Source organism: Paenibacillus sp. JNUCC 35 (assembly GCF_058269095.1).
Map to the genome: position 1 here is coordinate 3,043,020 of NZ_CM177771.1, position 57,671 is coordinate 3,100,690.

The window sequence follows — 57,671 nt, forward strand, 5'->3', positions numbered from 1 at the left end:
GGGCGAATTGTTCCATGTTTCATCCTTTAATCTTCGGACGAAATATCAAGTTATATGAAGGAATTTCAAAGAATTTTAAAGCCTAACGCAACCGTTATCGTTATGGAACCATGTTTATGCAAGAAAAAAACGTTTATGTAATAGGTTTATGAAATGGTATGACAACGGGGAGTATATTCGATTGTTTATTTTTTTCAGTGAAACCATATCACTGTAAAGAGAGGTAGAGTGTGACGATGACTACTGCAAACATAAACGGATACTCAATGCATTATATCGATCAAGGAAAAGGAACCGCCATCCTCTTCATTCATCCTCCGGTTCTTACAAGCTTAAATTTTACATACCAAATTCAAGGGCTATCGCCTCATTTTCGAACCATTGCTTTTGACATCAGAGGACACGGTAAGAGTCAGCCTTCCAAACAAACGGTTACTTATCCTTTAATCGTTGAGGATATTAAACAGTTGATGGACCGGTTGAGCATCGATAAATTTTTCTTGTGCGGATATTCTACTGGGGGTTCGATAGTGCTTGAGTTTCTCTTGACTCATCCCGATCGGGCATGGGGAGGCATCGTCATCGGTGGAATGTCGGAAGTGAACGAAAGCTGGTTAAGAAACAAAATATCTTTGGGTGTTGCTTTCTCCAAAATCGGAGCAGTCGGCACGATCGCATTTTCCAATGCCTGGTCGCAAGCTAAAGATCTATCTTTGTTTCGGGAATTATTCAACGATGCGAAAAAAGGAAATGCCAAAAATGCGGAACAGTATTACCAGAACAGCTTGAAGTACAACTGTACATCGCAGCTTCAGGAAATCTATCTTCCCGTCCTGCTCGTTTACGGGGAAAAAGACAAGCACTTTCATCCTTATGCCAAAATGTTGCATCAACGATTGCCGAAAAGTGAACTGGTTTTCATTAAAAAAGTCGATCACCGGATTCCTACGAAAGCCTCCGAACCACTGAACGAACTGATCAAGCAGTTCGTGGCCACTAAGGGAAGTCCACCCGATCAAGCCCACTCCGGTCAACTTGACTATAACTATCCTGTGTGGTAATATAATCTAATTATTACTAAGGAGAGATGTTGATGTCGGCGGTAGTTCTTAACTAATCAAATTCCATACTTGAAGTTTTCAACAGTCCCAAAGACCAATTGCTGAAAAAGCATGGTTTGTTTCGTTATGGGTATTTTGAAGGCTTCGGAATTAGTTAAGAACAACGGATATTAATCTAGGCCTTAGTGCTGCCTATTTTTACGCACCCACAATCCGTGCTGTTTTCAGCTCGGATTTTTTTGCTTTTCGCGGTGTTTATTTAGGCAGTGTCCAAAAAGGGCAGGGATGACGTATGTTCATTCCTGCCCTTTTTGTGTTTTCAAAACGAAATAATTACATTTTTTAGGAGGGTTTGTGTGAAGACGTATATTGAACAAGCAAGTCAGAATACCCGGCTGCAAGAAGGGACGCAGGTGATCGAGCAGTTGTTACTCGAATGTTACTTGAACCCGGGGATTTCAACGAAAGAGTTGGCACGCAAAACGCTGCTTCCGACCCCTGTCGCTGCGGCAATTAAACGGGAATTGATTAAAGCGGGGGCGCTCGTGCAGGATCGTGGTGTCCGCTGTACTGCAGACGGACTCGGATGGATTGAGCGGGAATGGGGATACGGCGGTTTGGATCATTCCCTTTATTACGATCTGCTTGATGAGACAAAATGGATGGAGAGTCTTAAAGATATCTTGGCTATATTGGAGGAACTTTTTGCGCTGCGGCCGTCTGTTGATGTTCAGATCGATCAGTCCAAATGCACGCCGGAAACAAGCTTACGCCGGGCTATTCTTTGTTTGAAGCAGCATGCGTTGATCGGAAAGAAGATTTTATGCGTCGGCGATGATGATCTGGTAAGTGTGTCTATTGGTCTGCTGCTGCAGCGGTTGTTTCCAGATGGCGGGCACACCGTTACGCATGTGGATGTTCTGGATATTGACGAAAGATTCCTAAGATATATTGAAACGATTGCGAAGGAGCGGGGATTACCGATTGGGTGCCACCGGCTTGATTTGAGGGAGCCACTACCGGAAAACCTGCACGAGCGGTTTGATTGTTTCTTTACGGATCCCCCATATACGCTTCAGGGAATGGGGCTGTTCGTATCGCGCGGTATCCAAGCATTGAAAAGGGAGAAGGGACTGCCGATATTTCTCTCTTTTGCCCATAAATCGCCTGCCTTTATGCTTGCCATGCAGCGGGAATTTGTCCGCATGGGGCTGACGGTCAGTGCTAATTTCCCGCAATTCAACGCCTACGAAGGCGCAGAAATGATCGCCAACCGTAGCCAAATGTTTATTCTGCGGAGAACGGATCAGACGAAACCCGAATACTCGGAGACTTTCACGGACGCCTTGTACACAGGTGAAGTGAAACAAACTTTGCGTACTTACCGCTGCAAGCAGTGCTCAAGAGAAGTGTATGTCGGCATCCATGGGGAGTTTGCAACCATCGAACAGCTTAAGAATGAAGGATGTACAGGCTGCGGCAATGATACATTCGATATGGTGGCCAAAAAACAAGTATCTCAAGAAAGGAATGACAAAGATGATCATACGGCCCCTGTATAAAAAATATAGCTTTATGCCGACTTATCTGACGATGGAATATAGCGAATACGATGCAGCAGGGGAGAAAGAACATGATTAAATGCTTGATATGGGATCTTGATGATACATTATGGCAGGGAACATTGTCTGAAGACGGGGAGGTTACGCTGCGTCCGGGCGTCAGGGAGGTTTTGCGTACGCTTGATCATCGTGGGATTTTGCAGAGTATTGCCAGTCGAAACGATCCGGATCGGCATCACAAACGCTGGCGGAGCTCGGGATCGAATACCGCAAGATCGAATTACAAAATTGTAAGGTAGATGTAAGGCAAATCGATAGCTTAGACCAGCCTGGCAGGATAAGATTGGAACAAACGAAAATACAAATTTTTCAAAAGGAGAATCGAGATGAGGCTGTTTGAACTGCTGCTTTTTTTGTCAAATATCGGCTTGTTTACATTAACAGTCCTATTAAAAAAAAGACGGCGTAGAATTCCGGTATTCGTTGCAAGCGGGATCGCCACACTTTTACTGGTCATTCATTGGACGGTGGAAGGATACAGAGTTCAGCTATTTTTTCCATATTGCATAACGATCATTTTTTTAGCCATTTCAGGTTATAACTATTTTAAAAAAACTGGCCAAAAAAAAATCCCACGATTCATGTTGGGTTCAGCTTATACCGCTATAGCGATAATGCTGGTCGTAACAGCGGGTCTCATGTATGCTTTTCCTGTATTTAAACTACCTGAACCGTCAGGCGAATTTAAGGTAGGAACGCAATCTTTTCATTTCGTGGATACAAATAGGGAAGAGATTTTCGACGAGGCTAAAGATAGTAAGAGAGAATTGATGGTTCAGGTATGGTATCCGGCTCAAGCTGGCACCGGCAAGTACGCTCCCCTTATTCCCGATACCCGGATTTTACGTTATATGGCCGCGAACTATGGCCTTCCCGGGTTTACTTTTCAACACCTGAAGTATGTATCCAGTCATGCTTATTCGGGGGCCGAAGTCTCTTCGGCACAGACTTCATACCCGTTGATCCTTGCGAATCCCGGCTTCGGCTCTTCCAGGTTCCTCCACACGTCGCAAGCCGAAAATCTCGCGAGTCACGGATATATCGTGGCAGTGATCGACCACACCTACAATACATTTGCAACCGAGTTTCCGGACGGTCGAATCACGACCATCAAAACCAACGACTTATTCTCCCCCGACCATGATTACCGGACGGAAAGCGGAAATCGCGACAAGTTGGGAAAAGTTTTAACCGACGATGTGGCGTTTACGTTGGACCAATTCGAGCTCATCCAATCGGGGCAGATTCCAAGTCATCTAAAAGGGAGGATGGATCTCGGTCATGTCGGGGTGTTTGGTCATTCCATCGGCGGAGCGACGGCCTATGACGCTTCTTACGATCCGCGAATCGCGGTTGGAATAGACTTGGATGGAGGGCTTTATCGACTGCGTGACAGAGAGGGTCTGCGAAAGCCGTTTTTATTCATGAACTCGGAAAGCGAATTCGAAAGATTAAAGATGGTGATGGATAACCACGCCTACACGGAGGCAGAGCTTAAACGTATGGGCAACACAAGAGAGTGGATGGATCAAGTAACGGAAGACAAAAAGTTGGAGCTTGAACGGATGCGCGAAACGGTTGCTTCAGGGGGGCAATTCCTCTATATCGAAAATACGGAACATTTGAATTTTGCCGACGTACAGTTCATTTCTCCGATTTTCAAAATGCTGGGCATTACAGGAAAGATTGCGCCCGAAAGAACGAACTCCGTTATCAATGCCTATATGCTGGATTTCTTCGATATGTATCTGAAAAATCAAGGCGGAATCTTAATGAAAGGACCGGATAGCCGCTTTCCGGAGGTGAAGTTCGCAACCTCGCAATTATAAATTACGGAACAGGCTACCGATTTTGATATGCTCCTCTTCAAGTAGAAGGGTTTAATAAATAAACCACTACTTGAAGGGCCCAACTAAGGTGAGGATGTGTTATAATAAGTGCGCCAAATACATATTTGGCGCACTTTCCTTTTAAATCGATTTTTATTTTTATTTGCGACCAAGAACAGGGGTTCTTTTCAGTCTGACATTTAGAAACAATCCAGATGTACCGGTGAGCACTTGTTGATGGAGGGAGAACGCACCTAGATGTATAGCGATGAAATCAAAGAGAGATATGCGGAGCAGATCCGCGCATTTTCATTATGGATGAAACATTCCGGATATACCGTAGCAACGCAAAAAGAGTATATCAGAGAAGTGCTGAGCTATCTTCAATCCTTAGAAGGAAGTTCAATTGAAGAAGCGGGCAAGATAGGCGTTATCAGCTTTCTTGTTTCCAAGCAAAAAACGGCCGGTGAGTCTACCAGAAATCGGTCACTTTCAGCAATAAGATCCTTTTATAGCGCTTTGATCGACTTCGAGTTGGCAACGAAGAATCCCGCGTTAGAAGTGAGAAAATCCAAGACCGAGAAAAATAAGAAGCCAATATATCTCGAAGAAGAAGAGCTGATACAAAGCCTGGAGTATATCAACGGAAGGTATCGGAATCGAAATATAGCCATATTCCTGCTAATGGGTTATTGCGGATTACGAGTAGGTGAAGTGCACCGATTGAACCTCTTAAACTTCAAAAAGGCAAAAGGAACTATCGAAGTGTTTGGTAAGGGAAGGAAGTGGAATGAAATCCCGCTTCCCGATATGCTAAATGACTATTTAAGTAAAGTCTTGGAGGAACGGCTTACTCCTTATAGCAAAAAAGAAGACGCCTTCTTTGTATCACAAAAGGGAAGACGACTCTCGATCAGACAGATCCAGAAGATCGCTAACCAAACTTTTTCAGCTTTTAAGGAGAAAAATCCAAAGGTAACGGACATGAATTTATCCTGCCATAAGCTGCGGCACTCTTTTGCAACAATGATGCTAAAAAAAGGCCATGATATTCGAATCGTGAAGGAGCTTATGGGACATTCATCAATTGAAACCACCGCGCTCTATACGCATGTAAATGATGAGCAAAAGAAAAATGCCATGGCTTCTGTTAACATACCAATGGAGGCGATTGGATAGTGCCTAATGGACGTACCAGTAGCAATGTCAACATATAGGATACTTAAAAGTCGCGTAATTGCGGCTTTTTTTGTTGTGCTTAAAAAAATGAAGACAGAAGAAAACAATGTACCTGTGCTTCTAATCCAATCGCTTGCACAAGGAATAGTTTGGGACATAGCTTCACTTTCGTGCATAGAAAGTGTTATTATAATAAGAATGATTCTCAATCTCAATTAAAAGAACGAAGTGTGCTCGCCCCCGATGTATAAATGTGATTGCCGGTCGGCAGGGAGCGTACAGTCACATGTAGTCATGGCCTTGATTGCAGGAGGTAAGAGAATATGGACATTAACAAACTTGCAGAGCATTTTGCGCGCACCTCGTTTCGAGTAGAGCAAGTCTGCCGATATATGCGGGATCCGGGGATGAGCTGTGATGATTATACGGAGCCTTTTCCGGGATTTGTTTTCCCATTGAGAGGCAAGGCCGATTTTGATTTCAGCGGCAAAGTGTATACGCTGACTTCGGGTAACGCGGTTCACGGCGGGGCACGAATGCCATTGAACCGAAGTGTTCTTGGTGATACGAAATGGGAATATCTGCTTGTTTTATATCGAATCTGTGCACCAGAGCCGTCTAGTTTTTGCTTGTCCAACATGCATTTTCAACTGAACACGGGGCAAAGCCCCCGCCTTTTGGAATTGTTGGAGCTATTGTGGCGCTCATCGAGAGAACCCGGCGGAATCTCGACCTTTCAGACAGAGACGCTCTTCCGTTGCGTCCTGGAAGAACTGTTTGTTTGTGCCCGCAATCAAAGCAATGATGGAGAACAAGCGCTATTTGAGCAAGTATCGAAGTACATACATGAGCACTATATGGATGGACTTAGCGTACGTGCTTTGGCTGAACAAAATGACATCAATGAAAATCGTTTGTTCTATGTCTTCAAAAAGCATACGGGGATGGGACCAGGCAAGTATTTGATGGCCTACCGTCTGAATCGGGCGAAGGAGAGTTTGCTTGCGAATGACGCACCGATTGGCGAGATTGCGAAAAGTTTGGGTTATGAAGACGCGTTGTACTTCAGCCGTATTTTCAAAAAACAGGTGGGTATCTCTCCGGCCGAATTCCGCGGGAGGTTCAGGAATAATCCATATGGAATTCAGGATGGCCCCATTCCTATCTAAAATGCGTTTTGCTACACTGACCATAGTTTGATTAGTCAAGCAAAACTTACGTTACATAGGAGGAGTCAGAATGAAAACAGTCATAAGATTGGTCTTATCGTTTGTACTTTTGGCAGGTATTTTAGCGGGATGCGCTGGAACGCCGGAGCCTGGCAATAATCAAGCAGGGGCAGGAGCATCTGAAAAAGCCGAAGAAACCAAGAAAGAAGCAGGCCAATGGCCGAGAACGTACGTAGATACGCTTGGTCGTGAAATCGTGCTTGAAAAAAAACCGGAGAAAGTAGCGCTCCTGTTCTTCCGTAACTTCGAGCATATGTTTTTGCTGGATGAAGCTCCTGCAGCAGCGACAGATTTGAATGTTTTGGACGAATGGGAGTCGTTGGCACCCTACAAATCGAGCCGAATAACGGATATCGGTTCAATGACAAACCCCAATCTAGAAAAGTTGCTGGAAGTCGGACCCGACCTGATTATTATGGTTTCGGCACGGTACGGCAGTTATGGAGACCAACTGGAGAAAATCGCCCCGGTTATTACGGTGGATAGCAATGAGAACAACTGGCAGGGAGCCCTGCGGGAATATGGAAAAATTTTCGGCAAAGAGCAAAAGGCAGAGACAGAAATTACACGGATTGAATCCTTGATCACGGATTCCAAAGAACAGTTGAAAAAATTCAGTGACAAGACGTTTGGCGTCATTATGCTGGGAGACAAGCTATTTTGGGGCTTTACGACACAATTTGTTTTCAACAAGGAAAGCGGTCTTGCTTTACAGCCGCCAAGCCAATATGTCAATATGTCGACCAAAGGGGAGCAGATTTCCCTGGAAGGGCTGGCAGCAATGAACCCCGATTATATGTTTGTTGCGGATATTGGCGGGTCTTCGAAAAAGCTGCAAGGCTATCTGAAAGATTTGGAAAGCAATTCCGCATGGAAATCGTTGAACGCAGTCAAGAATGAGCGGATGTATGCGTTAGACAGCTCGATCGCAGCAGGTGGACCGCTCGGAATCGAGTTGGGGGTTAAGACCATTATGAAAAACATGTTGGCGCGATAGAAAGCGCTACTTGCCCCATAGAGGCGATCCATGAAGAATTGTTTGACGTTACGATTATCGGCGGAGGGCCAGTCGGGCTCTCTGCTTCCTTTTACAGCGGCTTGAGAGAAATGAAGACAAAGGTCATTGAATAGCAGCCAAGTTGAGTTCCCAGTGCTCTCAAGTCATTATAACGTAAAGGAGCCGCATAGTTGCGGCTTTTTTTGTTTTAACGATACATGTTCTTATCCCAAGTCAAAGACAAGAACATGCATCGTTTTCCGATGGAGGACAAGAACTTGTATCGTTAAGTACAACTGACCATAATTATTATTCATCATTTATCCAAACTGGGTGGCCGGTGGTGTCGCCCGTTACGATTTCGGTTCCCGTCGGTCATTCATAAAAAAGCGTCATCCTTTCTATTTGATATAAGAAAAGGATAACGCGCTTTTATCTTTAGAAATAGCATTTTTAACTTAATGATGCTAGGGTACCGCCATATAAAAAGCGGATTGCATTCCTTTTCGCAAGCACTTCTTTTGGTAAAAAACGGGTTGACTATCGATGAAATCCAAGATAAAATGTAGCAGTAAATTAGTAAATTAGTAAATTAGTAAACGGAAAGAGGGGAGGAAATGAAAATATCAATTACGTTAAAACATAAACCTGTTGCCGTGACAGAAATCTTTTCATTAGGATTCGCTCAATGGAACGATAGAGGAGAGGTATATGAACCGCGGCAGCCTGTCATCGACCGGGTTTGCCTGCAAAGGGACGACGACGAGATGATCAGCGAACGTTTGCGCACATTATCAAAAATTTTAAAGGATACGGGGTATCGAAATGTTTTCTAATAGTTATGTTCGAACGATTATCCTCTCCCGAGTTCTGCTACAATTGGGAATTTGGATCCGGAATTTTGCCGTTCTTCTTTTGGTTAGCGAATTGACGAATAATAATCCGGTTTATGTCTCACTGATTTCGGTTGCGGAATTCGCTCCGATCTTCCTATTCGGCCTTATTGGCGGGACCTTTGCCGACCGAAGGCTGCCGAAGCGGACAATGGTTTGGAGCGATCTACTGTCTGCCTTGTCCGTAGGGGCTGTGCTGCTTGCCCTCATGAATGGTGGATGGATTGCACTTCTCATCGGAACATTTATTTCCGCCAGCCTGTCTCAATTTTCTCAGCCTTCGGCTATGAAACTGTACAAGCGGCATGTTCCAGTTGAACAATTGCAGGGCGTGATGGCAATGTCCCAAACTCTTGTCGCTGTCTTTACAGTTTTAGGTCCGGTCATCGGCACGTTAATTTTCTTACAGTTTGGAATTAACGTATCGCTGATCCTGACGGCAGTTCTGTTCCTAGGGTCTTCCCTTATATTAGCGACGCTTCCTCATGACACGGAGGAACCGAAATCTGGCGATGCCGGCGGCTTCATAAAGGAGTTAAAGGCCGGGCTGCGCTATATCAAGTCCAATCAATCCTTACGAACACTCTGCTTGACTTTCTCAGTTGTCGGATTGGCATCAGGACTGACTCAGCCGCTTCAGATCTTCCTTGTCATTGAGAATTTGGGACAGGACAAACAAATTCTGCAGTGGTTGGTTATGACCAATGGGGCAGCCATGTTGGTAGGCGGAGTTGTCATCGTAGGAATAGCCAAAAAGGTGAAGCCGCAGCTGTTGCTCATGGTAGGCTTGCTTGTCACCGCCGTCTGTACGATTGGAATAGGCGCGTCTACGATAATTTGGCTGACAATTGTTCTTTTGGTAATCAACGGTTTGTTTTACCCTTGTATTCAAGGCGGAATCCAGACTCTTATTGTGAGGAACACGGAAGGGGCATTTATTGGCCGGGTATCGGGAGCGATCATGCCTGTTTTCATGGGGATGATGGTGATTGGCATGTTCATATCCGGCTATCTGAAGGATACGTTTTCCCTGCTGGCCGTATATGCGATGAGCGGCGGTTTGATTATTGTCGGTGCGATTCTTCTGCTCCCTCTTATTGTTGAGAAAAGAAGAAAAGCGGAGAGAGGTCCAGCATCATGACGGATAGGAGAAGAAATGGATGACTGAATTGGAGTTGGATGGCAGTATCCATCTTTCCACCGAAATTATATGCAGACATCCAGACTTCATAGCGGTTATCACAACCAATCGCAGTTATACAGGATCCCGACCGCTTAACGAAGCACTGCGTGACGGGGGTAAGAAAAAGAGGAGTAGATTGCGCTAGGGATCTACTCCATACTTTTTTCTGTTTTGTTAAATTATTGGTTCTTTTCGAGTAAACGGAACCTACTGATTTGCCCCAACTAGCCTTATCACGGTGTAACAAGTAGGGGGATGAACGGAATAGCTCTCGGGATCCGAGTCCCACGGGCAGAAACGTTCGATCCCCGGCTACCGCAATCTTACGACCATAATAAAATAAGGTCGACCAGTAACATCTGGTGACCTCATAATACGAACAGGCAGTCCGAGCAAAACAAAATGGAGAGCAAGTTCGGTGAGACCAAGCGAAGGTTCGGGCTTGGTCGTATTCAAGCGCGCCTTGCGAAGACCAGCCAAACCGTAATTGCTCAACAATTCCTGGTCATGAATTTGGAGCGCAACCTCCGGATTCATTTTTGTGTTGAGTTGATCATTCAGTAAGCCCTAATATATCGCATCGCCGATTTAGCGGCGGGCGCATTCGGTATCCTTCTGCCTCTTCATGAGGTAGAGGGTTTTTTTTCGCTTATTTGGGGCGCAGCGGTTATAGACAATGAATTCAAATTCATGTATAGTTGGATACACGAGTAACCAACCGTTCAACGTTACAATCGTTCTTTAGAGAAAAGAGGTCCTTGATGAAACCGACATTGGATGAATCCCAACCAATCTTTCAACAGATTGCCCAAATGATCATGGACGAGATTGTGGGGGGCGAATTAAACGAAGAGGAGCAAATTCCTTCCGAAAATGAATTGTCGCGCTTCTATAACATCAATCGGGCAACAGTACGCAAGGGTCTTCAGGCTTTGGTGGATGCAGGGATAATTTATAAACAGCGGGGGATAGGCATGTTTGTAAAGAGCGGAGCGAAGCTGCAATTGTTGAAGGAACGTCAGCGTCACTATCGCGATCAGTTCGTCCTTCCCTTGTTGGAAGAAGCGAAGAGAATCGGATTAAGCAAGGAATCGGTCGTTCAATTGATTCTGGAGGAGGAGTAATGATGATATACGTAAACGAAGTGGCGTATTCATACGATAACGTTCCCGTTCTCGAAAAAGTATCGTTCGAGGAAAAGGAGCCGGTGATTGCGGGGCTGTGGGGACGCAACGGGGCCGGCAAAACAACGCTGATGAGATTACTGGCCGGTCATCAACGGCCTCACGGCGGAACGGTTCAAGTTATGGGCTTGGCACCTTACGGTAACCCGGCGGCAGTTCGGCATGTTTGCTACATGCAGGAGGATCATCCGTTCAACACGATATGGACGGTGCAGGATGCGCTTCGTTTCGGTCTATATTTCAATGCCAACTGGGATCAAGCTACGGCAGACCGCCTGGTCGAAACTTTCAGATTGGACCGCAAGAAGAAAGTAGCCAAACTGTCCAAAGGGATGAAGTCTGCGCTTCAGTTTATTATCGGGTTATCTAGCCACGCCGACGTAACGATATTCGATGAGCCGACGAACGGCCTGGATGCCGGGATGCGGAGAAAGCTGTATGAGGCATTAAGGGAAAGCCATGAGGAATCGCCTCGTCTCATTCTGATTTCGACGCATCATATTGAAGAAGTCCAAACGCTCTGCGAATCGTTGATCGTTATGCACAAGGGCAAGCTGCTTCATCATCAACCGATCGACGAGTTCCGCGAGCATGGCATATGGTTGGCTGGCGAACGAAGCGCGGTGACAAGCGTTATTGACGGTCACAAAGTGCTGGAGCAAAGCGCGTTGGGATCGAAAATCAAGGTGATGCTCGACGCCCCCTATTCGAAGCAATGGAAAGAGCAAGCGCAAGCCTATGGACTTTCCATTGAGAAAGCGGACTTGCAAAATTATTTGCTGAATATAACGGAAGATGCGGAGGTAAACATATGAACGCACGGAGCGCTGTATTCCGATTGATATACGAGGATGTGAACTGGTATTTTGTCAAACTTATGCTGCTGTTCATTACCGTTCCGTTGACGATCGTATGGATCATCATCGGCTTGGTCTTTGACCTCAATCGGGAAACGCTTGCCGCGATATCCGGGCCTGCGTACTTCTTTTTCGCCGGTTTCGGGCTCTTCGGATTCAAGTCCCTTTTTCCGATATCGATCGGAATGGGAAGCACGCGCGAGCAATTCCTTAAAGCTTACTACGGCGTGGGCATAGGGGGCGTTATTTTCAGCGTCTTGTGTCTGAACATCTGCCAATACGCGCTAGTCACGATCTATCAACGGAATTCGGTAGAAGCCGGCATTCTGCATGCCGCAAGGTTATTTCTGGATGAGTACCATTTCTTCGCCTATTTGTGGATCGATCTGATGGTGGGCATGGCATGCTTCGGTCTTTCTTTTTTCGGCTATGCCATCGTGTATCGGCTAGGATTTATCCGCAGCGTCATCATGTTCATGATCGTAACGGTCACAGGCATCTTTCTTTATTATGGAGGCGCTATTTCCGCTTTGTTCGACTGGATGTCGAATTTCAAGATGAGTGCGATGGCGATCGCTTCATGCGTCGGGGCGGTGAGTCTGGCTGCGTTATTCGCCACGTACCCGATGCTGCGCCATGCGCCATTGCATCCGATGCCGAGAAAAAGATAACCGGACCGCTATCAACAACACATAGCGTCCGGATCGGGTGCACGAGCGGCATTCGAGAAGCGCAAACGGCAGAAATGCCGTTTTTTGCTGTTTAGGAAACTCCTGTCAGAGGACAAAAGGGTCTCTCATCGAGCAGTTCCTCAAAAGTCGAAAGTAACAGACCCTAATGAAATGGGGCGGTCTCGCTTATTATCACTTCTCTTTATTTATCGGTTTGAATTGAATGACATCGCAAATAACTCCCAAGAAAGCCGCGTCCTGCGCGGTTTTTTGCTGTGGATACATGAATTATTTAAGACAAAGTATTTTATTTAAAACATTACCTTGACTGTCATAGTAATATGTCTTATCATACAAAGTGTGGAGGTGATTAAATGAGCGAGAACAAGATCACATCCGACCTGCTGCGCGGACATACGGATACGATGATTTTACGGCTCTTGTCCGAAGCTGATCATTACGGTTACGAGATTGTCAAACTGATTGCCGAGCGTTCGGACGGCGAGTATGAATTGAAGGAAGCCACGATGTACTCCAGTTTCCGGCGGCTTGAAGCAGACGGCGATATCGAGTGGTATTGGGGCGACGAATCGCAGGGCGGACGGCGCAAGTATTTTAGGATTACCGAAAAGGGCAAGGATACTTACACCCGCAACAAAAGCAATTGGGAGTACGCAAAGCGCGTGCTGGAAAACTTATTATAAGGAGATTGATGGGATGAATCAGAGATTGACGGACTATTTGAACAGCGTTTTTACGCCATACGACGGGGTAAAAAGCGTCATCGAATTAAAGGCCGACCTGCTCTCCGATTTGCAGGAGCGGTATAGTGAACTCAAAGCCGAGGGCAAGGACGATGAAACAGCGTTTAAGATGACGATTGAAAGCATCGGTGACATCGAGCAAACGATTCTGGAGGTCGCCAACCTCTCCCGCTCGCTGGAACGGCAAGTAGTGACAAATTTTAGCGCAAGCAACCTGGCGAAGAGCGACTTTGCAGGCGTTACGGCCCATAAAGGTCAGTTTAATGGCAGCGCGTTGCACGGTTCCGACTTTTCTGGCGCAGATTTGACCGGCAGTTCGTTTAAGAGCAGCGACGTACGTGAAGCCAATTTTGACGGCGCGAATTTGACGGACTGCGGCCTGTCCGCGCTTGACCTGGCAAATGCAAGCTTCAATAAGACGATCCTTGTACGAACCAATTTTAGCAAGTCGGGCCTTGCCGGAGCCAAATTCACAGGCGTAAGACTGACCGACGTCTCGCTATCGATGATCGATCTTAGAAAAACGATTTTTGAAGGCTGTTTATTTGACGGGGTTGACTTCAAGCACTCCGATCTGAGCGGGCAGTGCTTTGACGGACAGACGTTTATCGGCGTTAAGTTTGAAAAAGCGGCATTAACCGAAGTTTCGTTCAAGGGAGCCACCTTTAAAAATGTTTCTTTCCAGCCTGGGTTTACCTTCACCAAGAAGTACTATCGTATGATCAAAACCATCTGCTTTGACGGCGCAACGATGGATAAACTGACCTATGCCGCTCTTAAAGGCATGGAAGCCGATTTGTCAAAAGTTACAGTCATTTAAGGGAGGGAATCCGATGCAAACCGTGCAAACCAAGGCCATTCAAGTAAAAGGACTGCAAAAATCCTACAAGCAGCATGAGGTGCTGAAGGGCGTTGATTTCGAGGTGGAAAAGGGCAGTATTTTCGCCCTGCTCGGCTCTAACGGTGCGGGCAAGACAACGATTGTCAAAATCCTCGCCACACTGCTCAAACCAGACGGCGGAACTGCGGCCATAAACGGGTTCGATGTTGTGTTCAGGCCCGATCATGTACGACAGGCGATCGGCCTGACCGGGCAATTCGCCGCCGTGGACGAAATATTGACCGGACGGGAAAATCTGATCATGATTGCCAAGCTGCGATACCTCGAAAATCCGCGACAGGTGGCGGATAACATGCTTAAACGCTTCGGCCTGACAGACGCCGCAGACCGCAAGGCATCTACTTATTCGGGCGGTATGCGCCGCAGGCTCGACATCGCCTTGAGCCTTGTGGGAAGTCCGCAGATCATTTTCCTCGACGAGCCGACTACCGGGCTTGACCCCGAGTCGCGCATCGAGGTTTGGAAGATCGTCAAGGAGCTGGCCGCCGGCGGCACGACGATACTTTTGACCACGCAGTATTTGGAGGAAGCGGAGCAGCTGGCCGACCGAATAGCCATTTTGCACGAGGGCAAAATTATTGCTAACGGCACGCTCTCGGAGCTAAAAAAGCTGTTCCCATCCGCGAAGGCGGAGTACGTTGAAAAACAGCCGACATTAGAGGAGATCTTCCTCGCAATCGTCGGCAAAAAGGAGAGGAAGTAAATGGAGGCGGTAAAGAAACATTATTTTAGCGATATGGGCGTTATGCTTGGACGTTCCATGCGCCATATTTCCCGCAGTTTGGACACCATCGTCACAGTCACCATCATGCCGATCGCGATGATGCTGCTGTTTGTATACGTGTTCGGAGGTGCAATTCAATCCGGAACGGATAACTATGTAAATTACCTGCTGCCCGGTATACTACTGATTGCGATTGCCAGCGGTGTATCCTACACGTCTTTCCGTCTGTTTACCGATGTGCAGCGGGGCATCTTCGAGCGGTTTCACTCCATGCCGATTTCACGTTCCACCTTACTGTGGGGGCATGTGCTGACCTCGCTGGTATCCAACGCCATATCGGTTGTCGTCATCGTTCTCGTAGCGTTGATTATGGGCTTTCGTTCGTCCGCGGGGATCCTGCCATGGCTTGCCGTAGCCGGCATACTCCTGCTGTTCACACTGGCGTTAACTTGGGTTGCGGCGATTGCGGGACTGTCCGCCAAATCAGTGGATGGCGCAAGCGCATTTTCCTACCCGATTATCTTCCTGCCGTTTATCAGCTCGGCGTTTGTGCCGACCGGGTCGATGCCGGCCGCCGTTCGCGTCTTTGCCGAGAACCAGCCGGTGACCGCGATCGTGGAAGCCATTCGGGCGCTGCTGTCAGATCAGCCGGTGGGCAATGATATATGGGTCGCTCTTACGTGGTGTGTTGGGATTTTGCTCCTGGCTTATATCTTTGCGATGAGAGTGTATAAAAAGCGAGTGTAAAAAAGATATTCAAGCAGGATAGACGGGGAAGGTCAATGGAGTAGTTATAACCCCTGAAAATGGCGAGCCTTGCCCATAAAAACGCTTCTACGGACGCATGTGGGCGGACAATAAAATGTATCGTTAAGAAGTCGCCGGATAGCGGCTTTTTTTGTTTAACCATGCAAGTTCGTACCCTCAACCCTAAGCCTTACAGGACATAAACATGGCTGTGCCATCTCAAAGTATGCTTCGATTACCGTTAAGCTTTTCATTAGAAAGGCAAGGGAACTGTACGGTACGATAAACAGTTCAAGGAATCAGCTTGTTTCCTATGAATGCCACTTAATAAAGTTTTTTCTTTACAAAGTACTTTGTTTATTGTATATTCGAAATGCCAAATATGGTTTTTATTTCCATTAAAATCATTCATTTATGGAGGTGAGGAAGACAACGAACTCCAATCAGACTGGGATTTTCGATACTCCGTACAGGGCGTTGACGATCGGTATTATGCTGGTTCTGACAACCGTAGCTTTCGAGGGGCTGGCTATTACGACAATTGCCCCGAAATTGGCACAAAGCTTGCAGGGCATTCATTTATACGGTTGGATCTTCAGCGCATTTTTGTTATCTCAGCTTGTAGGGACCTTGGTCATGGGGCAGCAAGTTGATAAGCGCGGCGTTTTTACATCCATGCTTGTGTCTTTTAGTATTTTTGTGCTAGGTACCGTGGTCGCGGCTGTTTCTTTCGATATGCACATGCTTATTGCCGGAAGAGCCCTTCAAGGTTTTGGGGCGGGAGCCCTGAGCACCTGTATTTATGCCAGTGTAACGTTACATTATCCGGATGCTCTTCGTACTCAAATCTTAGCGGCAATCTCCATGGCATTTGTTCTGCCTTCCTTAATCGGGCCTTATGTGGCAGGACTTATTGCTTCCTATATCTCGTGGCGGTTTGTTTTCTGGATCGTTTTACCCTTGCTTGTATTGGCATTAAGTTTAACATTCCGCTCTTTCCGTGATCTGCAGCTCCGGCAAGCTCTGACTGGTCCAGCCCAAATTGGTTCAGCCCAAACAACCGGCTCGAAAGTTATCCATGCGATTCTACTTGCCATTGGAACGGGGCTGCTGCTCACCGGGCTCGGTATGATAACCGATTGGAAAGGAATTGTGCTCACTTTTGGCGGGTTATTCGTCATGATTCCACTAATGCGCAAGCTGCTGCCCATAGGCACTTTTTCGGTGAAAAAAGGGTTGCCCGCAACTCTGGTTTCCAGAGGGCTGTATGTCGCTTGTTATTTTACAACGGAGAGTTTTGTGATCTTGGCACTAACGGAAGTGAAGGGGGTCTCGGCAGAGTTTGCAGGCCTGCTTGTAGCCGCAGGCTCTTTGAGCTGGTCCGCCGCAGCGTGGCTGCAAGCCAAGCTTGATGCAAGGGATCAAGGTCGTGGCCGAAAACGCAGAGTCATGCTGGGAATCGGGATTATGATCGCCGGAACTGTACTTGTGATCCTGGCCCTTATCTTGTCAGGCGGCGGAATTATGCTCATCCTGCTCTCGCAAATGATTACAGGATTCGGTGTCGGCTTAGCCAACCCTACAACCGGGGCCATTGCTTTACAACATGCCGATCCCAAGAAAGAGGGAGAAATGTCCGCGACTCTCCAATTCGTGGATTCCTTCTATATGGGAGTGAGCATTGGAGTAAGCGGCGCTTTAATCGCCTTGGCCGAAACTTTACAGTGGGGCATATCTACTGGGGTTTTGGTGGTGCTAACGCTCCAATTAGTCTTTGTCTTGATAAGTTTCTTAGCATCCTTAAGAATTACAGAACTCGTTCATCAAGCACATCATCCGATGAGCCGTGCGAAGGAAAAGCTTCCCATGTAACGGATAACGGATATGTTGTAGCAAATCCATCATGAAGAGCGGGGAAATTTATCGAATTCGGAGGTGGAGTAGATGGCACGTGTGTTAGTTGTAATTACTCCGGCTGAAGGCCATGTGAATCCGTCGTTAGGATTAGTCACTCAGTTGACGAACAATGGCGAGGATGTTGTCTATGTGTGCACGGAGGAGTACCGTTCCCGAATTGAACAAACCGGAGCCCAATTACTTACCTATCCATTTCCGCAAGATGCTTTCTCTCATGATCCGGTGTTAAAACCACAGGAGTACAAGCATCCTTATCCGTTCATTTATATGATGGTAGGCGGCATCATTCGGCGGATGGTCCCCGAAGTGCTTCGAGTGATAGAAAATCAAAGGTTCGATTATTTGATCTTTGATTCCCTCATGGGCTGGGGAGGGACTATTCTTGCAGAGAAGCTGCGCATTCCGGCGGTGTGTTCGATTGCCTCCTTTGCTTTCGTGGAGCCATTGGGAGCAGACCAAGGCTGGAATGAGGAGGAGACGGATACGAAGGAACTGTATGAGGCCACGATGAAAATAACGCGTGAGTTAGCGCAGGAGTTTCAAGTGAGTATTCCGGCCATGGAAGAGATTCCGGCACATGCAGGCCGGCTAAAGCTCGTGTATACAAGCCGTTATTTTCAGCCGCAGGCGGAAAAGCTGGACGATAGTTTTATTTTCGCCGGTCCTTCGATCATACCGCGTCAGGATGCTCCGGCCTTCCCGTTCGAGCTGCTTCGTGAACGGTACCCGCAAACCGTGTACATTGCGATGGGAACCATTTTAAATAAAAACTTGGAGTTCTATCGGCTTTGCTTTGAAGCATTAGGGGATTTACCGGTGAATGTTGTTCTATCTTCAGGAAAATACACGGATATGGAGCCGCTGGCGGATCGAATTCCCAACAATTTTATCGTCAAGCCATACATAGCGCAGTTGGACATGCTGCAGCATACGGATGTTTTTATTACGCATGCCGGAATGAACAGTACAAGTGAGGCGCTTTATTACAACGTTCCGTTGGTGATGATTCCGTTAACGTCGGACCAGCCCCTTGTCGCCAGTCGGGTACAGGAGCTGGGAGCGGGTATCACATTGGATAAACACAACCTCAGCCCGACAGTTTTGAGAGAGGCATTGGCGGAAGTGCTAAGCAATCCGCTTTATAAACAGCAGGCTTCCCTCATCGGTGAATCTTTACGGCAAGCCGGCGGTTATAAGCAGGCCGCCGATACGATTATGAATCATTTTGCGAAGGTTTAATTCATCTATTCCATACTCGAATGCACGTCTAATGGACTCCGCGGCAGAGGTTTTTAATTACCGCACTGATTGGAAAAAGCAGACCGGATGGTCTGCTTTTCTGCTTTTACGAAATACGCTTTAAAGCGTTTGCGAAACTCGGTTTTATCTAAATGCTTGATTACGTTTAGTTCTTGATCAAACGAACATTAGTTCATTTAGCAGTTGATTCAGGTCGAAATGATGTTCTAACATAGGGGTGATACCTCGGACATATCTTAAAAGCTTCGTAAAGGAGTGTTAATCGGTGATCACCATTTATGAGGAACAGCGGAAAGGACCTGTTGCGGACACCATTGAGCATTCTCATGCATCGCTTGAAAAGTGCCTGGAAGTCATCCGACGGATGGACGGATTCACATGTAGTCAGGTCACGATCCAGTGCATGGAGAACATGATCATGATCGGCGGCGGTAGTCACGTTTCATCGTTACAGTTGAGACAAGCACTGCGATTCACAACCTTCTCAACACATTGGAGGAAGAAGATGTGTTTGTTGAGATTACAGTAGGCGGCCAAGCCTGTGAATTCCCTCAGAAGTACATCGTTAGCCTTGAGCTTATTGAATCCGCGCTCCTCCAATTATTAGCAGATATATCTGCTGAACTCGTCTGGGAAATTATTGAGAAGGAATAGCTTCAATCGTGCCTCTCATAATTTCACCGATAGACCCCATAACGATGAACCGTACCACAAGTAACGGCGAAAAATAATGTGCTGGAACAGAAAACGGGACAAGAACCAGTAGTAGTACTAGAGGCAACGGGACATCACCACCGGGGGCTCGTGGCCTACATGCAGCGAAGTGGGTTTTGCCACAAGGTAATCAATCCTTTGCAATTCGAGCGAGCAAAGGTGTCGGAGGACAAGAACATATAACGTAAAGGAGTCGCATGGTTGCGGCTTTTTTTGTTTTAACGATACATGTTCTTGTCCCAAGTCAAAGACAAGAACATATATCGTTAAGCGCAACTGAGATTAATTCTTATTAATCACTTGTCCAAACAGAGTCGGCTTTTCAAACGGATCACCTAACTCGTAATGGCGGCGCCTGCCAGAGCCCCAAGCAGATCTACACCGATGAAACACTGGAGATTAATTTGACGGTCTTCCGACCAAGGTTACAAGTGCCTTGAGAATGCCAGAATATAGCCCAATTGAGTCATTGTAACGAGAAACCGTATTGCTATAATAGAAAAGGCTGAAAAGAAAAATGAAGGGAAATGGATGATGGAGAAAACTAATTATAATCGTTTTTGGCGATGGCATTTTTATGCAGCATTATTTATTACGCCACTTCTTATTACACTAACATTAAGCGGCATCGGGTATTTGTTTTATACAAATGTAGAGAATAACTTGTACAAAAATGAATTTTTTAACAAAGGAAGCCAAACAGAACAATTGACGATAGATCAAGGTATTGAGAAAGCAAAGCAAACATTCAAAGATTATTCGGTTTCAAAAGTTATTGTGTTAGAGGATCCATATAATACGCGTTTGACGATGACAAATAAAGATGGCGATCAAAAATATGTATTTTTAGATCCGAATTATCAAATTGTCGGCAGCCAAAATCCAAAATATACGTTTTCCAATGTGATGAGAGAGGTCCATAGTTCACTCTTTGTGGGGGGAACTATTGTTAACTACTTAGTTGAATTGGCCGCATGCTGGGCAATCTTCCTGCTTCTATCCGGTATTTATATGACATTCAAAGGAAGGGCATTGAAGAAGGAGCCGAATCCAACCAAGCGGCAAAAGAATCTGAAATGGCATGCACTAATAGGTACAATCATTACAATTCCAATGGTTATCATTATTTTTACGGGATTGCCTTGGTCAGCCCTTATGGGTGATTTTATATACTCCGCAGCTCAAAAGCATCCGTCTATTGGAACTCCAGCATTAAAACAGAATCCACCTACTTCGGATATGAGCGAAATTCCTTGGGCTACTCGTAAAAACGAGCCACCGACTTCAAGCGGAGGATCTCATGCTGAACACAACGGTATGGCTAATATGGATAATACGTCCAACCCAAGTGGAATGATCACGGTCCAACAGTTGATGAACGAGGTTAATCAAGAAAATATTTCCAAGCCATACTCCATTATTTATCCAAAAAACGAGCAAGGGGTATATACCGTTTCTAAAGGAAGTAATACGGGAGTGACCGGCTTAGACGTTAGCCCATATGATGAAGTAACAAGCTATTTTGATCAGTATAGCGGTAAATTGATTTCAAAGGTCGGTTTTGAAGATTATGGAATTCTAGCCAAATGGTTTACATGGGGAATCCCACTGCATGAAGGTCACTTATTTGGCTGGCTCAATAAAGTATTGAATCTGGTTGTATGTCTTTCGTTCTTGCTCGTTATTTTCTGGGGCTTTAGAACGTGGTTAGCTAGGAAAAAGAAAAATTCCTTGTCGGCTCCGCCGAACCTATCAAGTAGTAAGCTATCGGTTGGATTCATTATTTTCATGCTGTTATTAGGATGTATGATGCCGCTATTTGGCATTTCCTTAATTTTGGTAGTATTGATTGAAATTATTCTTTCTGTCAAAAAGAAATTTCAAAATGTGAATATTCCCAAGTAGGCATTTCAAGTACTTAGGAGCGGGAATTTTTCCGTTCCTTTTTTATTATTCGATGAGCAAATATTAACATCTTCCAATCCCCTGCAAATCTTAAGATTTACTGGGCCTTCACGAAGACGGGCTCGCTCGATTAAGATGGCACAGACCATTTTCATAAAGGAATGAGCAAAGGACATTTTGCTCATTCTTTTTTTATTTCAATATAAAAAAACTAAAGTTTGCTAAGTAAGTATGGCTGTATAATAGAAACAAGGAAACTCCTGGCATGAAGGAAAATATGAGTTAGTGTCTACATAAATGTTTTAGAAGAGAAAGAATAGGAGAGGTATATTTCTTGGGAAATCATTCATCGAAATACCAAATAAAGAAGAGCAGTATGCTTGTAATGCTAGGATTATTATTGATTATTTTATCCGGTTCGCGCATTTTGTGGATGGAAATGTTTCGTGATCAAAAACATGAGCCGATTAAAAACGGGCAATTCGATTTGCGCAATTGGAATGCAGAGGACGGGGAAATTGTTTTACTTGATGGGGAATGGGAGTTTTATCCCTCACAAAGGCTGATGGATGGCAGGCAGTTACAAGGATTTGGCGAGAGTAAGCCAAGGCTTGTTCAGGTTCCGGGAAGATGGAATGAAGCTTTGCATGCCGGGAAGTCAACTCCATACGGATTCGGTTCTTATCGCTTGCGAGTTTATGTAAATCCGGAAAAGGACCTTAATTATAGTATTCGTGTGCCCAGCGTACGCACTGCATCAGAATTATATGTAAACGGTCGATTACTTACTAAATCCGGACAGGTGGCGACAATAAAGGATGAATATATTTCGAAGGACCTGCCTTATTCTACAACCTTTACAGCAGATGACAACGGTGTAATCGAACTCGTCATTCAGGCGGCAAATTATGTGGATAGTCGAAGCGGGGGCATTGTCCGATCCATTAAATTTGGTTCAGAAGAAGCCATTGCCAAAGAGATGAAAGCCTCCATTTTTATGCAGTTCTTGGCAGCGATTATATTTATTATGCATGCTGTCTATGCACTTATTTTGTATTTACTAGGAAATAAGGAAAAGAAGCTGCTTTATTTCAGTTTGCTTGCATTATGTGTAACGATCACGAGTGTCTTTAGTACGGATGAGAAGTTGTTCCATCAATTATTTTACATTGGAAGTAATTGGGATTTTAGGCTGACTAATATTGCTTTCGTTATTGCAGCCTATGCTTTGCTCCAGTGTACGAATCATCGCGAGCTTTCATATTGGCGTAGGATGTACCCTTTCTATAAAATAATGAATCTAGGGACTGCCGGCATCACGTTGTTTTTAAATCCAACTCAGGTGATCATGCTCTTCCCTATTTATTATGTATTAGGTGGTATTGCTGGAGTTATTACGCTGATTACGATGTTTAAAAAAGTAATTAAAGATTTAAAGAGCAATCTTTTACTGCTTTTCTCTTTTCTTGCGTTTAGTAACTATGTTATTTGGTCGTTAATCTTGCTGGATAGCGGTTTGAGTCTTGTCTACTATCCGTTCGACATGATTATTGCGATGGCTTGTTTAGCCTCAGTATGGTTTAAAGATTATTTAATCATGCATGCGAACACGAAAGAGCTTGCGACAACCTTGCAAAGGATGAATGACCATAAAGATCAATTCCTAGCAAATACTTCTCATGAATTTAAAAATCCGCTACATAGCATGCTTAATATGTCACAATCCGTTTTAAAACGGGAGCGGCATTTGTTGCAGGAAAGGAGTATCAAAGAGCTTGAAACGATTTTATCGGTAGGACGCCGAGTGACATTGACCATCAATGATTTGATTGATGTGATGAGTTTACGGGAGGGCAATCCGCGTATACAGCAAAGAGTCCTGTTTATTCAGCCGATTGTGACCGGCGTGCTTGATATGCTGCAATTAAATGCAGAAGTGAAGTCTCTGCAAATTGTAAATCATATTCCTGAAGATTTTCCTCCCGTACATGCGGATGAGAACCGGGTGACTCAAATTATTTTCAATTTACTTCATAACGCAGTGAAATATACAAATGATGGGGTCATTTCGATTCGAGCTTATGTGGAAGAGGGACAAGCCTATATCGTTATTGCGGATACCGGTATCGGGATGGATGAGAACATGCTTAAGCGCCTATTCCGTCCGTATGAGCAAGCCAGCACGAGTGAGACCATGATTGAAGGCGGCTTCGGGTTAGGTTTAAGTATAAGCAAGCAGCTGGTCGAGCTTCAGGGAGGTACGTTAGCCGTGTCCTCTGTTGCAGGAGAAGGCTCTGAATTTAAATTTTCATTAAAGCTGGCAGACTTGGTGGCGGAGGAAGAGAACGATAGGACGAGCGCACTTGAGCCATTGCCATTACGATCCGTGCCGATTCAAGAAAATGTCTGGATAAACGGGGAAAAGGCGGATATCCCGCCGGTCGTGAAACCAACCATTTTATTAGACGTGCATCGCGATCGTCCGCACTTATTAATTGTTGATGATGATCCTATCAACCTTCAAGTGCTTGAAACCATTCTACCGCCGGAAGACTATGAGGTGACGATGGTAACGAGCGGCAAAGAAGCGTTAGCAGTACTGGGTACCAAGGAATGGGATCTGGTCATCTCTGATATTATGATGCCGCAGATGTCCGGTTATGAGCTGACACGGATCATTCGTAAGCGATTTACACTCACTGAGCTCCCTATTTTGCTCCTTACCGCAAGAAGTCAACCGAAAGATATTCAGAGTGGATTTTTGGCGGGAGCCAACGATTATGTGACGAAGCCGGTGGAGGCCATAGAAATAAAATCACGGATCGAGGCACTGACAACGATTAAACAAGTCGTTCGTGAACAATTGCAATTAGAAGCTGCATGGCTCCAAGCGCAGATTCAGCCTCATTTTTTATTTAATGCATTAAATTCTGTAATAGCTTTAAGTGACATTAATTTAGAGAAGATGGGTAATCTGCTCCATGAGCTCAGCCATTTTTTGAGAAATAAATTTAAATTCGAAAATCCGAATGGACTTGTTCCGATTGAAGAGGAGCTAAGTCTAGTGCGCTCTTACTTATATATCGAAAAGATCCGTTTCGAAGACATGCTGCAGATCATTTGGGAGATAGATGACTATGGGGAATTAAAAATCCCATTTCTTACGATCCAGCCTCTCGTTGAAAATGCGATAAGACATGGAGTTATGAAGCGCACCCGCGGTGGGAAGATTGTTATTAGGGTTTCTGTCTATGACACGCATGCAGAGATAACCGTTGAAGACAACGGGATTGGAATGGACAAAGATCAATTACAAAGAATACTGGAAAGAAAAGCAGACAGCAGTTCGGGAGTCGGATTGATTAATACGGATCAGCGATTAAAACGGCACTTTGGAACAGGACTCAATATCCAAAGTACGGTAGGTATAGGGACAAAGGTAACTTTTCGTGTGCGTAACAGGTCGAATAGCGGGGATACGATAGACCTGTTAAGCTGAAGGGTAACACAAATAGTAGTAAAGCGGATGAACCGGGTAGGCTGTTGCTTGCCCGGTCATTTTCATATTTTGCGATACCAACCAAGCAGATCTGGAAAAAACAAGCCAAGACTGCTATCGCGCTTCGGTTGCTTCGCCCTTTAGTTGGAATTTACGTCATAGAATTGATCTAATAATGAAGCAAGTTGTTTGGCCGCAGGAGAAAGATTCTTTTGACGATGATAGACATAACAGATCCCCCTGGTGAAGGTAACCCCTTTTACGGGGATTTTGACGATTAATCCGTTTTTAACTTCTTGTTGAATGGCAAAGTTAGAAACAATCGATACGCCAAGTTCATGAATGACCGCTTGTTTAATTCCTTCCAAGTTACTGATTTCCAGATATTTGGGTGGAGTAAACCCCAATTCCTCAAACTTTCCTTCCAAGTAACTTCGCGTGGCCGATTTGTCAGGTTTTATAATGAACGTTTCGTTGGCCAAGTCCTGTAGGGTACAAACCGGCTTTGCGGCAAGCGGGTGCAGAGGATTGACAATAAGGACAAGCTCGTCCTCATAAAAAGTTTTACTTTCAAAACGGGATTCATCCATCAAAACCCGATCAGACAGAACAAGAAATTCAACTTTATTAGATTCCAACATGTGAATAAGATGGCTAGAAGAAGTAATGCTCATGTTGATTTTAATATTTGGAAACGTTTTGGAATAATTTCGCAGGATCATGGGGAGCAGATAGACACCCACAAAATTGCTCGCACCGAACGATAATGTACCATAGGATAAGTCTTCCAACTGCCTGATATGATCTTTAGCTGAATGCAGCAGGTTGATCATTTGCTCTGCATAAGGCTTGAATTCCTCGCCTTGTTTGGTCAGGTAAAGCTTTTTACCGATCCGGTCAAAAAGTAATACCCCCAACTCCGCCTCAATGCTTTGAATTTGCATGCTTACGGACGGTTGGGAGCAATAGAGCAATTCGGCCGCCTCCGTAAAGTTCAAGCACTCGGATAGAGTGATGAACGTTTGCAGTTTGCTGAAGTTCATGGACAGTTCCCCTTTCAAGGAAATTGTATTATAATGATTTGTTATTGTTTATCAAAGATAATCAAATTGATTGATACAATTATCGTTACTATACTAAAAATGCAAACGAAAATAAATAAAAGGATGGGGATTTAATGAATGAATGAGGGTTGCCAGAGAGACGGGAATGGTAACAAGATGTGATGATTACAAGAATAAAATCAAATGGATTCAAGGAAAAATTTTGCCTATTATAAAAGCGTTATCATTAGACGGGAGGGCACAAGATGTCTGAGGTCAAAGAGAGCTTGGAAAGTGATGTCAAACAGCCGCCGATCAAGAAAAAGAGCAAGATGGAAGAAAGCATGAAGAAGTGGGGGATTCCCCTGGCTATAACGGTCGTATTGCTGCTTTTCTTTATGCCGACGCCTGAAGGCATGAGTGCGCAGGCCCAAAGTTCGATCGCCATATTCACCGGAGCGCTCATTCTTTGGATTACCACCCCGATTCCTATTTATTTGACTTCCATTATTGCCATTTTACTGCTTCCGCTAGTCGGAGCTGTTAAGGATCAATCCGTCGCGTTCGAAACATTAGGGTATGACGTCATCTGGTTGATGGTCTCCGCGTTTATTCTCACCGCTGCTATGATCAAGTCGAATTTGGGCAGAAGATTATCGTTGTGGATGGTCACAAAATTCGGTAAGACGCCGAAAACGACGTTATTCTTATTGATTGTCATCAATTTTATTCTCGCCTTCTTCGTTCCTTCCACTACGGCTAGAGCTACACTTATGGTGCCAATTTGCCTAATTTTGTTGGAAGTCTACAAAGCGATACCGGGTAAAAGTAACCTTGGAAAGACGATGATGCTTCAAGGGGTTCAAGCAGACGCGATTGCGACATCGGGTGTCATGACGGCTACTTCGGGAAACATTATCGCAGTCGGATTCATTAATGATCAAGCAGGAGGCAACATCGGCTACATGGATTGGCTTCTGGCCTCTATGCCCACTGCGATCGTTACGATGCTCATCACGTTCTTCGTGGGATTAAAGCTGTTTTCATTCAAGGACGAAAACAATTTCACAAGCGCAATGGATACGCTTAGGGATGAGTTAAAGAAGTTGGGTTCGTTCTCCCTGGATGAAAAGAAGGCTGTGGCGATCTTTATTTTTACTGTAGTTCTATGGGCGACCGGTGACTATCACAAGGATTGGTTTGGTTTCGAAATCAGTACGGAACAAACGGCCGTGCTCTCTGCGCTCCTGTGTCTCTTGCCCCGAGTCGGTTTGCTGACATGGAAAGAGACCAACATCAAATGGGAACTGATGATTTTCGCGGCAGGTGCCTACGCGGTCGGTAATGCGCTGGATAAATCGAAAGGCGCAGAATGGATAATCAGCAAGGTCGTAGACGCTCTGGGATTAGAGCAGATGAACCATGCTCTCGTTTATATCGTGGTGGTGTTCCTCAGCATGTACAGCCATCTTATTTTTACAAGCAAAACCGTACGAGTGACGATATTGATACCGGCATTCATCGCACTGGCCAAAACGCTCGGAATGGACCCTGTCCCGCTAGCTTTAGCCGCAGCCATGACCATGACGTACACGATTACGCTTCCGCCGCATTCCAAGGTGAATACCATCTATTTCGGGACAGGATATTTTACCGTATTGGATCAAGTGAAATATGCGGTCGTGACATGCTTTATCGGTGCTTGCGTGATCAGCTTGGCCATATTCACCTGGTTTAAAGTAATCGGAATATAGAACATTAGGAGGATACCATGCTGCAGAGAAAAGTTATTTTAGCCATTGCTGACGGGGTAGGAGACCGCCCCCACCCATTGCTTAATCATGAAACGCCGTTGGAATTCGCGAAGACGCCCCATTTGGACAAGCTGGCTTTGATGGGTGTTTCAGGCATGATGGATTTGATCGGTTCGGGCATTCCCGTGGGGACGGATATGGGGCATATGATTTTATTCGGCTACCAGCCGCATCATTATCCTGGACGGGGGCCGATCGAAGCTTTGGGAATCGGAATGGATGTTCAAGAGGGAGATGTCGTGCTTCGGTGTAATTTCGCCACGGTAGACGACAACGGAATCGTTGTCGATCGCAGAGCGGGACGGATACGGCAGGGAACGGATGAAATCGCGGATGCGATCAACGGTTTGGAGCTTCAAGGGGTAAAGGTGTATTTTAAACCGGCAACGGAACATCGAGCGGTACTCATCCTGCGGGGTGCCGGATTGAGCGAAAATATCAGCGATTCCGACCCTAAAGCGCCGAACGATGGATATCCCTATCAAGAGGTGCAGCCGCTGGACGATTCCGCGGAGTCCAAGAGAACGGCATCGATCCTGAATAAGCTTCTTACTAAATTTCACGCCATCTTATCGGATCATCCGGTCAATGCAAAACGTATCGAACAGGGCAAACTGCCCGCCAATTTTATTCTTACCAGGGGAGCCGGGAAGATGGCTCGTCTTGAGCCGATCACAGATGAATTAAATATCAAGGGAAGCTGCATCGCAGGAGAAAGTACGGTTCTCGGCGTTGCACGGCTGGCCGGCTTTAAAGCCATCACGGATAGCAGTATGACAGGAAATATGGATACGAATATTGAGCTGAAAGCTAAACTGGCGATCGAAGAAATCACCCACAGTGACATGGTTTTGGTACATTTCAAGGCGCCTGACCTAAAAGGTCACGATAATGAACCGCTTGAAAAAGCAAAAGCGATCGAGCAGTTCGATAAAATGGTGGGGCTTATCGCTCAGGGGCTGCCTGAAAACACCTATCTCGCATTGGCTGCCGATCACTCAACGCCTTGTGAGGTAGGAGAACATACCGGCGACCCCGTTCCGGTTCTGATCTACGGGCCTAGCGTCCGAAGAGACCGGAATTGGCGGTACAATGAAATTGATTGTGCTTATGGAGGGTTAGGACATTTAACCGGAAATGAATTTGTCCGAACGCTCCACGGTCTTATGGGCCGAGTGAAAAAACTGGGGAATTAGCTATTTAACAATCCACATAGCTTAGTGTACTTCAAAAGAACATTAATCGTTATCCAAGAGAGGCTGGGAATTTTCCCAGCCTCTCTTTTTGATTATCAGTTTGAGTGACATACGATCCAGACATGGAAACTTTTTCCTTGTACATTCGTAAATAAAGCACGGATCCAAGAAGTCGGCTCCTCACATTCACAGCAAATCATCCCACATCAGTAAGCTGTCTCTTGCAAATGCATGAGTTCCGAAAAGAACAGTCATGCGAGAATAAAATCGATAAAGGGGATGGAGACTTGTTATGTTAGGCATTATCGTGATTGTACTGTTGTCATGGCTTTTGGTTCGCTTCACGATTAGGCAGCCGTTGTCCGTACTCGGGTACAATCCAATTGGCCTGCGCCTACGGCAATTTGGAATTGCTTTACTGATTGGACTGGTCGCTTGTGCGGTTGTCAAATGGACAGAGTCTTTGATTACGTCAGCGGGCTGGGAAATAAACTCCGGCTATCGATGGACTGACTTTTTCGCTGCCGGTTGGTGGGTTGTTGTTTCGGCAGCCGCGTTTGGGGTTTATCATTGGTTCTCGCATGGTTTGTTCGGCAACATCCCCGTTATGATCTTTATGTTTGCAACCACTTTTGTGATGGGACTGGTATGGGCGTATGCGTACTCAAAATCGGGTTCCATGGCGATCGCGGCGGGCAGCCATCTCGGCTGGAACGCAACTTCGGCAATCCTATTCTCTGACAGTCCTATTGGTGATCAATTGTTTATTCCGTTTAAAGGTGCCGAGTATGTGCCGCTCACGGGCTTGCCGTCGCTGTTGTTCTTTATCGCTTCGAACACAGCGTTGCCATTAATACTGTTTCTCTGGATCAAGTACAAGATACGAAATCGACCAGAGGCGAAACTGCATTTTTCTGATTCGGTTTAAACTTATACGGTCTTTGCTATTCAGTTTTGCATGAAATACTTTTGACCTGAGTTTGTCGATCGATACGGATTAAAACATAGACCACCGGATGTCGGCAACTAAATTTGTACGCTAGGAAAATAAAGTAGTAGAATGGGAAAATAAACATAAGACCTAGAACGAGAACGAGTACCTCTCGTTTTACTGATGTTGCTGTGAAGGAGGAGAGTTTTATGCTTTATATCTTTAGCGGGTTGCCAGGCACCGGGAAGTCCACGCTATCATCCGCTCTGGCTAGAGAGTTACAGGCAGCGTATCTGCGAGTCGATGTCGTGGAGCAGGCTATGCGGGTTGCCGGAACTTGGGACGATGGACCTGCGGGTTACATCGTGTGTTATGCGATTGCATCGCAGAATCTCCGGTTGGGCCTTGACGTCATAGCAGATACAGTCAATCCTATCCATGAAACGCGTCAAGCTTGGCGCAACGTGGCGGAATCACTTGAAACTCCGTTTATGGAAATCGAAGTGATCTGCTCTGACGATCGTGAACACAGGCATCGAGTCGAAACGCGTGCAGCCGATATACCCGGTTTTGTTCTACCTACTTGGGAGAAGGTCAGGAACCGGCAGTATGATGTTTGGGACCGGGATCGAATCGTCATCGACACAGCTCATCAAACTGTGGCCGAAAGCTTGATAACGTTGACTGAACTGTTAGATCGGGAACGGAGAAAATTTAATTGATTGAGCGAACGACGTAAGTTGAATGACATGCTGAAACAGCTTTAAAAAATGTAATCGGATAGCTAAAAATTTGAAGAAAGACAGGAGCAGATACGATGATAAAAGGTTTTGGAGGCATCTTTTGGAGAACTAGGAATCTTGAAGCTATAAAAAAATGGTACAGTGAGGTGTTGAAGATTGAAATAGAAAACTGGAATGGGACTGTGATAAAACCCTAATCAGGAAATGAGACTATCTTTTCTTTCTTTACCGAGAATGACAGTTATTTTCCTACAGATCAGCAAGTGATGTTAAATTTCCAAGTACATAATCTAGACGAGACTATTAAGCATCTTGAACATATGGGTGTACCTCTTGCAAAGAAAAAAGAGGTTAGTGAATTCGGGAAATTTGTTTGGATTGAAGATCCTGAAGGCCGACTGGTCGAACTCTGGGAGAAATAACGAGTTTGGTTGGACAGGATGAATAGTGCCATGGAATAGATCGAAACAAACCTTCACCTGTTGAAGCTTGACGTAATAAAGCATAATAGTTATTATAGACTTGTTAAGTCTGTGTTTGAGGTGATTATGAATGAAGTACTCCAAGGCTACCGATTATGCCCTCCATACAATGCTCTTTCTTACTGCGGCGACTCCCCAAAAACCAATAGGTGTACAGCAGTTAGCGGAGCGGCAAAATGTGTCTCCAACCTATTTGTCCAAAATACTGACCAAGTTGGTGAAGGCGGGCATGATTGAATCGATAACGGGTGTGAACGGCGGATATCGACTCAAACGAAATTGGGAAAATATTTCGTTCCTAGATATCATCCATGCGATTGAAGGCTCGGCCTCCTTGTTTGATTGCAGTTTCGAACATGGACCAGGATGCCCGATTCAAAAAGTGGTGTTATCGGCAGAAGAGAAGATGGAAGAACAGTTGAGAAATCAGAAAATGTCTGATCTAGTGCGGGAACTGAATATAGTCATGTAACACTTCTTTTTTTTAAGACAATTATAGATAACAATTATCTTTGTTATCTATAATATCGATTTATAATTGCTATGATTGAATCGATTAGGAGGGTGAATGGCGGCTATCGGCTCAAATGAAATTAGGGAAATATTATAACGCTGGTAAATGGGAAAGAGAGGAGACTATGAATATGAAAGCCATTGTGCTTGGACAATACGAGGGGGCGAACTATCATCCTTCTACGTATATTGATCACGAATTACTAACCATATTTGAACATGTTATGGACGTTGAAACCAGGTAAAAGGGGAGCGAGAAGATGGACGTACTCAAAAGCCAGTATGAATTGATCCAACGCACAAGGGAATCATTATTTCGTTATTGCGAAACTTTTTCCCCCACAGATTATGTTAAAGAGGTTGAAACCTTAGGCGGAGTTTCTGTTCGCAGTCTGCATGCTCATGTAGCCGATTGTTATCGGGTATGGTTGGGGAGTCGCGCCCTTGGTAAATCACTTCCCCAAATAAAATCAGAATCCGTTGACAATGTACAGGAAATGCGTGAAGTTTTTAAGAAAACGGATGCTCTGGTTCATGAATTTCTGAATGAATTTAAAAACAAATGGGACCCTACCGTTCAAGCATCCTGGCAGAGTAGAGTTAACCGAATTATGGCTATTTACGCACACCATCACCCACGAATTTCATCATAGAGGACAAATTTTAAAAATGGGCAGGCAACTCGGGTATATCCCGCCGAAAATGAACCTCGTTAAACCTTAGTGTTTTCATTGAAACGGAAACTGAATATAGGTACATAACACTTCTTTTTAAAGTAATTAAAGATAACTAGTATCTCTAAAATCTAAAATATCGAATTCTAGCTGGGAGAATGGAGAATATGCAAGCAGTGACGACAGAAGCACAGCACAATGAGAAAAAAGGGTGATAAATACGATGAGGAATGAACTATTTGATTCGGCGGTATGGGAAAAAGCCTGGAAGGAAGACCCGTATACGGGAGTAAACAAGATGAAGAGGGCAGGCATCGATCCTACGCATTCACTTGATTCAGCGGCCAAGTCGTTCAATAAGGAGGTGTTCAGCGAAGAAGGCAGGCGAAGGACCAGACGGATTATGAACTGGCTAGAGGACCAGGACGTTGAATTTTCGGGATCTTCTGTTCTGGATATAGGTGCGGTGTCGGGTGGCTTTTCCGTACCTTTCGCGGAGCGGGGAGCGGATGTAACGGCGGTAGAAACTTCCCGTCCGATGGTTGAACTCCTGGAGCAAAATAGTTCGGGCCTGACGAATGGAACGGTCAAGGTGGTGCACGAACCTTTCGAAAACATCGATCTTGAGATAAGGGGATGGGAGCGAGCCTTTGATCTCGTCTTTGTCTCCATGTGCCCGGTTCTGGTCGATTGGGCCAGTGTGGAGAAGGTGCTGAGCTGCGCGAGATCGTTCTGCTACATGAGCCTGTCGGTAGGTTCCAGGAAGCACAGCCTGGTCGACGAGGTATGGCCGCTTGTCACCGATCGCCCTCGAAAGACCGAGCATTTGGAGATGATTTACCTGACCCAATTACTGCTGCTAAAGGGATACTCTTATCAATCTTTGGTAACCCGGGAAATGAAAACAACGACGGTCTCCAAAGAGACGGCATTCAATGATACGATGAATTGGTTGAAAATGTACGGTATCGAGACGGACGAGAGGGTTCGTCATATTGTGTCCCGTCATTTGGACACGCGCTATCCCGGCGAACAAGTGGAAATCCGGCAAGGCGGCCGGTTCGGCAAAGTGCTTGTTCGTCTGCAAAATCAGCATATGTACGACAGAGAAGACCGGATCTAGCATGCGGTCGCCATAAATATCGAATAACTAACGAGGAGGATTAAACAATCATGAACAAAGTGGATGTAGCGATTATCGGGGGAGGTCCCGCCGGTTTGAGCGCCGGACTTATGCTGGGACGCGCGAGGAAGCAAACGATTGTCATTGATGAGGGACGTCCCCGCAATGGCGTGACCCGGGAGGCGCACGGGTTTTTGACGCGGGACGGAATCAGCCCGAGTGAATTCCGGCGTATTGCGCAGGAGCAGCTGCGCGTCTATCCATCGGTTTCCCGGGTGGAAGATACCGTAGTGTCGATCTCGGGTGAGGACGGAACCTTCTTGCTGGAGACGGCCGCAGGGATGAAGATCGCCAGCAAAAAGCTGCTTTTTGCCGTAGGCATGAAGGATCGCAAGCTCGAGATTCCGGGATTGACCGAGATCTACGGGAAGAGTGCGTTTGTTTGCCCGTATTGCGATGGTTGGGAATTAAGGGATGAGCCGCTGGTTGTCATTAGCAGGGGAGCGGCACTCATGCATTTCGCTCCATTGTTGTCGGGGTGGACGAAGCGGTTTGTCGTTTGCACGAATGGCCCCGATGAATTGAGCGAGGCTGAACGTGATGAATTGCGGAATCATCATATTCCGCTATTCGATACGCCGATTCGTACCATTATATCCAGCGAGGGTATGGTGAATCATGTTGCGCTTGAGGATGGGACAGAAATTTCGTGCACGGGAATCTTCTTCAAGTCGGAACTGGTTCCGGGAACGGATGTGCCGCAGTCCCTTGGCTGCCGCACATCGGATACGGGGGTGATTGCAGTCGACGAATTTGGAAAATCCAGTGTCCCTGGCGTTTACGCAGCGGGTGACGCGTCTTCACTAATGCATCAATCCATTGCGGCAGCCGCATCAGGTGCTGTAGCCGCGGCGGCAATAAACGGAGAATTAAATCAGGAAGCTTGGCGGACAACGCAATAAATGATCCAACCATCGACTGGCAGCTCTGGATTGGTCCAGAGCTGCTGTTTTTTGGGGAGGCACAAATGTTTGCCCACCGTTGACGAATCTATGAATCTGCTGTATTTTCATATAATGTTACATATCATATGTGAACATCCGTTTCCGGGGTACGCTGTAAACAGGAGGAATTGTTATGATATCTAACCGAGGCACCCAAATCGGTCCGCCGCGTTTCGGCGTTGCCGTGCATGCTTTGATTCTGCTTGCCCAATGCGAAGGAACGCTTTCCAGCGCGGCCATAGCCGGCTGTGTACAATCGCATGCTACCTTCCTCCGCAGAGTATTGGCGCAGCTCACTCACACCGGTATTGTCGGAGCGAGGGAAGGGCGTGGCGGAGGCTACTACTTGAAGCGCCGTCCGGATCAAATTACGCTGGCGGATATATTTATGGCTGTCAAATCGGATTGCTGTGAACAGGGGGTTGAACCCAATTGCGCCGCGGGTCTGCAAATCGATGCGAAGCTCGAAGGGATTATGGGGGAAGTACAGAAGCAGACTGTCGAACTGCTCAAGCAGCATACATTAGCCGATTTGATGCAAGGATAATTTCCGGATTGCAATGTGAGCCGGAACGTTATATACTGTAATCAAATACATTGCAGTTGATCATTCGGCTGCATTTTTATTTAAGATATACTGTGCCTATATTAGACACAGTAATTATTGAGGAGGAGAGAACCATGTCCGTTTCACAACCATCTCTAACGGTGGAGCAGCAGTTTTTCGATGTTATTAAGGATCGCCGATCCGTCCGCAGCTATGATCCCGAAGTCAAGATTTCGCGGGAGCAAATAAACGAAATCTTGCAGCAAGCGACGCTGGCTCCTTCAAGCGCCAATTTGCAGCCGTGGAGGTTCCTCGTTATCGACTCGCCGGAGCTGAAGCAAAAGCTTCTTCCGATCGCGTATAATCAGCAGCAAGTGATCGAGGCATCGGCCGTCATTGCGGTGTTAGGAGATTTGGAGAGCTCTAAATTGGCCGAAAAAATTTACGGAATGGCAGTTGATGCGGGCCACATGGATGCAGAGACGGCTAAATCATTCGTTGAACGCTATCAAGGTATCTTTAAGAGCATGCCTCCGGAGACTATTCGCCGAATCGTTTCCATTGACGGTGGTTTGGTATCCATGCAGCTCATGCTTGTAGCCCGCGCCAAAGGCTACGATACGGTCCCGATGGCCGGCTATGACGAGGCCAAGTTCGTGGAAGCATTCAATATTTCGGAACGGTACGCTCCTGTTATGCTTATCGCCATCGGCAAAGCTGCGAAGCCGGGGCATCCGACGGTCAGATTGCCGATCGAGGATGTCACTTTCTACAACGAAATGCCCACGGCATAAAAATATTCAGTACAAAAAGGCGCCAGAGGATTCAAGGGGATTGGTCATCCCCCCGTCAAGTAGACGCGAATAAAAAGACATGTCATTAAGCAGCAGCCGTTTCCCGGTATTCAACCGGGGAACGGTTGTTTAATTTTTTCTGGAAACGACCATTATTGTAAAACAAGATGTAGTCATGAAGGGTTTGTTCCAGTTCAGAAACAGTCTGGGGAGAAGTAAGATAGACGTTCTCTGTTTTTAAGTGAGAGAAGAAAGATTCTATGGAGGCATTGTCCAAGCAGTTTCCCCGCCTCGAATGGCTGCCCACCATCCCCAGTTTTGCGAGTTTTTCGTTGAATGGCCTTGAGGTGTACTGGAAGCCTTGGTCAGAATGAAGGAGAACGCCTGTAAGGTCCGCCTGTGCACGCAGCTTATCCAGCGTTTTTGTCACAAGAGCAAGGTCATTACGCTCGGAAAGGTGCCAGGACACAATCTCGTTGTTGTAGAGATCCTGGATTGCCGAGAGGTACACAAAACGATCGCCTACACGAATGTAGGTAATATCGGTTACGAGTTTGCGCAGCGGCGCTTGCGCGTGGAACTCGCGCCCCAATCGATTCGGATGAACCACCGATACCTGCTTACCGAAAAAGCGGCGCTTCTTCCGGATGACCGATTGAATGCCGAGCTTCTTCATCAACCGATAAACCCGTTTGTGGTTGACATGCAGCCCCTCCTTCCGTAAAGCAGCCGTCATGCGCAAGTAGCCGAAGTAAGGACGCAAACGGTGCATGGCCATCAAGTGGTCCGCTAGCAGCAACTCCTGCTCCTTGCGTGGATCTGGCCTCAAGCATCTCTTTCGCCACTTGTAGTAACCGGCCCGTGAAATGTCCGCCAGGTGAAGCAGCCACTTCAGCGAATACTCTCGTCTCATTTCCTCGATAATCTCACATCGACTGCCTTTGTTCGTCACTCCCCGTGTAGATTTGGATACCGCTTTTTTAAGTATGCAATCTCCGCTCTTAAATAAGCCATTTCTTCTTCCATACTCGCAAACTCGGTCTTCGGTTGTCCCTCACGAGCGGTCTCTTGTACAAGGGGCTGCCCCTCTCGATATCGCTGGACCCAAACGAGTACCTGACTCTTATTGCGTATGCCCAGTTCTTTGGCGGCTTCTCGATAAGACACGTTCTCCTCGGTCACGAGTCGAACCGCCCTCATTCTAAGTTCATCTGGATACTTGTTATTTGTTCGACCTGTTTTCCCCATGAAAAATCCCCTCCGGTAGGCAACGTTTAAGTCCATCTTAACAGATGTCTTTTTATTCGCGTCTACTTGACGGGGGGATGACCAGAGAGCTTATACAAGCCTCGTGCGAACTGTCTTTTGTCATGTTGGAAGTGATCCGGCCGGTACTTAAGACCGCGGCCGCTCGTCTTCTTCGAGGATGGCAAACATTATATGATCCTGCCAGACTCCGTTGATTTTCACGTTTTTGCGGGCGACTCCTTCACGCTGAAACCCCGCCTTTTCCAGCACTCGGATGGAGCCGATGTTGTGAGGCATAACGCCCGCTTCCACCCGGTGAAACCCCGCTTCATCGAAAGCGAAGTCCAGGGCAAGGCGTGCCGCATGCGACATAATCCCTTTGCCCTGATAAGCATGATCCAGACAGTATCCCATCATGCATTTGTGCGCCGGTTCTCGGACGACATGAAACAAGGAAAGTTCACCGATCAGCTCATCGTTTTCCTTAAAAAATATTCCGAAATTGTAGCTCTTGTCCGCCGACCTGTTCTCGGTCCATATCCGTATCCGTGAGGACTGTTCTTCAAGCGTATAAAACGAGTCGGGACGTGTAATCGTAAAGGGCTCAAAGTGGGCCCGGTTTCTTTGCATAAGAGAGAGGAGAGCGGGAGCATCCTCCAGGGTCAAATAGCGGAAGTAAATAAGATCAGTGGTTATAGGCATTATGGTCACGACATCCTTTGCGACAGAGTGGAGTTAGTGTAACGGAATCAGGCAGAAAACAAACATATATTTATGGCATTAACTATAGTTAATTAACCTTATTAATTATCCTGCAAAAGCCTTGTCCTTCCTTACCGGCCTGGACGCGCCAGACCTAACGGTTTCGAATAGGGGCCAAAGAAAAAGTGGATATATTTAATGATGTTAATCATTAGCGACATGAATAAAGATTTATCCTTCTTTCCGCTTATCGATCGCTTCTTCCATCGTTTTATCGGTCAAGTGGGCATAAATTTGCGTGGTATCGGATGACGCGTGTCCAAGCTGTTCCTGTGTCTTGTACAAATCGTTTTGCAAATAATAGTCTGTTGCGAATGAATGCCGAAGCTTATGTACGCTTAGAAAAGGTTTGCCGAAGCGCTTCGCGTATTTGATAACCATTTCCTGAATGGCCCGTTTGGACATCAGCTGTCCTTCCTTTTTACCGTTAGGAATCGTAAGAAAAAGCGCTTTTTCCTTCTTGGGAGGATGGTACCGGGTTTCTCTAAGCTGCAGGTAACAGGTTAAATCGTCCACGGCCTCCTGCCGGAAGAAAACCCTTGTTTTGAAGGAACCGTCGTTGTTCCCTTTGCGGTACACGTACACGGTTCTTTTTTTCATATCGAGATCGTCCAGCGTTAAATTAACGACCTCCGACACACGCAGGCCCGAATGAAGAATAAGGCTTACGATGCAGGCATCACGGATTTTGTTCAGTTCGTACGCATACAGGGCCTGCTTATTGTTCGCAATGTCATGTTCGTACCCGCTGTGGATATAGTCGATAAATTCGAAGATCTCATTTTCCTGCAGAAGCTTTCCTTCCAATTTACCCGCCAGATCTTTGGCCTTGTTCGTCCGCTTGATTTCGATCTTGGCCATCACGTTCCGTTTAAGCAGCGGATAATAATTTTCGTCCTCGGCGATCTGGCTCAAGTAATGAAATAAAGAGCGCAGAGACGAAATTTTGCGGTTAATCGTAATCTTCGTGTTGGCTTGATCTTTTTTCGTCGCCAGATAAGCCCGATAATGATCGACGCTTTCCATATGAAGCTTTTCCAGATCCTCCAGTGGAATGTCCGCCATCCGTTCCGCGGTGCTGAGTCCCTCGGCCAGAAGCCAGGAAAAGAACGTTTCATAATCCCGTACATACTCCAGCAGAGTGGAAGGGGAGAGGTCCGGAAGCTTGTGATGGATGAATTTATCCACATACCAAGGCATAAAAGGAATCTTTTTATCGAGTTCTTCGCGGTCTTTTTGTTTTTGAATATTCATCGGGTGCACCTCTGTACCTTTCTTAAATCAAGCGAGCCTGAAACATTGAACCATCTGCAGATCGGAGCGTCATCCGGTATAATTTGGCAGCCTATAATAAGATGATCAATAGTTTACATAACAATTATTATGTAATTTTATTAAGCTGTTCTTCACTGTTTTATCCGTGATCTCCATCTTTCTATTATATACCATGCCCGGCTGACGCGGAATTCCTGTTTGCAGGCAGGCTTTTCCGGTTATTGAGTACTATCTGAACGCCTTGGCGGCTGTATTCAGGTTACCGATATTACGTAGACCAGAAAGCGGGTGTTCCAGTGTGGATTTTATGTACATCGGCATCAAACTGATTACCGGATTCGTCGGCTTATGGGGAATGACCCGGCTGCTCGGCAAAAAGGAAATTTCCCAGCTCACTCCGTTCGATTTCGTTTCCGCTCTTATGCTGAGTGAACTTGTGGGGAACACCGTGTATGATAAAGAGGTCAAATATCTCGAGCTTCTGTTTGCGCTCGCCTTCTGGACCGTGCTTTCCCTGACCTTCGAAAAGATCACCCAAAAATATAAAAAGCTGCGCCGCGCCTTCGAAGGAAGTCCGGCTGTCGTTATTGAGAAAGGGAAGTTGAACGTAAAGGCTATGCGATCGAACAGTCTTGATCTGGAACAGCTTCTTATGCTGCTGAGGGAGCAGGGGATTTTTTCCCTTCACGAAGTCGCTTACGGCATTTTCGAAAACAACGGTTCGCTCAGCATTCTGAAAAAATCGCCGTACGATACGATCGTCCGGGGAGACTTGAACCTGCCGGAAGAACCCGTCGAACTCCCGGTCCCTCTAATTGAAGAAGGAGAAATCAAATTCAAAGAGCTGAAGCGCATCGGCCGCGACGAAGAGTGGCTGAAGGAACGGATGAAGGAGTCGGGGTTCAAGCGGATAAAAGATATTTTCTATGCGGAATGGCATCGTGAACACGGCTTCTACGCATCGGAATGGGGAAAATAAGAAGAGGAGAAGGTACTTATGTTATGTATGGGATTCGAGCCCGTTATCGCTCCGGACAGCGTTGTTCTGATTTTGGGCTCCATGCCGGGAGAGCTTTCGCTGGAAAGACAGGAATACTACGGAAATCCGCGCAACGATTTCTGGAGGCTGCTGGCTTCGCTGCATGGTGAAGACCGTGTGCCCGATACCTATGAAGAACGGCTGCGGTTTGCGGTCAACCGCAAAATCGCTTTGTGGGACGTGCTCGCTTCCTGCGAGCGGGAGGGGAGTCTGGACGCGAACATCCGGGAGCCGGCCGTGAACGATTTTGACGCGTTGTTCGCGGAGTATCCGAACCTTCGCACCGTCATGTTTAACGGCGCAGCTTCCGAGAAACTGTTCCGCAAGCATGCCGGGCACCTGCTCGTCGATAGCCGGCTCGGCTTTGTCCGGCTGCCGTCCTCGAGTCCGGCCAACGCCATGGGCTGGGAGCGCAAGTTCGCCGCCTGGCGGGAAGCCTGGAAGGGCGTGCCCGGCCGCCGGGACGTATAAACGCGGCGTCGGGTCCTGCCGGGCTTCGAAGGCGGCTGATCTGGCCTGCCGCTGACGGCGATCGCTGATCGCAAGCACTGCCTGCAGCAGCAGGCTGCCCGCCTGATCGCACGGCGGCTGAAAGCTCACGCAGTGCCAAACGGCCGGCGGCCCCGCAGGCAGGAACAGCGGCCTTCGCGCCGGGGACATCCTGCCGGGCGGGTCAAGCCCCTGCTGACGCAAAGAAGCCCCGCTTCACTGACAACCGTCAATGGAGCGGGGCTTCTTCTATGTTCGGCAGGGGCTTGGCACTTCACGCGGATGCGTCTTGCGGCAGCTTTGCCGTGCAGGTTCGTGCCGTGCAGCTCCGGGCCGTTACAGCGATGCCTTGTAAATGGCCGTCACGTCTTCGCGGTCCAGACACTTGAAGTAGCCGAACGGACCGTAGACCATCGCACGGTCGACCATGACGTCCAGCTTGCTGTCGTCGATGTCGTAATCCGCCAGACGGCTTGGCGCGCCGATGGAATTCCAGAAGCTGCGAAGCGCTTCAATCCCTTCAAGCGCGATATCGCGGTCGGATTTGCCCTCGGCCGGGATGCCGAACACGCGGACTGCGAACTGCTTGAAACGTCCGACATTCTCATCGAGAACGTGCGTCATCCAGTTCGGTAACAGAATGGCAAGACCTCCGCCGTGCGGAATATCGTAAACGGCGGAAACCGCATGCTCGATATTGTGGGACGCCCAGTCTCCCTGCACACCCATGGCCAGAAGGCCGTTCAAAGCCATCGTGCCGCTGTAGAGAATGGTTTCCCGGTATTCGTAATTCTCCAGATCTTCAACCAGCTTCGGAGCCGTTTCGATCACAGACTTCAAGATGGTCTCGCAAAAGCCGTCTTGGACGAGCGTGTTCGGCGTATGATGGAAATACTGCTCGAATACATGCGACATAATATCAACCATGCCGTACACCGTCTGATCTTTCGGTACGGTTGCCGTGAAGGCCGGATCAAGAATGGAGAATTTCGGGAAAACGAGCGGGGAACCCCACCCGTATTTCTCTTGGGTTTCCCAGTTGGTGATGACGGAACCGGCGTTCATTTCCGAACCGGTCGCCGCCAGCGTCAGGACGGTTCCGAACGGCAAGGCATCCGCGGGGGATGCTTTGCGGGTCATGAAATCCCACACGTCCCCGTCGTATTTAGCGCCCGCCGCGATCGCTTTCGTGCAGTCAATGACGCTGCCGCCGCCTACAGCGAGGATCACTTCGATGTTTTCTTTCTTGCAGAGATCCGCGCCGCGCTTGACCGTACTTACGCGGGGGTTCGGCTCTACGCCGGCCAGTTCGAAAATTTCGGCACCGGCGCCTTGGAGCAGGGAAACGACCTGATCGTAAAGCCCGCTGCGCTTAATACTGCCGCCGCCGTAAACGAGGAGAACTCTTTTGCCGTATGCGGTAAGCTCTTTAGGAAGCTGATCCAGCTGTCCTTTGCCGAAAATGAGCTTGGTCGGATTATGGAAAGTAAAGTTTTTCATAAAGGGATCTCCTTCTACCGGGAAGATGGACGAAACTATCCGTCTTTTCTATTGTAGCCTATGAGCAGGGCCGCAATCCACTTTATCCAGGTAGGGATTGGAAGAATTAAACCGCTTGGAGCTCTACCTCAATATTTCCGCGTGTCGCACGGGAATACGGGCAAACCTGATGAGCTTCTTCAAGCAGCTCTTCAACCTGGGATTTATCCGCTCCAGGCACGGATAGCTGGAGCTTAGCCGACAATTGCAGGCTTCCGTCCTCGTTTTTGCCGATCGAAACATCTGCCGTCAGCTTCGCGTTTTCCGTGGAGATGCCTTTTTTCTTGGCGACCAGTTCTACCGCGCTTAGAAAGCAAGCCGAATAGCCGGAAGCGAACAATTGTTCGGGGTTCGTTCCTTCGCCACCGTCGCCGCCCATTTCTTTGGGCATGCTGAGCTGTAAATCCAGTTTGCCGTCCGGGGTAGCTACCCGTCCTTTGCGTCCACCTTGAGCTGTTGCGGAAGTCGTATACATGGTTTTCATGATCAGTTATCTCCTTTCGAATGTGAGGAATGTCAGCCAAATCAAGGATTTGTCCGCTCCTATTCCTTAAAGCAACGGAAGAAGGATGAAACGAAAAGGGGCGTAAGGAAAATTGTGGATAACGGCAAAATCATCTGAAAGCGAACAAGTAGGAACGTTCGGATAACGAAATGCGCTTTTTACGGAGTGGGGAACAAATGTTCCATTTTGAGTAAACCTGGGCGCAAAAACGGTGAAGGCAGATGCAAATCATGAAAGGGAAGGTTCGAACCATGGAGGTTTCCATAAGGAAAGTTCCTTCATTCAGAGCGCTGGTATGTGAGGCGAAGGGGCTTTTTGAAGATTTGGGTCGTATGGTACGGGAGGCCTGACGTACAGTCGGCAGAAGTTATGAACCGGATAACGAAGAAGGGGTTTACTCTTTTGAAGTAAACCCCCTGAAGCCGGTCAATCCGTTCGATATTCCGGCGGACATGATCGACGCTTTTCATTTCGATATTTACCGGGCCGTCCGGCTCCGGCGCCAACGCTGAATCTTAATCCTTGCCGTGCGCATGATCTGCGCTTCTGCTGAACCAGGACCACACCCGCTGCGCATCCCGTTCTTCGATGAAAGAGACTTCGCATGCGGCTGAGCTCGTGTCTCCCATCACCGAAACGGAGAGGCTGAGGAGATGCTTGCGCCTCTGAGAGCGGGTGCCTTTCATGCGCAGGCTCAAAATTTGAGGGCGCCGCACGAGCCAGGTCGACCTTGCGATCATCCGGCCGCGAACGGTAAGCTGGCTTCCCTGGAGAGTCATTCCCGAGCTTCTGAAGCGGGAGTAAGACCAGAGGAAATCCAGCAGAAGCAGCAGCAGTCCCCAGAGGGCGACCGGCCCCCAGAAATAGACGGCGGCCGCCGCAAGAACGGCGACTACGGCACCGTCGGTGCGGCTGTAATACAGCAGCGCTCTAGCCGGCGGCCGGTTCTCGATAGCCGGCAGGCTGAAACGCGGGAGCAGTTGCGGCAGGAGCTGGGGAATCCGCTTGGCGGACACCAGCGGCATGAGCATGATTTTTTCTTCTTTGGAAGAAGAAACGACCCGCAGCTCGATTTGCGCCCGTCCTATAAGCTGCCGCACCAGCCCTTCTTTAATCAGCACCGCCTGTACGCGCGCCTCCTGGAAGGTGTGCTTCTTTTTTTCCAGCAGCCCGTAGGAAACGGTGAGCGTCCCGGCCTCGGCCCGGACGGTAAAGCCCGCGTATTTGAGCAGATACAAGAGTCCCGCCAGCAGCCATGCCGCCGCCAAACCGCCCAGGCCCAGCAGGACGTAGATCAGCCAGCCCCCGTGCAGCTCGTTGCGCGCGTTCCATAGCCGTGCATACAAATTGCCGGGAAGCACGTCGTCGGCAAGAGACAAGACACCGGCCACGAAGGCCGCGATCAACCCGATGTTCAGCGTTGAGAACGCGGCAAGAATCAACGTTCCGGCCGTTGCCCGATAAGCATACACGCCCGTCTCTTCCGCAGAGGTGGTATGCGGCGGCCGGCCTTTTGTTTCGGCAGGTACCGCATCCGGCTCAGTTGCCTTCTCCGTGCTTCCGTTTCCTTCACCGCTTTCTGCGGCAACGGGAGAATAACCGGACGAGGAGAGGAAAGCGTTAATCTCCCGGATGATTCTTGCGGCTTCTTGAGCCGATACGGCGGGCAGTACGCCGTCGGACTCATTTTTGCCGCCCGGCATTTCGAACTTGAGCTGCACGACGCCGAGCAGCCGCTGCACAAAAGGCTGTTCCGTATTCATCGAATGGATTCTGGGATAATACATAATTTTTTCCTCGCGGAAAATAAGGCCTTTTTGAATGATCAGACGATCTTCTTCCAGCCGGTAGCGAAACGTGCGCCAGCCGATCGCCCCAAACCCCGAGAACAGCGCGCAGACGCCGAGCAGGATCAGAAGGGGAATCCATCTCCATTCTCCTTCCCGTATGGCAAAAAGCACAAAAACCGGTACCAGAGTTTGAAGCCCCTTCAAGACGGGGAAAAAAATATAAGACTTATGTAATTTGCGCGGCTCATTCATCTTCGTCCACCGCCCTTGCGAGCACGCCGAGCCGGTGTTTTAAAGCTTCCGCGTCGTCCTCGCTGAGGCCCCTGATCCGGTGAGTGGTGGCGGCTGTCACGATTTTGAGCTCGGCGAGCCCGTAATATCTCTGCAGCGGCCCCCGCTCCAGCTCAACGTGCTGGACACGTACCATCGGCACCAGGATATTCGTAATCCAGATCCAGCCGCTGCGGATCTCCAGTTCTTCTTCGGTTACTTCGAACGCATACAACCGGTATCTCGCCTGCGGAATTACGAACGTGAACAAAACAAGCGATAGGGCTGAAGCGGCTGCCGCAATCCAGCCGGGAAGCATGAACCAGTCACGGCTTTGGGCCGCCATCAGGTAAGCCAACGAAGCCAGCAGCAAAATGCCGTTTGTCAGCAGCGAACTGATCTGCGATGCGGTCACAAATCGCGGATCCAGACGGCGGGTCAGCGGTCTATTCATTTCTCAACATCCTTTCCTTTACGGTTCTCTCTGTCTGATTTCCTGCCTTATCCACAAAGGCCTTTCCCCATTATAAGACATTTTTTCAAAACTGGAAGAAGAGGGAAGGATTTTTGCTATTTTCTCCGATTTCCTTCATAATGACACGAGAGACGCTTGTTTTCGCGCACAAAACATGAATAAGCTTCGAATGGTATACTATAGAAAGAGAACGATTGGAGAATCGTAGAGGATCGCACGGACGGGAGGACTGTTAAAATGGAACAGCGCATTGGAGAGCGGTACGTATTGACCGAACCGATTCATCCTTTGGCGGATGGCGTCATGTATGCAGGGAAAGACCTGTCTTTGCACCGGGATGTATTTCTGCTCATGGTAGAAAAATCAGGGGACGCTTCATCATCCGATTACTTGCGTGTGCTCGGTCAGGCCGCACAGTTTTCGGACGAACGTTTTTTTCATATCTTAAACGCGGGACTTGCTGAAAATCATGTCTACACGGTATTGACCGCACAGAAAGGAACACCGCTTTCCGCTCAACTGGGACGTCACCGTATGCGGGGCAAAGAAATTGTCTCCGCTGTTTTCGATTTGGGCAAAGGCATGCAGGAAGCGATGGAAGAGGGGATCTCCGGCTTCTCGGTCACGGCCGAGAATATGTGGCTGACGGAGGATAACCGCCTGAAAGTGATGAATTACTGGTCACCCGGCAAACTGGTTTCGCGCGGCTCGCTCGGTTTATGCACGCTGCTCTATCAAATCAGCACGCATTCGAAACAAGGACCGGCGACGTTCGACCAGTACCAGGAGAATGTGGTGCCCAATCTGACCGGTCTGACGTCCGGACAGAAAGAGGCGCTGCTTGCTTTGTCGCGCCGTGTTTTCCGCGAAGAAGTTTCGCTGTCTTCATTTATATTCAGCCTGCGGGAAATCATCGCGCTGGAGAAATCGCCGGAGGCTCCGCCTAAGGCGTTCATCCCGCCGGCCGCTCCGGCGGAGCCGGTACGGGAGACCGCGCCGCCGCGCATTCAGTACCGGCAGGAAGAAGAGCCTGCGCCGGAACGGGTGCGGCGGACAGAGAAGCCCCCTAGGGCAAAGGAGCCGGAAGCGGAAGAAGTCGACACCCGGGAGAAGATGCCGCTCAGGCGGACCATCTGGACCTTGGGGACCGTGGCCGTGGTCCTGCTCGGCATCGCTGTCTTCATGTATTTGCTGCTGCCGGGCGGACCCAACAAAGGTCCCGACAGCGGCGGTACGGCAGGCAATACGGCGACTGCCACGCCGGCTCCGACGCCTACATCGACGGTTAACACGGCGTCTCCGCAGCCTACACCGACGCCTACGCCGGCAACCGATGCGGTGCCGGGCCAGATTCCGAACCTCATCGGAATGACCCAGGAAGCTGCGGAGCAGGCGGTGAAAGCGGCCGGAATGCGGTATTCGTACTTCATCGAGCCGAATCCCGCTGAGAGCGGCACCGTATTCAGGCAGGAGCCCGCGCCTAATCAGCCGGCGAACAAAGGCGACCGCGTTACGTTCTATATCAGTAAAGGACAATAACCGGCAGCCGCAAGTCTTATAATCCCAGCGAAAGAGCCTATACCTTCGGGTGGACGGCTCTTTTTTCGCATATTTCACCGATTCTCTGCAAATTTATCCCTTCACAAGACATTTGATAACCTACCTGAAAGACTGGAAATCGTTTACTATTATTCACGGAGACCGAAAAGTAAACAAGGAGGACGGGGGCGAGTGGAGAAAGAGTGGTCGATGTGGGGCAACGAGCGTTATTTGTTTGACCTGCTTATGCATTCGGAAGGCTCATCCATTAAGATGCTGGAAATCATCCTTCAAGAACAATTGAGCGAGGAAGTCGTCGAACAGGTGCTGATCCCCTCTAAAAGCTTACATAAAAAGCCTCGCGCCGTCTTCGGACAGACAAGCCCGCTGCTGCGCAGAGTCAGTTCTTACCGATATAGGGAAGAGACCATTCTTCATAAGGCGATTTACGCTCATCTTGAGGCGCTGCCGGAAGGTGCGCTGGACGGGATGAATCACGAGGATCTTCATCTGGAGAAGCTGATTGACAGTCTGGAAACGAAGCGGGAAATCCTGTACGCGGGCTATGAGAACAACCGAAGCGCTGACGTCTGTTTCCACCCGGTTAAGCTCAAAGCGGATCTTTTTCCCGTGAAAGAATATCAGCTTACGTGCAGCGGCTCCGTCTGTTTTCTGGTTCACGAGCTGTTTGATGCGGAGCTGATTTTACGGCATTCGCGCAGGAAATTGCGAAAAGAGATTTTTATGTGAAATCGTAAGGACTTGCACCTTCCTCTTCAACATGTTAATCATAAATAACAGACAGCAACAAAGCTTTAAACGATTAGCGATTAGCGGCTTCCGGGATGTTCCGGGAGCTTTTTTTTGAGCTTTTTGGGGCATCGCCGGGAAAACTTGCTTCGTGTTGTAAATCTGCCTCTTCCGGATGCTGCCCCTTTGTGAAAAAGAAATAACTTCCCTGACGTTAGCTGTCAGGGAAGTTATTTTATAATAGGCTATATCAATTGTGATTGGAGTGTTATCGGATGCAAACAACAAAGGTTTATCTTTATGTATTTAATACGATGTCAGACTGGGAATATGGATATTTGATTGCAGAACTAAACACGGGAAGATATTTCAAAAAGGATTTAGCGCCTTTAAAAGTAGTTACAGTAGGAGCTGCTAAAGAAATGATTACTACGATGGGAGGGCTGAGCCTGATACCGGATATTTCCCTTGATGAGTGGACTCTTGAGAGTAAAGATCTGTTAGTTTTACCCGGAGGGAATACTTGGGGAGAAGATATTCATCAACCTATCTTGAAAAAAACCGGCGAAGCTTTAAAGCTTGGCGCTATTGTCGCTGCAATTTGTGGTGCAACCGAGGGACTGGCGAATATGGGATACCTGGATTCCAGAAAGCATACAAGCAATGACTTAGCGTATATTAAAGGGGTCTGTCCTACTTATAAAGGAGACAAATTTTATGAGGCGGGACCTGCAGTGTCTGGTGAGAATTTGGTTACCGCATCAGGAGTAGCTCCTCTGGAATTCGCGATGGAAGTGTTGAAAAAATTAAATGTATTTGAACCGGATACCTTGCATTCCTGGTATAACCTAAACAAGACTCATAAACCTGAATACTTCTTCCAGTTAATGAATTCAATACATAGATGAACCTAGAAAGAATCGGGCGCTTGTACGGAGCGCGGCAGCAAAAAGAACAGGCGCAGCATACGCCTGTTCTTTTTTTAGTTAACGAGGTTAATTATGATAGCTGCCTGTCGGCGCGTTAAGCACCCATTCCAGCATAAGCGTCATATCGTCCAACTTCTCCAGCTGCGCTTTCAGGAAATCGTTCTCCGGGTCGCTGTTCAGGCGTTCCTGCACCGATTGTTTCTGTTTAGTTAACTCCGTTAACTTTCTTTGGACTTGATCTTCTGTTCGCATGGCGGTCCGCACCTTTCCGCAAAAAATGTGACCTTCGACATGTTATTTTAGCATGTTTACGGGCGCGAACGTCAAGAATCCTTCGCAAACGACAATTTATTCGAAAAGAAAGCGGGATAAACTTTTCGATTTCATCCAAAATGATGTATGATCAGGAAAGGGACCGGCATCCAAAATATTCCCCGATCCCTTAGTTAAATGGAGGTACGCATCTTTGGACATCTTGATGAAGCTTTATTCTTTTGTTCCTCTATTGAACTTTCTGTTTGCTCTGGCTGTCGTGTTTATGGAGAAGAGGAACGCGAGCGTTACGTGGGCCTGGGTGATGGTTCTGATTTTTTTGCCCGGCATAGGATTTATCCTTTATTTGATCTTCGGACAGAACATGAGCCGGCGCAAAATTTACAAGCTGAAGGAATTTAATCAGAAAGATATCGACAATCTGATCGAATCCCAGCGCAGAGGCTTCCGTGAAAGCCAAGTGAGATACAAGGATCCGGTTATGGCCGATTATCAGGATCTCATTTATATGAACTTGACCAGTAGTTCCGCGGTTTATACCCAGGACAACGAAGTCGAAATTTTTACGGACGGCAACGACAAGTTCGCCTCTCTGCTGGCGTCGATTAAAGAAGCTCAGAGCCACATTCACCTGATGTATTACATCGTCAAAGACGACCGGCTCGGGCGCAGAATGATCGAGGCGCTTGCGGAGAAAGCGAAAGAAGGCGTCGAGGTCCGCTTTCTTTTCGACGATATCGGCAGCTCTTGGCTTCCCCGTCAGTTTTACAAGCCCCTGCTGGATGCGGGCGGAGAAGTGGCGATTTTCTTCCCGTCTCGTATTCCGTACCTGAATTTCCGCGTCAATTACCGGAATCACCGGAAGCTGGCGATCATTGACGGCATGACCGGCTATATCGGCGGATTTAATATCGGCGACGAATACCTGGGCATCAACGAGCGGTTCGGCGACTGGCGCGATACGCACCTGAAAGTAACGGGCAGCGCCGTTCTGCAGATGCAGGCCCAGTTCTTTATGGACTGGAACCTGGCGTCTTCTCACTACCTCAAGGCGGTACCGCGCTACTATCCTTTAATCAAGCATCAGGGATCGGTAGGCATCCAGATCGTATCAAGCGGTCCCGATAATGAGTTGGAACAAATCCGTAACGGATATTTGAAAATGATTTATGCGGCCAAAGAAAGCATTTTTATCCAAACTCCGTATTTCGTGCCAGACGAGAGCCTTCTGACCGCTTTGAAAATGGCCGCGCTGTCGGGCGTGGATATCCGGATCATGATCCCGTCGATTCCCGATCACAAAATGGTTTACTGGGCCACCAAATCCTATCTGGGAGAACTGCTCAATTTGGGTGTGAAAGGGTACTTGTACGAGAAAGGATTCCTCCATGCCAAAACAATCGTTATCGACGGCAAAGTCGCTTCGGTCGGGACGGCCAATCTCGATATGCGCAGCTTTAAGCTGAATTTTGAGGTCAATGCTTTTCTGTTCGACACCCGGACCGCTACGCGGCAGAGGCTTATTTTCGAGGAGGACATGCTGCACTGCTCGCAGTTTACGCCCGATATGTACAAAGCCCGGTCTCCCATGGACCGTATCAAGGAATCGGTAGCGCGTCTGGTTTCTCCGATTCTATAACGCAAGAGAAAAACCCGCGTTTTCGCGGGTTTTTGTGTTTTCAACACAGCGGCGGAGCGGGCTGCAGACGATTTTGAAAGGATTCGAACTTGTTCAAGAGGTCCGATTAGATATATAATATACACGTTATAATAGAGGCAGCACTTGCTAGGGCGGAAGATCGACTTCCACCGCTGCCATCCTCGGTATATACCTTTCTGAAAGTGAGTGGGATCATTAATGGGCCGTAAGTGGAACAATATAAAAGAGAAAAAAGCGTCGAAAGACGCAAGCACCAGCCGGATTTACGCGAAATTCGGCCGTGAGATTTACGTGGCTGCCAAGCAGGGCGAGCCTGATCCGGAATCCAATCGTGCTCTGAAGGTCGTTCTTGAGCGTGCAAAAACATATATGGTGCCGAAAGCGATTATCGACCGTGCGATCGAAAAAGCGAAAGGCGGAGGAGAAGAAAGCTACGACACGCTTCGTTACGAAGGTTTCGGGCCTAACGGCTCGATGGTGATTGTCGATGCGCTGACCAACAACGTAAACCGGACCGCTTCGGAAGTACGTTCCACTTTTAACAAAAACGGAGGCAGCATGGGCGTCAGCGGCTCGGTTACCTATATGTTCGACCCGACGGCAGTTTTCGGCGTACAGGGCAAGTCTTCCGAAGAAGTGCTGGAGCTTTTGATGGAGGCCGATTTGGATGTCCGCGACATCATCGAGGAAGAAGATACCGTTATCGTTTATGCGGAATCCGACCAGTTCCATGCGGTACAAGAAGCGTTCAAAAACGCGGGAATCACCGAATTCACCGTAGCCGAATTAACGATGCTCGCGCAAAACGATCTGGAACTGCCGGAAGACGCGCAGGCCCAATTTGAGAAATTGATCGATGTCCTGGAAGACCTGGAAGATGTCCAGCAGGTTTATCACAACGTAGACCTCGGATAATAAACGTTTATAAGCCGCCTTCGGGCGGTTTTTTTGCGTCTGAGAAAATGCTTTTTTATTTAGATTACATAATAAATATTATGTATCTTCATTGTGAAACTAACAGGTGCCTATTGACGAGGCGCCTCTTCTCTTGTATGGTTAATTACATGAGTAACTAACCAGCAAAGTTCGTACATGAAAGTGGTGATAAAAGTGTCGTTCAGAATTGATGACAGCCGTCCTATATTTATGCAAATCGCGGAAAAGATCGAAGATGACATCATTGAGCAGCGGCTGCCAGAGGAAACCCAGGTTCCTTCGACCAATCAATTCGCATCGTTCTACCAGATTAATCCGGCAACGGCGGCCAAAGGTGTTAACTTGCTGGTGGACCAAGGCATTTTATACAAGAAGCGGGGGATCGGCATGTTCGTTGCTGAGGGAGCACGACAAGGATTGATGGAGAAGCGGAAAACTCAATTTTACGAGCAATTCGTTGTCTCGATGGTTCAAGAAGCAGAGAAACTCGGTATTACAAGCGAGCAGTTGATCGAGATGATCCGGAAAGGGGATAGAAGCGGATGAAAGAAGTTGTAGTGGAAGTCAACCGGCTTACGAAAACGTTCAATGAGGTTAAAGCGGTCGACGGAATCAGTTTTTCCATAGAACCGGACAAAATTTACGGTCTGCTCGGAAGAAACGGGGCGGGCAAAACGACGGTCATGCAAATGGTTACCGCGCAAATGTTTCCTACCAGCGGGGAGCTGAAAGTGTTCGGACAGCATCCCTACGAAAATTACGACGTGATGAAGCAGATCTGCTTTATCAAAGAAAGCCAGAAATACCCCGATAACTTTCGGGTAGCGGATGTGTTAAAAGTCGCGGAAGCTGTTTTTCCGAATTGGGACGGCGATTACGCGGGGGCGCTGATCCGGGACTTCAGACTCCCGCTTAAGCGGAACGTCAAAAAGCTTTCCAGAGGAATGCTTTCCTCGGTTGGCGTTGTAGTCGGGCTTGCCAGCCGCTCGCCGCTTACTATTTTCGACGAGCCTTATTTAGGCCTGGATGCCGTGGCGCGGAGTCTTTTCTACGACCGGTTAATCGAGGACTATACGAGGTATCCGCGCACGATCATTTTATCCACACATCTGATCGACGAGGTAAGCCGGCTGTTGGAGCACGTCCTTGTCATTGACAGCGGCAAACTGATTCTGGACGCCGAAACGGAAGAACTGCGCGGAATGGCTTATACCGTGATCGGCCCGGTGGCCGGCGTTGAATCTTTCGTAAAAGGAAAAGAAGTGATCCACCGGGAACCGTTCGCGTCGATGCTTTCCGTCACGGTTATGGGGGATTCCGAATCCAGAGCTAAGCTGCTGGCCGCAGACATGGGGCTTGAAATTGCACCGGTTTCCCTGCAGCAGCTGATCATCTACCTGACAAAGACCAATCTCGAAGAGAAAGTGGTGAACGGGTCATGAATTTGCAGCGTTTGTCCGGAATTATGAGTATACATTATCGGAATAAGGTGTTATGGCTGTATGTTCCCGGCGGGATCCTACTGGGGAATTTTCTCGTTAATTACCTCGTGAGCCGGTTGACGGGAGGCGTTGAGATCTATACCGGCGGCTTGGCCTCCATCTTTGTCTGCCTGTTTATCGGAGGTATTCTCACCGCAGCACAGACGTTTCCGTTTGCGCTTGGATTCAGTGTACGGCGTACCGACTATTACATGGGTACTCTGGTCATGTTTGCAGGCGTGTCCGTCCTGAGCGCTCTGCTGGTACTTCTGTTATCCTGTATGGAGGTATGGACCGGCAATTGGGGAAGCAATCTGCATTTCTTTCATTTACCTTATTTGAGCGACGGATCGATCTTGGCGCAGTTCCTTATTTTCCTTAGCCTGCTTCTCTACAATCTATTTACCGGTTTTGTGATCGGGAGCTTTCAGCGCAAATTCGGAGGAAAAGGTACGTTCATCCTGATGGCGGCACTTTTCCTGGTAATTACGATACTGGCTTTTCTTAGTACCGCCAACGGATGGTGGGGTGCGATTTTCAGTTGGATAGCCGGGCATACGGCTGTACAATTAGCGGTTTGGCTGTTTCCTGTGACAGTGATATTCGCCGCGGCTTCTTATGTACTGCTCAGAAGAGCGAGCGCTTGATCGGGTATGGAGGACGTCCGTTTTTACGGGCGTCTTTTTTTGCGGCTGCATAGCGGAGGGAAGTTCAGGTTTTAGTGAGATGAAAGTGAAAAGAGTATTTGTTTACATAATATATATTATGGTATTAAAATAAGAAAACTATAAGTATAAGGGTTGAGCAGGTTTTAACCGAGGGGATTGACAAGAAAGTCGGCCCCATGTCTCAAGCGAATTTGAAACAATTTGTTGAAAACCATTTGTAAAACGAACATTTTGTAGATCAGGCGGGTAGACATGGAGCTACCGTTGTTTTTCATTGGACTTCCTTGCGTTCTAACAAGCGTGGGAGTCCCTTGACACTTTAGCGAAATCAGGGATATTATAGATTCTATATATCCTTGATAGTGATGGGGCGACTGTTATGATATTGACCCATGTCGTAATGGTTGCCATCATGACCATGACGCTGGTCCACATTAAGCATCATGGTCATGGTTTGGGGGGAGGCAGGATGGTTATCGGCATTCATATCGCGGCCATGTATCTGCCTTCCCTGATCGCGGGGATATTAGTTGACAAGTGAGGGAGGACGGTGATAGCTGACGGTTCAAGCATCACATTATTTTTGGCTGGGCTCCTGGCTGCTTGGGCACCTACTGATTCCATGGTACTTCTCATTATTGCGCTGGCCTTGCTGGGGCTGGGTTGGAACTTCGGCTTGATCGGCGGGACTGCGATCATTGTAGACGCAACGCTGTGGCTCCCCGTGCTAAAGCCCAAGGAACTACTGATGTGTTAATCGCTTTGACTGGTGCTTCTGGGGGTGAGCTCTCCGGAATGGTCATTGCAAATTCAAGCCACAGTAAGATTGTGAATATGGTGAACAACTGGAAGGGGGCGATTCTTCCAGAACGAAAATTACGAATAATCATGAGGGAGGAAATTAAGAATGGCAATCTATAATGTTACAGACGCTACATTAAAAAACGAACTGCAAAGCGAAGGATTAACCGTCGTCAATTTTTGGGCACCTTGGTGTCCAGCGTGCCTGATATTTTCGCCTATTCTTGAAGCTTATGACGCCGAAGGGAACAACGAAGCCAAGATTCTCAAAGCCAATTTGGACGATAATGTCCAATCCGCTGCTTTCTTTGGCATTATGAGCATTCCGGCTACAATTATTTTTAAAGATGGCGAAGCGGTCGATAAAGAAAATGGCGTCATGTCCGTGGAGAGATTGAAGCGATTCATCGCCAGAGATCAATAAGCACTTCAAACTTGGGTTGATACGATAAAGGAGATAAGTGATGAAGGATACTTACAAAGCTATAGTTATCGGAACAGGACCGGCAGGCTTGACAGCGGCGATCTATCTAGCCCGTGCCAATATGCATCCGCTTGTCATTGAAGGTCCGGAGCCAGGCGGACAATTGACAACGACGACCGAGGTTGAGAATTTTCCGGGCTTCCCTCAAGGCATTATGGGGCCTGAATTGATGGAAAACATGCGTAAGCAAGCCGAGCGCTTCGGTGCAGATTTCCACAGGGGATGGGTCAGCCAAGTGGATTTATCGGAGCGGCCATTTAAATTGAAAGTGGAAGGCCAAAAAGACCTAATGACGGAATCCTTAATCATTTCTACAGGAGCTTCTGCAAAATTACTTGGCATTCCGCATGAAAAGGCAAACATAGGCCGTGGAGTCAGTACATGCGCAACTTGTGACGGATTTTTCTTCCGCGGCAAGAAGATTATTGTGGTGGGCGGGGGAGATTCGGCCATGGAGGAGGCACACTTCCTGACCCGTTTTGCCACTGAGGTACATATCGTGCACCGGCGCACAGAGCTCCGAGCCTCCAAAATAATGCAGGACCGTGCTCGTGCGAACAGCAAGATTACGTGGGGACTTGGTCTTGCCCCAGTCGAAATCGTATCTCATGACGACCGTGTAGTGGGGCTTAAGGTTAGGAATCAACAGACTAATGAAGAAAGGATTGTAGAGGCGGACGGTATTTTCGTTGCCATCGGTCATCATCCGAACACGGGCTTTCTACAGGGACAACTGGAATCCGATGAACAGGGCTATCTAGTTGTACAGCCAGGCTCATCACGAACGAATGTTGAAGGTGTGTTCGCTTGCGGGGATGTACAAGATCGCTATTATCGTCAGGCCATAACAGCAGCAGGCAGCGGATGTATGGCTGCCCTGGATTGTGAACGGTTTTTGGATCAATTGGAAAATCGTTAAGTAAGATATCAGCAGACTGCAACAAACTTTTTTTATCAAATAATAGATATAATATATCCACAATGTATAAGATATATTTCAAGATTGGATGAAAAATACGGAAGGAAGATGATCCCCATGATTTGTCATTCGACAGACCGTACATTTAACCACGATTTACGCAGCGAGGGGGTTACGCTGGTCAACTTCTGGGCAACTTGGTGCCCGCCTTGCCGCATGTTCGCCTCCGTACTCGAAGATTATGACTTGACTCGGCAGGACGATGTGAAGATTGTAAAGGTAGACGCGGATGAAAACGCTGAAACCGCATCCTTCTTCGGCGTGATGTCCCTTCCGACAACAATATTGTTCAAGGATGGGAAACCCGTTGACAAAAAAATCGGCTATATGTCTAAAGAAGCTTTGGCGAGATGGGTTTCGGCCAATGTTTAACGCCAGATTACGGAAACGGTAAATAGTAATAGAAAAACCCTCCTCTCACTGCTAGACCATGGGCTAATGGTCCAATGCCAGCCGCGGGAAGGGGGATCTTTAATGGAGGGGACAAATATGAATGACGAGATTAAAGCGCGCTCGCCGCAAAACACACGTGCTGCATTCACCATTTTGGCGCTCGTGCAAGCGACCCTGATTTTTACTATCGCTCTAATAATCGTCCCGTTGCCAAAGATTGCAAACGAGTTTGGACTAAGCTCCGCGGACTTGCTGCTTTTGCAGGTAGCTTACGGCTTGCCTTTCAGCGGCCTGCTGATGTTCGGCGGGCGGCTCGCGGATCGATATCGCGGACGGCAGATGATGGTAATGGGGCTGATCATTTTCGGAGCGGCTTCCGTTATTGCCGCATTTGCTCCGAACTTCCCGGTGCTAATCAGCATGCGCTTCTTGCAAGGCATCGGAGCGGCGCTCACGGCACCTGCTCTCATGGCGGTGCTGCGTACGCTGTTTCCCGACCCGGTGGATTTCGGCAGGGCGATGGCGGTTTGGGGCGGAGTTCCGTTTCTTGGTGCGATTATTGGATTCATTTTGTCGGGTGTCATCACGAATTGGGTATCGTGGCGATGGATGTTTGTCGTTCCGATTGTGATCACAGCCGTTGCCCTTGTAACTGCACGCTCGTTGCTGCCGGCCGGCGATAACAGGGCTTCCGCCAACCGGCCGGGTCTCGATCCGCTCGGAGCGGTGCTCGTCACCTTGGGCATCTCGCTGGGTAGTTATGGTTTGATCGCGAGCGAAGACTATTCGTGGTCCTCCTCCTCTGTGTACGGTCCGATTATCATCGGGATCGTGCTGTTGATCATCTTCCTGATCGTAGAACGTAAGGTACGTGACCCGCTGCTTCCGCCTGGGTTCATCTTGGAGCCTCGCCGGCTTACCGGACTCGTTGGCATGTTCCTGGCTGCGGCCGGCTCAATGGTGATTGAATACGTTCTTACTCTCTACCTGCAGCAGATTCGGGGATGGTCATCTTTGGCCACTTCCGTTTCCTTTCTGCCATTCGCTGTCACCATGATTGTTGTGAATCAGATTGCCGCCCCGCTAATCACCCGGTTCGGCGTGGCACGTGTCTTAGCCATGGGAGGGCTCATCTCGGCTGTTGGGCTAGGCGTGCTTGCCTGGATCAGCCGCGATTCGGCTTATGCGGCCGTCCTTTTGCCCGGTCAGATTCTTCTCGCGGCGGGAATCTCGTTCGTCCTGACCGGATCGGCGGTGCAATCGACGGCGAATGTTCCGCAGCATCAAGCAGGGCTTGCTGGCGGCGTGATGAATACCGCCATGGAGTTGGGGCCGACGGGGGGGTTTACGGTGTTGATGGCAGTGGCGGCTACACGGCCCGATGCA

53 protein-coding genes and 6 pseudogenes (1 of these 59 only partly in view) are annotated in these 57,671 nt (G+C 47.7%); 50 read left to right on the forward strand and 9 right to left on the reverse strand.

Annotated features, from left to right (window positions below):
* Positions 1-236: 236 nt before the first annotated feature.
* The 24 genes and pseudogenes from AC2TF6_RS13830 to AC2TF6_RS13945 all read left to right on the forward strand — a co-directional run bounded on the left by AC2TF6_RS13830 (position 237) and on the right by AC2TF6_RS13945 (position 25,136).
* Positions 237-1,061: an alpha/beta fold hydrolase gene (locus AC2TF6_RS13830; RefSeq protein ID WP_491311652.1), complete on the forward strand. Its 825-nt coding sequence runs from the start codon at positions 237-239 to the stop codon at positions 1,059-1,061.
* 356 nt (positions 1,062-1,417) lie between these two features.
* Positions 1,418-2,623: a bis-aminopropyl spermidine synthase family protein gene (locus tag AC2TF6_RS13835; RefSeq protein ID WP_491311653.1), complete on the forward strand. Its 1,206-nt coding sequence runs from the start codon at positions 1,418-1,420 to the stop codon at positions 2,621-2,623.
* 71 nt (positions 2,624-2,694) lie between these two features.
* Complete coding sequence (locus AC2TF6_RS13840; protein WP_491311512.1) at positions 2,695-2,922, forward strand: HAD-IIIC family phosphatase; 228 nt, start codon at positions 2,695-2,697, stop codon at positions 2,920-2,922.
* An 87-nt stretch (positions 2,923-3,009) separates the two neighbouring features.
* A complete protein-coding gene (locus AC2TF6_RS13845) occupies positions 3,010-4,512 on the forward strand; it encodes an alpha/beta hydrolase family protein (protein WP_491311513.1) in 1,503 nt (500 codons plus the stop codon).
* A gap of 258 nt (positions 4,513-4,770) precedes the next feature.
* Positions 4,771-5,691, forward strand: coding sequence for a tyrosine-type recombinase/integrase (locus AC2TF6_RS13850; RefSeq protein ID WP_491311514.1), 921 nt, complete (start codon positions 4,771-4,773; stop codon positions 5,689-5,691).
* 323 nt (positions 5,692-6,014) lie between these two features.
* Positions 6,015-6,860 carry a helix-turn-helix domain-containing protein gene (locus AC2TF6_RS13855; RefSeq protein WP_491311515.1) on the forward strand — a complete coding sequence of 282 codons (846 nt, stop codon included), beginning with the start codon at positions 6,015-6,017 and terminating at the stop codon, positions 6,858-6,860.
* A gap of 70 nt (positions 6,861-6,930) precedes the next feature.
* On the forward strand, positions 6,931-7,917 hold the full coding sequence (locus AC2TF6_RS13860) for an ABC transporter substrate-binding protein (protein ID WP_491311516.1): 987 nt from the start codon (positions 6,931-6,933) through the stop codon (positions 7,915-7,917).
* 26 nt (positions 7,918-7,943) lie between these two features.
* Positions 7,944-8,048 (forward strand): annotated as a pseudogene (locus AC2TF6_RS13865) (thioredoxin reductase); the annotation flags it as partial.
* Between the two features lie 486 nt (positions 8,049-8,534).
* Positions 8,535-8,753, forward strand: coding sequence for a hypothetical protein (locus AC2TF6_RS13870; protein WP_491311517.1), 219 nt, complete (start codon positions 8,535-8,537; stop codon positions 8,751-8,753).
* Positions 8,743-9,951 carry an MFS transporter gene (locus AC2TF6_RS13875; RefSeq protein ID WP_491311518.1) on the forward strand — a complete coding sequence of 403 codons (1,209 nt, stop codon included), beginning with the start codon at positions 8,743-8,745 and terminating at the stop codon, positions 9,949-9,951. The genes AC2TF6_RS13870 and AC2TF6_RS13875 overlap by 11 nt, the downstream gene beginning before the upstream one ends.
* A gap of 28 nt (positions 9,952-9,979) precedes the next feature.
* A pseudogene (locus tag AC2TF6_RS13880) lies at positions 9,980-10,105 on the forward strand (AAA family ATPase); the annotation flags it as partial.
* Positions 10,106-10,383: 278 nt separating this feature from the next.
* Positions 10,384-10,557, forward strand: a pseudogene (locus tag AC2TF6_RS13885) (transposase); the annotation flags it as partial.
* A 197-nt stretch (positions 10,558-10,754) separates the two neighbouring features.
* Positions 10,755-11,117, forward strand: a complete 363-nt coding sequence (locus tag AC2TF6_RS13890; protein WP_491311519.1) for a GntR family transcriptional regulator — start codon at positions 10,755-10,757, stop codon at positions 11,115-11,117.
* A gap of 2 nt (positions 11,118-11,119) precedes the next feature.
* On the forward strand, positions 11,120-11,992 hold the full coding sequence (locus tag AC2TF6_RS13895; RefSeq protein WP_491311520.1) for an ABC transporter ATP-binding protein: 873 nt from the start codon (positions 11,120-11,122) through the stop codon (positions 11,990-11,992).
* Positions 11,989-12,705 carry a hypothetical protein gene (locus AC2TF6_RS13900; RefSeq protein WP_491311521.1) on the forward strand — a complete coding sequence of 239 codons (717 nt, stop codon included), beginning with the start codon at positions 11,989-11,991 and terminating at the stop codon, positions 12,703-12,705. Before AC2TF6_RS13895 ends, AC2TF6_RS13900 begins: the two co-directional genes overlap by 4 nt.
* A 374-nt stretch (positions 12,706-13,079) precedes the next feature.
* Positions 13,080-13,409 (forward strand): PadR family transcriptional regulator, encoded by a 330-nt coding sequence (locus tag AC2TF6_RS13905; protein WP_369998815.1) that lies wholly within the window; start codon positions 13,080-13,082, stop codon positions 13,407-13,409.
* A 13-nt stretch (positions 13,410-13,422) separates the two neighbouring features.
* On the forward strand, positions 13,423-14,289 hold the full coding sequence (locus tag AC2TF6_RS13910) for a pentapeptide repeat-containing protein (RefSeq protein WP_491311522.1): 867 nt from the start codon (positions 13,423-13,425) through the stop codon (positions 14,287-14,289).
* A gap of 13 nt (positions 14,290-14,302) precedes the next feature.
* Positions 14,303-15,073, forward strand: coding sequence for an ABC transporter ATP-binding protein (locus AC2TF6_RS13915; protein ID WP_491311523.1), 771 nt, complete (start codon positions 14,303-14,305; stop codon positions 15,071-15,073).
* On the forward strand, positions 15,074-15,841 hold the full coding sequence (locus tag AC2TF6_RS13920; protein ID WP_491311524.1) for an ABC transporter permease: 768 nt from the start codon (positions 15,074-15,076) through the stop codon (positions 15,839-15,841).
* A gap of 492 nt (positions 15,842-16,333) precedes the next feature.
* Positions 16,334-17,713: an MFS transporter gene (locus tag AC2TF6_RS13925; RefSeq protein WP_491311654.1), complete on the forward strand. Its 1,380-nt coding sequence runs from the start codon at positions 16,334-16,336 to the stop codon at positions 17,711-17,713.
* Positions 17,714-17,785: 72 nt separating this feature from the next.
* A complete protein-coding gene (locus AC2TF6_RS13930) occupies positions 17,786-18,997 on the forward strand; it encodes a macrolide family glycosyltransferase (RefSeq protein WP_491311525.1) in 1,212 nt (403 codons plus the stop codon).
* Between the two features lie 528 nt (positions 18,998-19,525).
* Positions 19,526-19,672, forward strand: a complete 147-nt coding sequence (locus AC2TF6_RS13935) for a hypothetical protein (protein WP_491311526.1) — start codon at positions 19,526-19,528, stop codon at positions 19,670-19,672.
* A gap of 594 nt (positions 19,673-20,266) precedes the next feature.
* Complete coding sequence (locus AC2TF6_RS13940) at positions 20,267-21,637, forward strand: PepSY-associated TM helix domain-containing protein (RefSeq protein ID WP_491311655.1); 1,371 nt, start codon at positions 20,267-20,269, stop codon at positions 21,635-21,637.
* A 334-nt stretch (positions 21,638-21,971) separates the two neighbouring features.
* On the forward strand, positions 21,972-25,136 hold the full coding sequence (locus tag AC2TF6_RS13945) for a hybrid sensor histidine kinase/response regulator (protein ID WP_491311527.1): 3,165 nt from the start codon (positions 21,972-21,974) through the stop codon (positions 25,134-25,136).
* Positions 25,137-25,276: 140 nt separating this feature from the next.
* On the opposite strand, the gene AC2TF6_RS13950 is transcribed toward AC2TF6_RS13945, so the two are convergent.
* Positions 25,277-26,179: a LysR substrate-binding domain-containing protein gene (locus AC2TF6_RS13950; RefSeq protein WP_491311528.1), complete on the reverse strand. Its 903-nt coding sequence runs from the start codon at positions 26,177-26,179 to the stop codon at positions 25,277-25,279.
* 266 nt (positions 26,180-26,445) lie between these two features.
* Between AC2TF6_RS13950 and AC2TF6_RS13955 the strand changes: the two genes are divergently transcribed.
* From AC2TF6_RS13955 to AC2TF6_RS14005, 11 genes and pseudogenes are all read left to right on the forward strand, one after another.
* Positions 26,446-27,933: an SLC13 family permease gene (locus AC2TF6_RS13955; RefSeq protein WP_491311529.1), complete on the forward strand. Its 1,488-nt coding sequence runs from the start codon at positions 26,446-26,448 to the stop codon at positions 27,931-27,933.
* A gap of 17 nt (positions 27,934-27,950) precedes the next feature.
* Complete coding sequence (locus AC2TF6_RS13960; RefSeq protein ID WP_491311530.1) at positions 27,951-29,189, forward strand: 2,3-bisphosphoglycerate-independent phosphoglycerate mutase; 1,239 nt, start codon at positions 27,951-27,953, stop codon at positions 29,187-29,189.
* 292 nt (positions 29,190-29,481) lie between these two features.
* Positions 29,482-30,117 (forward strand): CPBP family glutamic-type intramembrane protease, encoded by a 636-nt coding sequence (locus AC2TF6_RS13965; protein WP_491311531.1) that lies wholly within the window; start codon positions 29,482-29,484, stop codon positions 30,115-30,117.
* 212 nt (positions 30,118-30,329) lie between these two features.
* Entirely contained in the window at positions 30,330-30,842 is a 513-nt protein-coding gene (locus AC2TF6_RS13970) for a P-loop nucleotide/nucleoside kinase family protein (RefSeq protein WP_491311532.1), read from the forward strand.
* 95 nt (positions 30,843-30,937) lie between these two features.
* A pseudogene (locus AC2TF6_RS13975) lies at positions 30,938-31,285 on the forward strand (VOC family protein).
* Between the two features lie 130 nt (positions 31,286-31,415).
* Positions 31,416-31,817 carry an Rrf2 family transcriptional regulator gene (locus AC2TF6_RS13980; RefSeq protein WP_491311533.1) on the forward strand — a complete coding sequence of 134 codons (402 nt, stop codon included), beginning with the start codon at positions 31,416-31,418 and terminating at the stop codon, positions 31,815-31,817.
* 301 nt (positions 31,818-32,118) lie between these two features.
* Positions 32,119-32,581 (forward strand): annotated as a pseudogene (locus AC2TF6_RS13985) (DinB family protein).
* Positions 32,582-32,755: 174 nt separating this feature from the next.
* Positions 32,756-33,655 carry a methyltransferase domain-containing protein gene (locus tag AC2TF6_RS13990; RefSeq protein WP_491311534.1) on the forward strand — a complete coding sequence of 300 codons (900 nt, stop codon included), beginning with the start codon at positions 32,756-32,758 and terminating at the stop codon, positions 33,653-33,655.
* Between the two features lie 50 nt (positions 33,656-33,705).
* Complete coding sequence (locus AC2TF6_RS13995) at positions 33,706-34,617, forward strand: NAD(P)/FAD-dependent oxidoreductase (protein WP_491311535.1); 912 nt, start codon at positions 33,706-33,708, stop codon at positions 34,615-34,617.
* Positions 34,618-34,792: 175 nt separating this feature from the next.
* Positions 34,793-35,206, forward strand: coding sequence for an RrF2 family transcriptional regulator (locus AC2TF6_RS14000; RefSeq protein ID WP_491311536.1), 414 nt, complete (start codon positions 34,793-34,795; stop codon positions 35,204-35,206).
* A 134-nt stretch (positions 35,207-35,340) separates the two neighbouring features.
* Positions 35,341-36,000, forward strand: coding sequence for a nitroreductase family protein (locus tag AC2TF6_RS14005; protein ID WP_491311537.1), 660 nt, complete (start codon positions 35,341-35,343; stop codon positions 35,998-36,000).
* 85 nt (positions 36,001-36,085) lie between these two features.
* Here the strand turns inward: AC2TF6_RS14005 and AC2TF6_RS14010 are convergent.
* The 3 genes from AC2TF6_RS14010 to xerS form a co-directional block, all read right to left on the reverse strand.
* Positions 36,086-37,248, reverse strand: a protein-coding gene (locus tag AC2TF6_RS14010; protein WP_491311538.1) for an IS3 family transposase whose coding sequence is annotated in 2 segments (ribosomal slippage) — positions 36,086-36,972 and positions 36,972-37,248 — 1,164 coding nt in all. Because the reading frame shifts where the segments join, the coding sequence is not laid out codon by codon here.
* Between the two features lie 147 nt (positions 37,249-37,395).
* Positions 37,396-37,950, reverse strand: a complete 555-nt coding sequence (locus AC2TF6_RS14015) for a GNAT family N-acetyltransferase (protein WP_491311539.1) — start codon at positions 37,948-37,950, stop codon at positions 37,396-37,398.
* Between the two features lie 231 nt (positions 37,951-38,181).
* The gene (gene xerS / locus AC2TF6_RS14020) at positions 38,182-39,264 is read right to left on the reverse strand and encodes a tyrosine recombinase XerS (RefSeq protein ID WP_491311540.1); all 1,083 of its coding nucleotides are present in this window, start codon (positions 39,262-39,264) and stop codon (positions 38,182-38,184) included.
* Positions 39,265-39,592: 328 nt separating this feature from the next.
* Here xerS and AC2TF6_RS14025 point away from each other — a divergent pair, with 328 nt between their 5' ends.
* Positions 39,593-40,264, forward strand: a complete 672-nt coding sequence (locus tag AC2TF6_RS14025) for a DUF421 domain-containing protein (RefSeq protein ID WP_491311656.1) — start codon at positions 39,593-39,595, stop codon at positions 40,262-40,264.
* Positions 40,265-40,282: 18 nt separating this feature from the next.
* On the forward strand, positions 40,283-40,795 hold the full coding sequence (locus AC2TF6_RS14030) for a DNA-deoxyinosine glycosylase (protein WP_491311541.1): 513 nt from the start codon (positions 40,283-40,285) through the stop codon (positions 40,793-40,795).
* A gap of 354 nt (positions 40,796-41,149) precedes the next feature.
* Here AC2TF6_RS14030 and AC2TF6_RS14035 read toward each other — a convergent pair whose 3' ends face one another.
* The 4 genes from AC2TF6_RS14035 to AC2TF6_RS14050 form a co-directional block, all read right to left on the reverse strand.
* Positions 41,150-42,313, reverse strand: coding sequence for an iron-containing alcohol dehydrogenase (locus tag AC2TF6_RS14035; protein ID WP_491311542.1), 1,164 nt, complete (start codon positions 42,311-42,313; stop codon positions 41,150-41,152).
* Positions 42,314-42,419: 106 nt separating this feature from the next.
* Positions 42,420-42,836: an organic hydroperoxide resistance protein gene (locus AC2TF6_RS14040; protein ID WP_009673630.1), complete on the reverse strand. Its 417-nt coding sequence runs from the start codon at positions 42,834-42,836 to the stop codon at positions 42,420-42,422.
* 536 nt (positions 42,837-43,372) lie between these two features.
* Entirely contained in the window at positions 43,373-44,899 is a 1,527-nt protein-coding gene (locus tag AC2TF6_RS14045; RefSeq protein ID WP_491311543.1) for a PH domain-containing protein, read from the reverse strand.
* A complete protein-coding gene (locus AC2TF6_RS14050; protein WP_491311544.1) occupies positions 44,892-45,371 on the reverse strand; it encodes a PH domain-containing protein in 480 nt (159 codons plus the stop codon). The genes AC2TF6_RS14045 and AC2TF6_RS14050 overlap by 8 nt, the downstream gene beginning before the upstream one ends.
* Before the next feature lie 258 nt (positions 45,372-45,629).
* Here AC2TF6_RS14050 and AC2TF6_RS14055 point away from each other — a divergent pair, with 258 nt between their 5' ends.
* The 3 genes from AC2TF6_RS14055 (at position 45,630) to AC2TF6_RS14065 (ending at position 48,589) form a co-directional block, all read left to right on the forward strand.
* Positions 45,630-46,931 carry a PASTA domain-containing protein gene (locus AC2TF6_RS14055; RefSeq protein ID WP_491311545.1) on the forward strand — a complete coding sequence of 434 codons (1,302 nt, stop codon included), beginning with the start codon at positions 45,630-45,632 and terminating at the stop codon, positions 46,929-46,931.
* Positions 46,932-47,123: 192 nt separating this feature from the next.
* Positions 47,124-47,681, forward strand: coding sequence for a hypothetical protein (locus tag AC2TF6_RS14060; protein ID WP_009673616.1), 558 nt, complete (start codon positions 47,124-47,126; stop codon positions 47,679-47,681).
* A 275-nt stretch (positions 47,682-47,956) separates the two neighbouring features.
* The gene (locus AC2TF6_RS14065; RefSeq protein WP_491311546.1) at positions 47,957-48,589 is read left to right on the forward strand and encodes a type 1 glutamine amidotransferase family protein; all 633 of its coding nucleotides are present in this window, start codon (positions 47,957-47,959) and stop codon (positions 48,587-48,589) included.
* A gap of 87 nt (positions 48,590-48,676) precedes the next feature.
* Here AC2TF6_RS14065 and AC2TF6_RS14070 read toward each other — a convergent pair whose 3' ends face one another.
* Positions 48,677-48,862: a hypothetical protein gene (locus AC2TF6_RS14070; protein WP_491311547.1), complete on the reverse strand. Its 186-nt coding sequence runs from the start codon at positions 48,860-48,862 to the stop codon at positions 48,677-48,679.
* A 214-nt stretch (positions 48,863-49,076) separates the two neighbouring features.
* On the opposite strand from AC2TF6_RS14070, the gene cls reads away from it, so the two are divergent.
* The 10 genes and pseudogenes from cls to AC2TF6_RS14120 form a co-directional block, all read left to right on the forward strand.
* Positions 49,077-50,522 (forward strand): cardiolipin synthase, encoded by a 1,446-nt coding sequence (cls, locus tag AC2TF6_RS14075; RefSeq protein WP_491311548.1) that lies wholly within the window; start codon positions 49,077-49,079, stop codon positions 50,520-50,522.
* Positions 50,523-50,741: 219 nt separating this feature from the next.
* The gene (locus AC2TF6_RS14080) at positions 50,742-51,458 is read left to right on the forward strand and encodes a YebC/PmpR family DNA-binding transcriptional regulator (protein ID WP_491311549.1); all 717 of its coding nucleotides are present in this window, start codon (positions 50,742-50,744) and stop codon (positions 51,456-51,458) included.
* Between the two features lie 177 nt (positions 51,459-51,635).
* Positions 51,636-52,025 carry a GntR family transcriptional regulator gene (locus tag AC2TF6_RS14085; RefSeq protein ID WP_016424177.1) on the forward strand — a complete coding sequence of 130 codons (390 nt, stop codon included), beginning with the start codon at positions 51,636-51,638 and terminating at the stop codon, positions 52,023-52,025.
* Positions 52,022-52,921, forward strand: coding sequence for an ABC transporter ATP-binding protein (locus tag AC2TF6_RS14090; RefSeq protein ID WP_491311550.1), 900 nt, complete (start codon positions 52,022-52,024; stop codon positions 52,919-52,921). The genes AC2TF6_RS14085 and AC2TF6_RS14090 overlap by 4 nt, the downstream gene beginning before the upstream one ends.
* Positions 52,918-53,607 carry a hypothetical protein gene (locus AC2TF6_RS14095; protein ID WP_491311551.1) on the forward strand — a complete coding sequence of 230 codons (690 nt, stop codon included), beginning with the start codon at positions 52,918-52,920 and terminating at the stop codon, positions 53,605-53,607. The genes AC2TF6_RS14090 and AC2TF6_RS14095 overlap by 4 nt, the downstream gene beginning before the upstream one ends.
* Positions 53,608-53,995: 388 nt before the next feature.
* Positions 53,996-54,549, forward strand: a pseudogene (locus AC2TF6_RS14100) (MFS transporter); the annotation flags it as partial.
* Positions 54,536-54,853 carry a thioredoxin family protein gene (locus tag AC2TF6_RS14105; protein ID WP_491311552.1) on the forward strand — a complete coding sequence of 106 codons (318 nt, stop codon included), beginning with the start codon at positions 54,536-54,538 and terminating at the stop codon, positions 54,851-54,853. The pseudogene AC2TF6_RS14100 and the gene AC2TF6_RS14105, both read left to right, overlap by 14 nt.
* Positions 54,854-54,893: 40 nt before the next feature.
* Positions 54,894-55,832: a thioredoxin-disulfide reductase gene (trxB, locus tag AC2TF6_RS14110; protein ID WP_491311553.1), complete on the forward strand. Its 939-nt coding sequence runs from the start codon at positions 54,894-54,896 to the stop codon at positions 55,830-55,832.
* 117 nt (positions 55,833-55,949) lie between these two features.
* The gene (gene trxA / locus AC2TF6_RS14115) at positions 55,950-56,264 is read left to right on the forward strand and encodes a thioredoxin (protein WP_491311554.1); all 315 of its coding nucleotides are present in this window, start codon (positions 55,950-55,952) and stop codon (positions 56,262-56,264) included.
* Between the two features lie 228 nt (positions 56,265-56,492).
* On the forward strand, positions 56,493-57,671 hold the 5' portion of the coding sequence (locus AC2TF6_RS14120; protein WP_491311555.1) for an MFS transporter. Its footprint extends 120 nt past the window's final position; 1,179 of the gene's 1,299 nt are visible here — the first part of the coding sequence; its start codon is at positions 56,493-56,495; the stop codon falls past the right edge of the window.

Coding starts and splice junctions, on each gene's coding strand:
- AC2TF6_RS13915 (WP_491311523.1), top strand. CDS start 14,303: ATGCAAACCGTGCAAACCAAGGCCATTCAAGTAAAAGGACTGCAAAAA.
- AC2TF6_RS13845 (WP_491311513.1), top strand. CDS start 3,010: ATGAGGCTGTTTGAACTGCTGCTTTTTTTGTCAAATATCGGCTTGTTT.
- AC2TF6_RS14065 (WP_491311546.1), top strand. CDS start 47,957: ATGCAAACAACAAAGGTTTATCTTTATGTATTTAATACGATGTCAGAC.
- AC2TF6_RS13925 (WP_491311654.1), top strand. CDS start 16,334: ATGCTGGTTCTGACAACCGTAGCTTTCGAGGGGCTGGCTATTACGACA.
- AC2TF6_RS14015 (WP_491311539.1), bottom strand. CDS start 37,950: ATGCCTATAACCACTGATCTTATTTACTTCCGCTATTTGACCCTGGAG.
- AC2TF6_RS13870 (WP_491311517.1), top strand. CDS start 8,535: ATGAAAATATCAATTACGTTAAAACATAAACCTGTTGCCGTGACAGAA.
- AC2TF6_RS14000 (WP_491311536.1), top strand. CDS start 34,793: ATGATATCTAACCGAGGCACCCAAATCGGTCCGCCGCGTTTCGGCGTT.
- AC2TF6_RS13850 (WP_491311514.1), top strand. CDS start 4,771: ATGTATAGCGATGAAATCAAAGAGAGATATGCGGAGCAGATCCGCGCA.
- AC2TF6_RS14070 (WP_491311547.1), bottom strand. CDS start 48,862: ATGCGAACAGAAGATCAAGTCCAAAGAAAGTTAACGGAGTTAACTAAA.
- AC2TF6_RS13855 (WP_491311515.1), top strand. CDS start 6,015: ATGGACATTAACAAACTTGCAGAGCATTTTGCGCGCACCTCGTTTCGA.
- AC2TF6_RS13970 (WP_491311532.1), top strand. CDS start 30,330: ATGCTTTATATCTTTAGCGGGTTGCCAGGCACCGGGAAGTCCACGCTA.
- AC2TF6_RS14085 (WP_016424177.1), top strand. CDS start 51,636: ATGAAAGTGGTGATAAAAGTGTCGTTCAGAATTGATGACAGCCGTCCT.
- AC2TF6_RS13920 (WP_491311524.1), top strand. CDS start 15,074: ATGGAGGCGGTAAAGAAACATTATTTTAGCGATATGGGCGTTATGCTT.
- AC2TF6_RS14025 (WP_491311656.1), top strand. CDS start 39,593: ATGTACATCGGCATCAAACTGATTACCGGATTCGTCGGCTTATGGGGA.
- AC2TF6_RS14005 (WP_491311537.1), top strand. CDS start 35,341: ATGTCCGTTTCACAACCATCTCTAACGGTGGAGCAGCAGTTTTTCGAT.
- AC2TF6_RS13965 (WP_491311531.1), top strand. CDS start 29,482: ATGTTAGGCATTATCGTGATTGTACTGTTGTCATGGCTTTTGGTTCGC.
- AC2TF6_RS13910 (WP_491311522.1), top strand. CDS start 13,423: ATGAATCAGAGATTGACGGACTATTTGAACAGCGTTTTTACGCCATAC.
- AC2TF6_RS13900 (WP_491311521.1), top strand. CDS start 11,989: ATGAACGCACGGAGCGCTGTATTCCGATTGATATACGAGGATGTGAAC.
- AC2TF6_RS14105 (WP_491311552.1), top strand. CDS start 54,536: ATGGCAATCTATAATGTTACAGACGCTACATTAAAAAACGAACTGCAA.
- AC2TF6_RS13930 (WP_491311525.1), top strand. CDS start 17,786: ATGGCACGTGTGTTAGTTGTAATTACTCCGGCTGAAGGCCATGTGAAT.
- AC2TF6_RS13875 (WP_491311518.1), top strand. CDS start 8,743: ATGTTTTCTAATAGTTATGTTCGAACGATTATCCTCTCCCGAGTTCTG.
- AC2TF6_RS13895 (WP_491311520.1), top strand. CDS start 11,120: ATGATATACGTAAACGAAGTGGCGTATTCATACGATAACGTTCCCGTT.
- trxA (WP_491311554.1), top strand. CDS start 55,950: ATGATTTGTCATTCGACAGACCGTACATTTAACCACGATTTACGCAGC.
- AC2TF6_RS13990 (WP_491311534.1), top strand. CDS start 32,756: ATGAGGAATGAACTATTTGATTCGGCGGTATGGGAAAAAGCCTGGAAG.
- AC2TF6_RS13890 (WP_491311519.1), top strand. CDS start 10,755: ATGAAACCGACATTGGATGAATCCCAACCAATCTTTCAACAGATTGCC.
- AC2TF6_RS13955 (WP_491311529.1), top strand. CDS start 26,446: ATGTCTGAGGTCAAAGAGAGCTTGGAAAGTGATGTCAAACAGCCGCCG.
- AC2TF6_RS14095 (WP_491311551.1), top strand. CDS start 52,918: ATGAATTTGCAGCGTTTGTCCGGAATTATGAGTATACATTATCGGAAT.
- AC2TF6_RS13860 (WP_491311516.1), top strand. CDS start 6,931: ATGAAAACAGTCATAAGATTGGTCTTATCGTTTGTACTTTTGGCAGGT.
- AC2TF6_RS14050 (WP_491311544.1), bottom strand. CDS start 45,371: ATGAATAGACCGCTGACCCGCCGTCTGGATCCGCGATTTGTGACCGCA.
- AC2TF6_RS14055 (WP_491311545.1), top strand. CDS start 45,630: ATGGAACAGCGCATTGGAGAGCGGTACGTATTGACCGAACCGATTCAT.
- AC2TF6_RS13905 (WP_369998815.1), top strand. CDS start 13,080: ATGAGCGAGAACAAGATCACATCCGACCTGCTGCGCGGACATACGGAT.
- AC2TF6_RS14030 (WP_491311541.1), top strand. CDS start 40,283: ATGTTATGTATGGGATTCGAGCCCGTTATCGCTCCGGACAGCGTTGTT.
- AC2TF6_RS13960 (WP_491311530.1), top strand. CDS start 27,951: ATGCTGCAGAGAAAAGTTATTTTAGCCATTGCTGACGGGGTAGGAGAC.
- xerS (WP_491311540.1), bottom strand. CDS start 39,264: ATGAATATTCAAAAACAAAAAGACCGCGAAGAACTCGATAAAAAGATT.
- AC2TF6_RS14090 (WP_491311550.1), top strand. CDS start 52,022: ATGAAAGAAGTTGTAGTGGAAGTCAACCGGCTTACGAAAACGTTCAAT.
- AC2TF6_RS13950 (WP_491311528.1), bottom strand. CDS start 26,179: ATGAACTTCAGCAAACTGCAAACGTTCATCACTCTATCCGAGTGCTTG.
- AC2TF6_RS13995 (WP_491311535.1), top strand. CDS start 33,706: ATGAACAAAGTGGATGTAGCGATTATCGGGGGAGGTCCCGCCGGTTTG.
- AC2TF6_RS14080 (WP_491311549.1), top strand. CDS start 50,742: ATGGGCCGTAAGTGGAACAATATAAAAGAGAAAAAAGCGTCGAAAGAC.
- AC2TF6_RS14035 (WP_491311542.1), bottom strand. CDS start 42,313: ATGAAAAACTTTACTTTCCATAATCCGACCAAGCTCATTTTCGGCAAA.
- AC2TF6_RS14045 (WP_491311543.1), bottom strand. CDS start 44,899: ATGAATGAGCCGCGCAAATTACATAAGTCTTATATTTTTTTCCCCGTC.
- trxB (WP_491311553.1), top strand. CDS start 54,894: ATGAAGGATACTTACAAAGCTATAGTTATCGGAACAGGACCGGCAGGC.
- AC2TF6_RS13830 (WP_491311652.1), top strand. CDS start 237: ATGACTACTGCAAACATAAACGGATACTCAATGCATTATATCGATCAA.
- AC2TF6_RS13940 (WP_491311655.1), top strand. CDS start 20,267: ATGGAGAAAACTAATTATAATCGTTTTTGGCGATGGCATTTTTATGCA.
- AC2TF6_RS13980 (WP_491311533.1), top strand. CDS start 31,416: ATGAAGTACTCCAAGGCTACCGATTATGCCCTCCATACAATGCTCTTT.
- AC2TF6_RS14040 (WP_009673630.1), bottom strand. CDS start 42,836: ATGAAAACCATGTATACGACTTCCGCAACAGCTCAAGGTGGACGCAAA.
- AC2TF6_RS13840 (WP_491311512.1), top strand. CDS start 2,695: ATGATTAAATGCTTGATATGGGATCTTGATGATACATTATGGCAGGGA.